The 57,437-nt window shown below is 46.2% G+C and carries 55 protein-coding genes and 1 pseudogene; 18 read left to right on the top strand and 38 right to left on the bottom strand.

The window, feature by feature from the left end; all coding sequences use genetic code 11:
• Window positions 1-29 precede the first annotated feature (29 nt).
• On the top strand, window positions 30-290 hold the full coding sequence (locus GXP69_RS13775; RefSeq protein WP_163915669.1) for a hypothetical protein: 261 nt from the start codon (window positions 30-32) through the stop codon (window positions 288-290).
• Window position 291: 1 nt separating this feature from the next.
• Here the strand turns inward: GXP69_RS13775 and GXP69_RS13770 are convergent, their stop codons facing one another.
• Window positions 292-492, bottom strand: a complete 201-nt coding sequence (locus tag GXP69_RS13770; RefSeq protein ID WP_163915668.1) for a hypothetical protein — start codon at window positions 490-492, stop codon at window positions 292-294.
• Window positions 493-687: 195 nt separating this feature from the next.
• Between GXP69_RS13770 and GXP69_RS13765 the strand changes: the two genes are divergently transcribed.
• Entirely contained in the window at window positions 688-1,455 is a 768-nt protein-coding gene (locus GXP69_RS13765; protein ID WP_163915667.1) for a pseudouridine synthase, read from the top strand.
• Here GXP69_RS13765 and GXP69_RS13760 read toward each other — a convergent pair.
• The 7 genes from GXP69_RS13760 to GXP69_RS13730 form a co-directional block, all read right to left on the bottom strand.
• Window positions 1,430-1,786 (bottom strand): hypothetical protein, encoded by a 357-nt coding sequence (locus tag GXP69_RS13760; protein WP_163915666.1) that lies wholly within the window; start codon window positions 1,784-1,786, stop codon window positions 1,430-1,432. The genes GXP69_RS13765 and GXP69_RS13760 overlap by 26 nt on opposite strands.
• A gap of 27 nt (window positions 1,787-1,813) precedes the next feature.
• On the bottom strand, window positions 1,814-2,737 hold the full coding sequence (locus GXP69_RS13755) for a DnaJ C-terminal domain-containing protein (protein WP_163915665.1): 924 nt from the start codon (window positions 2,735-2,737) through the stop codon (window positions 1,814-1,816).
• Window positions 2,738-2,899: 162 nt separating this feature from the next.
• Entirely contained in the window at window positions 2,900-3,496 is a 597-nt protein-coding gene (locus GXP69_RS19095) for a YqaE/Pmp3 family membrane protein (RefSeq protein ID WP_235925729.1), read from the bottom strand.
• A 328-nt stretch (window positions 3,497-3,824) separates the two neighbouring features.
• The gene (locus GXP69_RS13745) at window positions 3,825-4,553 is read right to left on the bottom strand and encodes an N-formylglutamate amidohydrolase (RefSeq protein WP_163915664.1); all 729 of its coding nucleotides are present in this window, start codon (window positions 4,551-4,553) and stop codon (window positions 3,825-3,827) included.
• A complete protein-coding gene (locus tag GXP69_RS13740) occupies window positions 4,547-5,806 on the bottom strand; it encodes a carboxylate-amine ligase (protein ID WP_163915663.1) in 1,260 nt (419 codons plus the stop codon). The genes GXP69_RS13745 and GXP69_RS13740 overlap by 7 nt, the downstream gene beginning before the upstream one ends.
• Window positions 5,799-7,271, bottom strand: coding sequence for a RimK family protein (locus GXP69_RS13735; RefSeq protein ID WP_163915662.1), 1,473 nt, complete (start codon window positions 7,269-7,271; stop codon window positions 5,799-5,801). Before GXP69_RS13735 ends, GXP69_RS13740 begins: the two co-directional genes overlap by 8 nt.
• 9 nt (window positions 7,272-7,280) lie before the next feature.
• Window positions 7,281-7,997 (bottom strand): peptidase-C39 like family protein, encoded by a 717-nt coding sequence (locus GXP69_RS13730; protein ID WP_163915661.1) that lies wholly within the window; start codon window positions 7,995-7,997, stop codon window positions 7,281-7,283.
• A 182-nt stretch (window positions 7,998-8,179) separates the two neighbouring features.
• Here GXP69_RS13730 and GXP69_RS13725 point away from each other — a divergent pair, with 182 nt between their 5' ends.
• Entirely contained in the window at window positions 8,180-8,866 is a 687-nt protein-coding gene (locus GXP69_RS13725; protein ID WP_163915660.1) for an MCP four helix bundle domain-containing protein, read from the top strand.
• A gap of 99 nt (window positions 8,867-8,965) precedes the next feature.
• On the opposite strand, the gene argH is transcribed toward GXP69_RS13725, so the two are convergent.
• From argH to GXP69_RS13685, 8 genes are all read right to left on the bottom strand, one after another.
• Window positions 8,966-10,297: an argininosuccinate lyase gene (gene argH / locus GXP69_RS13720; protein ID WP_163915659.1), complete on the bottom strand. Its 1,332-nt coding sequence runs from the start codon at window positions 10,295-10,297 to the stop codon at window positions 8,966-8,968.
• Window positions 10,298-10,409: 112 nt separating this feature from the next.
• Window positions 10,410-11,474 carry a M20 family metallo-hydrolase gene (locus GXP69_RS13715; RefSeq protein WP_163915658.1) on the bottom strand — a complete coding sequence of 355 codons (1,065 nt, stop codon included), beginning with the start codon at window positions 11,472-11,474 and terminating at the stop codon, window positions 10,410-10,412.
• Window position 11,475: 1 nt separating this feature from the next.
• Window positions 11,476-12,270 (bottom strand): acetylglutamate kinase, encoded by a 795-nt coding sequence (gene argB, locus GXP69_RS13710; RefSeq protein WP_163915657.1) that lies wholly within the window; start codon window positions 12,268-12,270, stop codon window positions 11,476-11,478.
• Window positions 12,271-12,369: 99 nt separating this feature from the next.
• Window positions 12,370-13,320, bottom strand: coding sequence for a Rossmann-fold NAD(P)-binding domain-containing protein (locus tag GXP69_RS13705; protein ID WP_163915656.1), 951 nt, complete (start codon window positions 13,318-13,320; stop codon window positions 12,370-12,372).
• 2 nt (window positions 13,321-13,322) lie between these two features.
• Window positions 13,323-14,471, bottom strand: a complete 1,149-nt coding sequence (locus GXP69_RS13700; RefSeq protein WP_163915655.1) for an aspartate aminotransferase family protein — start codon at window positions 14,469-14,471, stop codon at window positions 13,323-13,325.
• A 219-nt stretch (window positions 14,472-14,690) separates the two neighbouring features.
• The gene (gene argC / locus GXP69_RS13695; protein WP_163915654.1) at window positions 14,691-15,701 is read right to left on the bottom strand and encodes an N-acetyl-gamma-glutamyl-phosphate reductase; all 1,011 of its coding nucleotides are present in this window, start codon (window positions 15,699-15,701) and stop codon (window positions 14,691-14,693) included.
• Window positions 15,683-16,894, bottom strand: a complete 1,212-nt coding sequence (argG, locus tag GXP69_RS13690; protein ID WP_204282037.1) for an argininosuccinate synthase — start codon at window positions 16,892-16,894, stop codon at window positions 15,683-15,685. Before argG ends, argC begins: the two co-directional genes overlap by 19 nt.
• A gap of 25 nt (window positions 16,895-16,919) precedes the next feature.
• Entirely contained in the window at window positions 16,920-17,618 is a 699-nt protein-coding gene (locus GXP69_RS13685) for a GNAT family N-acetyltransferase (protein WP_163915653.1), read from the bottom strand.
• A gap of 517 nt (window positions 17,619-18,135) precedes the next feature.
• Between GXP69_RS13685 and GXP69_RS13680 the strand changes: the two genes are divergently transcribed.
• Window positions 18,136-18,411, top strand: a complete 276-nt coding sequence (locus tag GXP69_RS13680) for a hypothetical protein (protein WP_163915652.1) — start codon at window positions 18,136-18,138, stop codon at window positions 18,409-18,411.
• A gap of 16 nt (window positions 18,412-18,427) precedes the next feature.
• Here GXP69_RS13680 and GXP69_RS13675 read toward each other — a convergent pair whose 3' ends face one another.
• The gene (locus GXP69_RS13675; protein WP_163915651.1) at window positions 18,428-19,678 is read right to left on the bottom strand and encodes an aspartyl protease family protein; all 1,251 of its coding nucleotides are present in this window, start codon (window positions 19,676-19,678) and stop codon (window positions 18,428-18,430) included.
• Window positions 19,679-20,187: 509 nt separating this feature from the next.
• On the opposite strand from GXP69_RS13675, the gene GXP69_RS13670 reads away from it, so the two are divergent.
• The 3 genes from GXP69_RS13670 to GXP69_RS13660 all read left to right on the top strand — a co-directional run bounded on the left by GXP69_RS13670 (window position 20,188) and on the right by GXP69_RS13660 (window position 22,416).
• Window positions 20,188-20,640, top strand: a complete 453-nt coding sequence (locus GXP69_RS13670; protein WP_163915650.1) for a GNAT family N-acetyltransferase — start codon at window positions 20,188-20,190, stop codon at window positions 20,638-20,640.
• A gap of 2 nt (window positions 20,641-20,642) precedes the next feature.
• Window positions 20,643-21,710: an alanine racemase gene (locus GXP69_RS13665; protein ID WP_163915649.1), complete on the top strand. Its 1,068-nt coding sequence runs from the start codon at window positions 20,643-20,645 to the stop codon at window positions 21,708-21,710.
• 79 nt (window positions 21,711-21,789) lie between these two features.
• Entirely contained in the window at window positions 21,790-22,416 is a 627-nt protein-coding gene (locus tag GXP69_RS13660) for a carbonic anhydrase (protein WP_163915648.1), read from the top strand.
• Here GXP69_RS13660 and GXP69_RS13655 read toward each other — a convergent pair.
• On the bottom strand, window positions 22,413-23,333 hold the full coding sequence (locus GXP69_RS13655; protein WP_163915647.1) for a universal stress protein: 921 nt from the start codon (window positions 23,331-23,333) through the stop codon (window positions 22,413-22,415). The two genes, GXP69_RS13660 and GXP69_RS13655, sit on opposite strands and share 4 nt — an antisense overlap.
• Window positions 23,334-23,497: 164 nt before the next feature.
• Here GXP69_RS13655 and mbhE point away from each other — a divergent pair, with 164 nt between their 5' ends.
• Genes mbhE through mnhG form a run of 7 tightly spaced genes read left to right on the top strand, consistent with a single transcriptional unit; the run spans window position 23,498 to window position 29,398 of the window.
• A complete protein-coding gene (gene mbhE / locus GXP69_RS13650; protein WP_163915646.1) occupies window positions 23,498-25,804 on the top strand; it encodes a hydrogen gas-evolving membrane-bound hydrogenase subunit E in 2,307 nt (768 codons plus the stop codon).
• Complete coding sequence (locus GXP69_RS13645) at window positions 25,801-26,343, top strand: MnhB domain-containing protein (RefSeq protein ID WP_163915645.1); 543 nt, start codon at window positions 25,801-25,803, stop codon at window positions 26,341-26,343. The genes mbhE and GXP69_RS13645 overlap by 4 nt, the downstream gene beginning before the upstream one ends.
• Window positions 26,344-26,346: 3 nt before the next feature.
• Entirely contained in the window at window positions 26,347-26,715 is a 369-nt protein-coding gene (locus tag GXP69_RS13640; RefSeq protein ID WP_163915644.1) for a Na+/H+ antiporter subunit C, read from the top strand.
• 3 nt (window positions 26,716-26,718) lie between these two features.
• Window positions 26,719-28,227: a proton-conducting transporter transmembrane domain-containing protein gene (locus GXP69_RS13635; RefSeq protein ID WP_163915643.1), complete on the top strand. Its 1,509-nt coding sequence runs from the start codon at window positions 26,719-26,721 to the stop codon at window positions 28,225-28,227.
• Window position 28,228: 1 nt separating this feature from the next.
• Window positions 28,229-28,720, top strand: coding sequence for a Na+/H+ antiporter subunit E (locus GXP69_RS13630; protein WP_163915642.1), 492 nt, complete (start codon window positions 28,229-28,231; stop codon window positions 28,718-28,720).
• Window positions 28,717-28,986, top strand: coding sequence for a monovalent cation/H+ antiporter complex subunit F (locus GXP69_RS13625; RefSeq protein WP_163915641.1), 270 nt, complete (start codon window positions 28,717-28,719; stop codon window positions 28,984-28,986). Before GXP69_RS13630 ends, GXP69_RS13625 begins: the two co-directional genes overlap by 4 nt.
• A gap of 4 nt (window positions 28,987-28,990) precedes the next feature.
• The gene (gene mnhG / locus GXP69_RS13620; protein WP_163915640.1) at window positions 28,991-29,398 is read left to right on the top strand and encodes a monovalent cation/H(+) antiporter subunit G; all 408 of its coding nucleotides are present in this window, start codon (window positions 28,991-28,993) and stop codon (window positions 29,396-29,398) included.
• Here the strand turns inward: mnhG and GXP69_RS13615 are convergent, their stop codons facing one another.
• On the bottom strand, window positions 29,399-30,208 hold the full coding sequence (locus GXP69_RS13615; RefSeq protein WP_163915639.1) for a metallophosphoesterase: 810 nt from the start codon (window positions 30,206-30,208) through the stop codon (window positions 29,399-29,401). It lies immediately after the preceding gene.
• A 661-nt stretch (window positions 30,209-30,869) separates the two neighbouring features.
• Here GXP69_RS13615 and GXP69_RS13610 point away from each other — a divergent pair.
• A complete protein-coding gene (locus tag GXP69_RS13610; protein ID WP_163915638.1) occupies window positions 30,870-32,033 on the top strand; it encodes an amidohydrolase in 1,164 nt (387 codons plus the stop codon).
• 120 nt (window positions 32,034-32,153) lie between these two features.
• Here the strand turns inward: GXP69_RS13610 and GXP69_RS13605 are convergent, their stop codons facing one another.
• Window positions 32,154-33,818: an AsmA family protein gene (locus tag GXP69_RS13605; RefSeq protein ID WP_163915637.1), complete on the bottom strand. Its 1,665-nt coding sequence runs from the start codon at window positions 33,816-33,818 to the stop codon at window positions 32,154-32,156.
• Window positions 33,819-33,959: 141 nt separating this feature from the next.
• Between GXP69_RS13605 and GXP69_RS13600 the strand changes: the two genes are divergently transcribed.
• The gene (locus GXP69_RS13600; protein ID WP_163915636.1) at window positions 33,960-34,826 is read left to right on the top strand and encodes an alpha/beta fold hydrolase; all 867 of its coding nucleotides are present in this window, start codon (window positions 33,960-33,962) and stop codon (window positions 34,824-34,826) included.
• Window positions 34,827-34,874: 48 nt separating this feature from the next.
• Entirely contained in the window at window positions 34,875-35,453 is a 579-nt protein-coding gene (locus GXP69_RS13595; RefSeq protein WP_163915635.1) for a hypothetical protein, read from the top strand.
• Window positions 35,454-35,514: 61 nt separating this feature from the next.
• Here the strand turns inward: GXP69_RS13595 and hisIE are convergent.
• The 4 genes and pseudogenes from hisIE to hisH form a co-directional block, all read right to left on the bottom strand.
• Window positions 35,515-36,129 (bottom strand): annotated as a pseudogene (gene hisIE, locus GXP69_RS13590) (bifunctional phosphoribosyl-AMP cyclohydrolase/phosphoribosyl-ATP diphosphatase HisIE); the annotation flags it as partial.
• Window positions 36,130-36,435: 306 nt separating this feature from the next.
• The gene (hisF, locus tag GXP69_RS13585) at window positions 36,436-37,194 is read right to left on the bottom strand and encodes an imidazole glycerol phosphate synthase subunit HisF (protein ID WP_163915633.1); all 759 of its coding nucleotides are present in this window, start codon (window positions 37,192-37,194) and stop codon (window positions 36,436-36,438) included.
• A complete protein-coding gene (gene hisA, locus GXP69_RS13580) occupies window positions 37,188-37,910 on the bottom strand; it encodes a 1-(5-phosphoribosyl)-5-[(5-phosphoribosylamino)methylideneamino]imidazole-4-carboxamide isomerase (RefSeq protein WP_163915632.1) in 723 nt (240 codons plus the stop codon). Before hisA ends, hisF begins: the two co-directional genes overlap by 7 nt.
• Window positions 37,907-38,488, bottom strand: a complete 582-nt coding sequence (gene hisH / locus GXP69_RS13575) for an imidazole glycerol phosphate synthase subunit HisH (RefSeq protein ID WP_163915631.1) — start codon at window positions 38,486-38,488, stop codon at window positions 37,907-37,909. The genes hisA and hisH overlap by 4 nt, the downstream gene beginning before the upstream one ends.
• 530 nt (window positions 38,489-39,018) lie before the next feature.
• On the opposite strand from hisH, the gene GXP69_RS13570 reads away from it, so the two are divergent.
• Complete coding sequence (locus GXP69_RS13570) at window positions 39,019-41,064, top strand: S9 family peptidase (RefSeq protein ID WP_163915630.1); 2,046 nt, start codon at window positions 39,019-39,021, stop codon at window positions 41,062-41,064.
• A gap of 117 nt (window positions 41,065-41,181) precedes the next feature.
• Here GXP69_RS13570 and GXP69_RS13565 read toward each other — a convergent pair whose 3' ends face one another.
• The 14 genes from GXP69_RS13565 to GXP69_RS13500 form a co-directional block, all read right to left on the bottom strand.
• A complete protein-coding gene (locus GXP69_RS13565; protein ID WP_163915629.1) occupies window positions 41,182-42,192 on the bottom strand; it encodes a bifunctional 3-deoxy-7-phosphoheptulonate synthase/chorismate mutase in 1,011 nt (336 codons plus the stop codon).
• The gene (trpA, locus tag GXP69_RS13560) at window positions 42,189-42,971 is read right to left on the bottom strand and encodes a tryptophan synthase subunit alpha (protein ID WP_163915628.1); all 783 of its coding nucleotides are present in this window, start codon (window positions 42,969-42,971) and stop codon (window positions 42,189-42,191) included. The genes GXP69_RS13565 and trpA overlap by 4 nt, the downstream gene beginning before the upstream one ends.
• The gene (gene trpB, locus GXP69_RS13555) at window positions 42,961-44,151 is read right to left on the bottom strand and encodes a tryptophan synthase subunit beta (protein WP_163915627.1); all 1,191 of its coding nucleotides are present in this window, start codon (window positions 44,149-44,151) and stop codon (window positions 42,961-42,963) included. Before trpB ends, trpA begins: the two co-directional genes overlap by 11 nt.
• A gap of 102 nt (window positions 44,152-44,253) precedes the next feature.
• Complete coding sequence (locus GXP69_RS13550) at window positions 44,254-44,883, bottom strand: phosphoribosylanthranilate isomerase (RefSeq protein WP_204282036.1); 630 nt, start codon at window positions 44,881-44,883, stop codon at window positions 44,254-44,256.
• Window positions 44,880-45,695 (bottom strand): indole-3-glycerol phosphate synthase TrpC, encoded by an 816-nt coding sequence (gene trpC, locus GXP69_RS13545; protein ID WP_163915626.1) that lies wholly within the window; start codon window positions 45,693-45,695, stop codon window positions 44,880-44,882. Before trpC ends, GXP69_RS13550 begins: the two co-directional genes overlap by 4 nt.
• Window positions 45,696-45,736: 41 nt before the next feature.
• On the bottom strand, window positions 45,737-46,747 hold the full coding sequence (gene trpD / locus GXP69_RS13540; protein ID WP_163915625.1) for an anthranilate phosphoribosyltransferase: 1,011 nt from the start codon (window positions 46,745-46,747) through the stop codon (window positions 45,737-45,739).
• An 81-nt stretch (window positions 46,748-46,828) separates the two neighbouring features.
• Entirely contained in the window at window positions 46,829-47,392 is a 564-nt protein-coding gene (locus GXP69_RS13535) for an anthranilate synthase component II (protein ID WP_163915624.1), read from the bottom strand.
• A 1-nt stretch (window position 47,393) separates the two neighbouring features.
• A complete protein-coding gene (locus GXP69_RS13530; protein WP_163915623.1) occupies window positions 47,394-48,800 on the bottom strand; it encodes an anthranilate synthase component I family protein in 1,407 nt (468 codons plus the stop codon).
• A 261-nt stretch (window positions 48,801-49,061) separates the two neighbouring features.
• Window positions 49,062-50,576, bottom strand: a complete 1,515-nt coding sequence (locus tag GXP69_RS13525) for a M20/M25/M40 family metallo-hydrolase (RefSeq protein WP_163915622.1) — start codon at window positions 50,574-50,576, stop codon at window positions 49,062-49,064.
• Between the two features lie 434 nt (window positions 50,577-51,010).
• Window positions 51,011-52,105 carry a bifunctional histidinol-phosphatase/imidazoleglycerol-phosphate dehydratase HisB gene (hisB, locus tag GXP69_RS13520; protein ID WP_163915621.1) on the bottom strand — a complete coding sequence of 365 codons (1,095 nt, stop codon included), beginning with the start codon at window positions 52,103-52,105 and terminating at the stop codon, window positions 51,011-51,013.
• An 86-nt stretch (window positions 52,106-52,191) separates the two neighbouring features.
• The gene (gene hisC / locus GXP69_RS13515) at window positions 52,192-53,241 is read right to left on the bottom strand and encodes a histidinol-phosphate transaminase (protein WP_163915620.1); all 1,050 of its coding nucleotides are present in this window, start codon (window positions 53,239-53,241) and stop codon (window positions 52,192-52,194) included.
• Window positions 53,242-54,522, bottom strand: coding sequence for a histidinol dehydrogenase (gene hisD, locus GXP69_RS13510; protein ID WP_163915619.1), 1,281 nt, complete (start codon window positions 54,520-54,522; stop codon window positions 53,242-53,244).
• On the bottom strand, window positions 54,522-55,373 hold the full coding sequence (gene hisG / locus GXP69_RS13505) for an ATP phosphoribosyltransferase (protein ID WP_163915618.1): 852 nt from the start codon (window positions 55,371-55,373) through the stop codon (window positions 54,522-54,524). Before hisG ends, hisD begins: the two co-directional genes overlap by 1 nt.
• A gap of 356 nt (window positions 55,374-55,729) precedes the next feature.
• Window positions 55,730-57,349, bottom strand: coding sequence for an HYR domain-containing protein (locus GXP69_RS13500; RefSeq protein WP_163915617.1), 1,620 nt, complete (start codon window positions 57,347-57,349; stop codon window positions 55,730-55,732).
• Between the last annotated feature and the right edge of the window lie 88 nt (window positions 57,350-57,437).

Raw genomic sequence — 57,437 nt, 5'->3', positions numbered from 1 at the left:
GCAACAATAGTGGTTGCGTATACCTGCGCATGGCCTTAAGTAAGAAAATAGAAAGCTATCTGGGAAAGATCTACAGCCCAGACTCCCGCATAAATGAGCGCCTGCTTGGCAAGGATATTACCTTTATAACCAATGAAGCAGGCGAACCTGTTACCTTATTTATTGGTGTGCGTCGTGAAGATGGAGCTATAACAGGCGAGCGCTATGTACGCACCATTGTACGGCAACCAGGCAGCCAGAAAATAATGAAAAGCCACTGGGACCTGAAAGGCAAAGTAAGCAGAGGTTAATCTATAGTTCGTTCAGGTCGTAGTCTTTGCCTTTGCCATAGCGCAGCAAATCCTGAAGTTCGTATTTATCCAGGGTATGCAGGTCTTTTAGCAGAAACTTCTCTCCTTCCATTATATCTGTCACCACAAATTCAAAAACTTCGCCGTGGTTCTGAAGCCTGTATTTATTGCCTTTGCGCAGGTTATTAAATGCTAATGCCATCTTTTCTGTTTGCTTGTAAAGATAGTTAACAGTTTATTGTCGGTATCAACTATAGAAATTTATTTATAGCCCGTCTGCCGATTAACTATAGTTTAGAGATACGGACATTTGTATAGAATAAGCATCAAACTATAGTTTGTATGTAAATTTTATAGTTGGTGTGTTAAGCTTATTTTTGCAGTTCAGAGGAGGACTATGGGTTTAGATATTATTTATGAAGACGAGTACTATGTAGCTATTAATAAGCCACATGGCTTGCTGGTGCATCGTACACGAATTGCGGAAGAGAAAAAAGAGTTTGCCTTGCAGATGCTCCGCGACCAGCTTAACCAGAAAGTTTACCCGGTTCATCGCCTTGATCGTGGCACCTCTGGTGTTCTGCTTTTTGCAAAATCTCCGGAGGCAGCTGCTCCGCTTGTGCAACAGTTTGAAGAGCGTGAGACTGGCAAAGTGTATTATGCTATAGTTAGAGGCTACACACCTGATGCTGCAACTATAGACAACCCCATACGGCCAGATAAAGACCATCAGCATAAATTGCCCCAGGATGCCGTAACACATTATGCGCGGCTGGCAACTATAGAATTACCTATACCGGTAGGCCGGTACGCCACAGCACGCTATAGTCTGGTGCAGGTTAAACCTGAAACCGGCCGCATGCACCAAATCCGGAAACATTTCGCTCATATCAGGCACTATATTGTTGGTGATAAAAAGCACGGCGACTGGCGCCACAACAAGATGTTTTTGGAAGAGTTGAACTGCCCGCATATGCTGCTGCACGGGGCTGAGCTACAATTTAAGCATCCATACACAGGCCAAGAAGTTCTGGTAAAAGCACCGCTCTCGCCAACTATAACCCGAATGTGCGCCCGGTTTAACTGGCTGACTTCGCTTGCAAAACACCAGGTATTGTATCCGGAACTTTCTGAAATAGTTACTCCTGATGTAACGCCCGCTTAATCAGCTCCAGTTGCAGTTGGGCCACTACCTGGTTGCTGGCATCAGAATTTATCAGCAGCAGCATGTACGCTACCGGCGATAAACGCCAATCCTGCATCACCTGGCCATCCTGCGACCTGTATACTGCTTTTATATTTTCCTGAAGCGGCAGATGCATGCAACTGCATACGTCGGTGGCTCTTTTAACAGCTTCACTTAGCTCTTCCCGGCTACGGCAGGCATGCTTATCCAGCAGGTCGCTGGCATAATACGTTAAATTGCGTTCTGCTATGCTTTCCAGAAAGCCGTCTATCCGGCTATGGTACAATATCTGATCTAAGGTTGCTAACATAGTGGCTATGGCTGTTTACAGGTATAACTATCGCGCAGTTGTTTTAGTCTGCTGCAGTTCTTTAAGTTTCAAAAACAAGTCACGCTCTTCTGCACTCAAATGGCTTGGCAGCGTTATGGTTATCTTTACGTAAAGGTCTCCGTGCTGGTCGGGTTTTCCATACAGGGGCATTCCTTTGCCTCGCAGCCGCAATATTTTATCAGGTTGTGTGCCTTCCGGGATTTTCAGTTTAAGCTGCCCTGTAAGGGTTTGCACTTGCGCATCGCCGCCAAGTATGGCCGTGTACATATCCAGTGCTAAGGTAGTATGCAGATCGTTGCCCTTGCGTTCGAAATTTGGATCTGGTTTTATCGTTACCTTGATGTACAGATCGCCGGGCGCGCCACCTCTTGCCGCCGGAGCGCCTTTGCCTTTAATGCGTAACACCTGCCCATCTACTACGCCTGGTTTGGTAGAAATGCGTAACTGCTGGTTATGGAGGTTCAATAGCCTGGATGTGCCATGATACGCTTCCTGCAGCGTAATTTCCATTTCAGCCTCGTAGTCGTTTCCTTTTGGCTGGCTTTGCCCTCTCCTGCCGCTGCCCTGCTGTGAGAAATCACCGCCGAAAAACTGTTTAAAGAAATCAGAAAAACCACCGCCGAACATATCGGCGTCTTCAAAGCCACTAAACCCTCCGCCTGGTTGGCCGCCATAATATTGACCACCTTGCCCGGTCTGCTGGTACTGGCGCCAGTTAGCGCCTAACTGATCGTATTGTTTTCTTTTTTCCTCATCCCCTATTACTTCGTATGCTTCACTGATGTCTTTAAACTTCTCTTCGGCAGCGCGGTCTCCTTTAGTTTTATCAGGATGGTATTTTTTAGCAAGCGACCGGTAAGCCTTCTTTATCTCAGCTGACGATGCCGATTTAGTAACTCCCAGTATTTTATAATAGTCCTTGTACTCCATAGTTCAGATAATAAATAAGGGTGTTATACAGAATGAAACCAGTTATAGAAACGTGCGCTTTGTCAGTCGGTTGTATCTGGGCATTGTCGGCAAACTATAAGCCAAGTCAAATAAAAAAAGCACCTATGAGAGGTGCTTTTTTAGATATCGATGTTTGAAACGTTAGATTGTGTCCGTGACTACGAGCAAGGCATAAATAACACCAGGCAGCCAGAAGAGTAATGTCAGAATAAGGCTGATCCAGAAGGTATTACCAATGCCATCGTGCAGGAACACGGCCAGTGGTGGTAACAACACAGCCAGAATGATTTCAACTATAGACGTGCGAGAACCGCCTTGTTTAATGGCTTCTTTCAGGTCTTTCTTGAGTTCCTTTTTCTCGGCTTTAGTCATAGTGGCCAGTCGCTCTTTTACAAGCTCCAGCGTTTCAGCTTCGGAAAGTACTTTTTCGGTTTCTGAGGAAGGAGCTGCAACCGGAGCAATGTTAACTGGCTTTGCAATCGGCTGAGGCGCTACAGATGCTTCCAGTACGGGTTCAGGAGCTACAGCCTTCTCTGCTTCTTTCTCGGCTTCTATAATAGCAACAGATGCAAGGTTTTGAGTCTCATCGGCTTTAGCAGCTGGTGCCTTTTTCTCGTTGATGTGGTAAGGAGCCTGTTTATGTGCAGCAAAATCGTAGTATTTGGCTGAGCTACACGAAAAGAGGAACTGTCCGGCAATCAAAACGAAAACAAATTGAAGTAAATTTCTGATTTTCATAGTTTAAGGGGTTAAGAAATAAATGATTAAACGTTCTCTGACATACATGTTACACCAGATCATCTATATGTAGTGTCATACTATATATAAGTTTAATTTGTTTTAATAATTACCACTGAAACTACATTTAAAGCAGTTTTTATATTAACGATAATAAATTGAAATTATAAGGCAACCTGCATAAGGTAAAGCAAAATGGTACTGCAACTATAGCTTTATTTCTATCTATCGAACTATAGTTTTATAGGATCATAATTTCAGAAGCAGCTTGTGAAGCAGTTTGTTCGGACTGCCAACTATAGTTCGGTTCGGCAAATGTAAAACAATACTATAGTTCATCCTTATCCGAAAGCTCTGGGCGGTAATGTTTGAGTGTAGCCTCCAGCGATGTATACACTGCATTCATTACCTTCTGCCAGGTAGCTTTGTCGCCTAAGGCAAATTTCTGGTTCACTTCCAGCTCTATCCCTATGTATTGCTCATCAGTGAACTTGCGGCGCAGGTAAGTCGGGAAACCATCTGAAATGCCTAAATAAGGGTAATTGAATCGTACCAGCAGGGAGCTGTTTTTTTCCTGAAACTCCTGCTTCCAGTGGCGACAGAAAGTTTGTTCCAGTTTTCGTTTCGGGTCGTAGAGCAGTCCGATATCGGCTTCGCGTATTTCGCCGTTTAACTCCGGGGTAAAGGTGTGTACAGCCACGTGCAGCACCTGTCTTCCCGCCATCACAAAATCATGTACCAGTTGTTCTACATCGTCGCGGTACGGGAAGTAATGGTCTTTCAGGATAAGGGATTTGTCATCGTCGCTCAGTTCGCGGGTTATGTCGGAAAACAATTTGGCATGGTGCAACGACCGGTTTAATTCTACCAGCAAGCGCGAAGTTTCTGAGTAGAAAGATTTATCAGCCAGCGGCTCCAGCGCCTTGTATAGTTCAAGTGCACCAATATCATACCCACTATGCGACTCTAACAACTCATCTTGTCCAGCAAACCAGGAAGCATATGCTTCCGGAATCTGGTTACCGGCATGTTCGCACGTAAGCAATAGTTTTAGCATGGTTTTTCAGGTAAGAATACGCCCCCTTTATGCAGGCAGGTAGCCAGTTGGGAGTAGACCTTTACTATAGTTTGCTTATCCGGGTTCTGCGAAGTTGCCTCTAAAATGCGCTTTGCCAGGTTGCCTCTCGATAGGATTACATTTAACGCATGCTGTACGTCTGGCTGCTCTTCCAGCACAACGCATTCTGCCGCTAAATGGCGCCATAGTTCACCTGCAGTGCAGTTGTCGGTGCATTTAAAGCCAAAGCAGCTCAGGAATTCCAGATCTCTGATAATAGCTTCCTGTCCGTGCTCGATCACATTCTCCAAAATGTCGGCCAGCCTGTTTTCGTCGAACTGCTTCAATTTTTCCAGGTTAACCCAGCGCTCTGCAATCAGCGCCTGTAGCACAGCTACCGTTGCCTGCGCAATAGCCAGGTCTGCCACTGGGCTTTCCTGTATATCGAGCAAGCGTATTTCGATGGTATTGCGCTCGAAGCGGGCAATGGCACCACGTGAGTTCAGAAATTCTTCCTGCAATGTTCCTTCCGGGTCGTAAGGCGCAACATCATGATACATGCGTTGCAGTATCTGCTCTTCATAATCCTTTTTGCTGAAGACAGGCTCCGGAATCACTTTACCAGTTATACTCGGAATTTTGAGCTGGTTTTTACGATACACATCCAGCCGGGTATCAAACATGCCGGTAGCTTTACCATCGAGTATAGGCGATGAGGCACTTAGAGCGGGCAGCACAGGCAACACCATACGTATAGCGGCATGCAGCTTGGCAAATTCTTCATCGTCTGCGAACGGCAAGTTGATGTGTGTGCTCTGCAGGTTCGCCCAGCCGTGGCCTTTGCAATTGAAAATACGGTTATAGGCCTCATAAACAGCATTGTGCTCGTGTGGCCATAGTTTGGTATCGGTATCTGGGTTCATGAGCGGGTGTGCACCGGTCGGCAACAACATGGCATCATGCTTTTCGAGCATCTGGTTTATCTTTCTTATATGCTCCTGAAATTTACTACACAACCCTTCCAGCGATTTTGCCGGTCCCTGTGTTTTCAGTTCTACCACATGCAGCACCAGCTCGTTGCTCCAGGCAATATCACCAAACTCAACATCCGATACATATTTCCCTACTTCATCATAGATCAGCTTATCTGTAATAGGTAGTACACGTAGATCGGTTTTGCTCACGATCATGTACTCGAGCTCTATGCCGAAGCCTTTAAACAGGTGCAGGGTGCGTTTGGGTTGGCTATCCATCGGTTCGGATGTTTTTATGATTATCGATTCTTCGTTTAATGGATTTGATGATAGCAGCATATAGGTCTTTCTTTAAAATTTTGTCTTCACAACCTGAATCTATACTTGGGTTATCATTTACTTCAATTACGTAGGCTTTTCCGTCTATTTCTTTCAGGTCTACACCGTACAAGCCGTCGCCTATCAGGTTTGCAGCCTTCAGGGCGGTGTGCAACACATGAAAAGGCACTTCCTCGAATGGTACAGTGTCTGCATCGCCTTCGGTTTGCTGGTGTTTTTGGCCGTTCCAGTTATAGATCTGCCAATGCCCTTTTGCCATGTAGTAACGGCAGGCATATAGTGGCTGTTTATCTAAAATGCCAATGCGCCAGTCAAAATCAGTGGGTGTAAACTCCTGCCCTATGATCAGCTCCGAATCGGCCAGCATTTTGTCCAGCTCTTTATCAAGGCTCTTGCGGTCTTTGGCTTTAACTACCCCCTGCGAGAATGAGCTGTCAGGTTTCTTCAGTACACAAGGCAGGCCCAGCTCCTGCTCCACCATTTCCCGGTTGTCTTTATGGATGATCATAGACTTTGGAATCGGTACTTTAGCCTTGGTAAGGAGCTCGGCCAGGTATACTTTGTTTGTGCAACGCAGTATAGAAACCGGGTCGTCGATTACGACCAGTCCATCGGCATAGGCTTTACGTGCGAACTTATACGTGTGGTGGTTTACAGAAGTGGTTTCACGAATAAACAGAGCATCAAACTCTGCCAAACGCCTGTAATCGTCCTTGGTGATCAGCTCAACATAAAACCCTTGTGCTTCGGCTGCCTCAACAAACTGATGAATGGCTCTCTTGTCTGAAGGCGGTTCTTTTTCGTTCGGATCTACCAGAATGGCCAGGTCGTAGGTTTTGCGGGTAATGCGTGCGCCGGCGAACCGATGGCGTGCAAAATAGGCTTTCGCAAACTTTATCACATAGCGCCAATGGTGTTCCGGAATTTCATTTACAGGGATTGGGCTAATGCTCTGAAGTACCCATTCATCTTTAAAAACAAACTGAGCTTTTAGCAATGGGGCCTGAAACAGGTCGTGTAACTGTTTGCAGAGTTTTTCATACTTTAAAGCCACATTCTGCCCGAAGTAAATACTTAGTGTAAAACTTTTAGAGCGTATACTGGCAAGGCTTTTCTGTACCAGTTCGTTAATTTCTACGGTTATGGCACGAACTATAGTCGGACTTTTTAGGTCTTGCATGGTTGTAACGCTCGGGATAGGCTTGTGCCCGCGTGCCTCGGCCAGCAACGACACATAGTAACCGGCGCTCTGGTACTTATAGCTGCGGCAAAGGTTAAAAATCCGGGCGTTTTTTATATCTGTGTAAGTAGCATCGGTCAGATAAGTCTGGGCATCCACTACTTCTACGTCCTCAATCTTGGGCCCCCAGTCTTTAGGGTAATCCACTACTACTATTTTTCGCATGTTCGGGTGTTAATCTGTATTGGGGTTCATGGGCTCTATGGCCAAAAGGTTAGCATCGAAGGTGGACATACCCAGCAAAATAGAGCTGAGCAAATGCGACAGGCCAACTTCGTAATAGTTATTCTGGAAATATGGGTTCTCCTGGTAAGGGTCGGCAACTATAATGCGCTTCAGGTCTTCGGTAAAACCGCACAGAACTACAAAATGCCCCATCGGGTAACCATGTACATCGTCGTAAACTGAGTTTCCGGCATCGTCGGCGTACTCGCGGGCACTGCGGTACAGATAAGTGGCACTTAGGCCGGTAAGCATCGGCACGCCGTCATCAAAAAAACTGCTCATCAGGTCGATGGTCAGGTCTTCGCAGCGCAGTTCGCCGCCCAGCTCCAGAAACTCTATGTATGCGCGGGCTGCACGCTCCAGTTTCTTCCCTTTTTTAACCAGCAGTTGCTGTTCCAGTTTCTCTATAATCTCTTCGTTACTAAGCTCAAACCAGGTTGGGTCGAACACGTGCAGGTTATAGGTAAAAATGGTAGCCTTGTAGCCACGTTTCAGGGCATGGCAGGCCAGCAGCACTTCCAGGGTTCCGCCTTCATCCAGATAAGGCACTTCCTTTATCACTTCACTCAGCGGTATCGGATCTTTAAAATACCGGTAAACCGCATGCAGGCTGGTAGGCCCGCAGGTGGAGTCGTCTGGCTGCGTATGAATCTTGATCGGAATCACGGGTTATTGCCTTAATGTGAACGATAACAGTGTGCATGTTATACGCTGCAGCAACTATAAGTTTTGGTAGATTCCTAAGAATAAGTAGCGGTTAAAAGCAGAATGGAACAATTTGTTTACTAGCTAACTATAATAAATGACTGATTTAATTATATTTAGAGTGAGGGATTAATAAAAACAAGATGAGTTGGAGCTTTGGAATAAATCAACGGAACAAGGTATCGCTTGCCTTTGCAGCTGTTTTTGTGGTGATTATACTGGCCAACTGGGTGGTAAGCTATAGTATGGAGCAGGTAGGCAAGCAGTTTCAGTCAGTTTACCAGGACCGCCTTGTGCCTTCGCTTGATATTTCTGAAATTCTGGAACGCTATTACCAGAACCGCATGCTGCTTGAAGAACATGTTTTAGCTACTCAGGCATCCTCCCACGACAGCCTGCAACAGCTTATAGTTGCAAATACCACGGTTATCGACTCAGTGGTATTAAAATATGAGCAAACTTATTTGGTTGAGAGCGAAAAGGAAAACCTCGCAAACTATAAAACCCGGTTTGCTGAACTAGTGCAAGTACAGGACCGGATTTTAGCTTTAAGTGCACAGGGCAACAAAGCTGAAGCCCGTAAACTGTATCGTACCGATGGCCAGTCTGCTTTTCAGGGATTGCTGGACCCGCTACACCAGCTTATAAAAGTGCAGGGCGATGTGGGCCAGGAACTATACCAATCCGCAAACCGAAGTGTCATGATGTTAAAGGTTGTCTCCTACTCTGTTATTGCCCTGGCGGTAGTTATTGCACTTATAGTTGGTACCTTGCTGCAAACGTCGCGAAAACTCAATAATATCAAAACTCAGAAATATAACCTGAATTAGAATCTATTACTGAGCATCAAACTATAGTTTTAATTTCAACCATAGCGATTCAGTTTATAGTTGTATTGCGCTGAGTTTTAGTCTAATTATCAATAAAACTTAAGCCAGCAGCTGTTCTATAGCCGTATCTACTTTTTCAAAATCAAAGCCTTTTAAAACCTGCAGCATCTGCTGATTAATTTGCTCAGTACACAGGTTTCCAATACTTCCTTCATGGGTATGATGCACTTGTGTTGGTGCTTCGAAAGTACCATCGGCTATAGTTGCACCAATGTTCTTGTAAGCATCTCTGAAAGGCACTCCTTGCAGTACTTCGTTATTTACCACTTCCACGCTGAAGGCATATTTGTACTTTTCATCCTGCATAATGTTTTCTTTTACGATCAGCTTTGGCAGCATATAGTTCGCCATCTGAAGGCAGTCGAGTAAAGTATTAAATGCCGGGAAAAGGCTCTCTTTTAGCAACTGCATATCACGATGGTAGCCAGATGGGAGATTAGCAGTTTGCAGCGCAATTTCGTTAGGCAGGCCCTGTAGTTTATTGCATTTGCCACGGATCAGTTCAAACACATCCGGGTTCTTTTTGTGCGGCATAATGCTGGAGCCTGTTGTCAGTTCATCTGGCAGGCTTACAAAGGCAAAGTTTTGGCTCATATACAGGCAAAGGTCCATCGCCATACGACCTATAGTTGCAGCTATAGTTGCGATTGCCGTTGCTACTACGCGCTCCGTTTTACCACGGCCCATTTGCGCATACACCACGTTATAGTTCAGGCTTTCGAAGCCAAGAAGATCGGTAGTCAACTGGCGATTCAACGGAAACGAAGAACCGTACCCAGCTGCGGAGCCCAATGGGTTTTTGTTACTAATTCTGTAAGCAGATTGCACAACCAAAAGGTCATCAATCAGACTTTCGGCATAAGCGCCAAACCACAACCCGAACGACGACGGCATTGCCACCTGAAGGTGCGTGTAGCCAGGCAACAATTTCTCTTTATGCTGCTCGCTTAGCTGCTGCAATGTATGGAATAAGGTATCTGTAGCTTCCACAACCTGGCGCAGTTGATGGCGCATGTATAATTTTAAGTCAACCAACACCTGGTCGTTGCGCGAGCGGCCACTGTGTATCTTTTTACCTGCTTCGCCGATGCGCTTGGTAAGAAGCAACTCCACCTGGGAATGCACATCTTCCACGCCTTCTTCAATCTCGAAATTGCCTTGCTCAACTTCGTTGTATAGTTGCTTAAGCTCCTTCTGAACGGCAGTAAGCTCATCCTGCTCCAGCAGGCCAACCTGGTTTAGCATACGCGTGTGCGCCAAAGAGCCAAGTATATCAAACGGTGCCAGCTCCAGGTCCATTTCGCGGTCGTTACCCACCGTAAAACGTTCTATTTCTGCCTGTACCTGTATGTCTTTCTGCCAGAGTTTCATCTTTAAATTGCTGATTGTTGGATTGTTAATTGTTGATCTGGTATTATAGAATTCAATTACATGTTCATACTAACTGCAAAGTCCCACATCACCCATTTCTAATTTTTAATTTCTAATTCGTAATTGAAGAAAGCATTTTGATGTAAAGCTGGATGCCTTCTTCCAGTTCCTGTAATTCGATGTATTCGTCGGCGGTGTGTGAGCGGGCGGAATCGCCGGGGCCTAATTTTACAGATGGTACACGTAGCAATGCCTGGTCGGATGTGGTTGGTGAACCATATGTCTTGCGACCAAGCTGTATACCAGCCTGAACTATAGGATGCTTTAAGGGAATACCGGATGGCTGCAGACGAACTGAGCGAGGCGTAACAGTTGCTTTTACATGTTGCTTCACCGTAGCAAGCACTTCTTCCAAACTATAGGCATCGGTTACGCGCACATCTACGGTAAACTTGCAGGTATCCGGCACCACATTATGTTGCGAACCAGCCTGCACCACCGTTACACTCATCTTAATCGGGCCTAGGGTTTCAGATACTTTCTCGAATCTATAGTTGCGGAACCACTCGATATCCTGCAACGCTTCGTAGATGGCGTTTACACCTTCTTCGCGGGCGGCGTGACCGGCTTTGCCGTGGGCTACGCAATCTAACACCAGCAGCCCTTTTTCAGCTACGGCCAGGTGCATTTGGGTAGGCTCGCCAACTATAGCAAAATCGATTTCACCTAGTTTTGGTAGTATAAATTCAAGTCCGTTTCTACCTGATATTTCTTCTTCAGCGGTGGCGGCTAATATGAAGTTATAGTTAAGGTTCTGCTTCGGATAGAAGTACAGAAACGCAGCGATCAAAGATACCAAACAACCACCGGCATCGTTGCTTCCCAAGCCATATAGTTTGCCATCTTTTATAGTTGGCGTGAACGGATCCAAGGTATAGCCGGCGTTTGGTTTAACCGTATCGTGATGCGAATTCAGCAGTATAGTTGGCAGCTCCAGATTATAGTGTTGGTTAAATGCCCAGACGTTATTTCCCTGTCGCTCCGCTTTTATACCATGCCGTTCCAGGAAACTATAAATAGCATCAGCTGTCTTATCTTCTTCGCGACTAAACGATGGGATACTGATCAGTTGCTGCAATAGCTCCAGCGCTTCGGTGTATAGTTGGTCCATCGTCATGTTATGCTTCCAGCGCTATCGTTGTTCCGGCCGGCTTGCCTTCTGCCATTGCCAGCACATCTTCCGACTGACCAATTTTAACAATGCTTACCCCACTTTGCAGAGTAGCAAAAGCATTATCCAGCTTCGGCAACATCCCTGCGTAAACCTGCCCAGAGTCCTTCATCAAACTATAGCTTTCGGGTGTGAGCTTCTCAACTACAGAGTTTTCATCAGCAGCATCTCGAAGTACACCTTTCTTCTCGAAACAATACAGCAATTGCACCTTATACTTTTCTGCCATAGCTACAGCCAAAACAGAGGCTACCGTATCTGCATTTGTGTTCAGAAGAGAGCCGTTACAATCGTGGGTAAGCGGTGCTACAACCGGAGAGAAACCAGCCTGCAAGATGGCATCCAGCGCCTTTGCGTTTATACTTTCAGGACCTTTTACATCACCCACAAAACCATAGTCTATCGTTTTAACAGGTCGTTTTTCTGCTTTTATGATATTGGCATCCGCACCCGTTAAACCGATCGCATTGTTGCCAAGAGCCTGTAGTAGCGCGACAATATTCTTGTTCACCAGGCCACCGTACACCATCGTTACTACTTCAAGCGTTTCAGCATCTGTAATGCGACGACCATCAACCATTTTAGGTTCGATGCCCAGCCGCTGGCCAATGGCCGACGCAATTTTGCCGCCTCCATGCACCAACAACTTCGGACCAGTTACTGCAGCCCAATCAACCAAAAAGCGGTGCAGTAACCGGGGATCATCAATCACATTACCACCGATCTTAACTATAGTCAGCATGTATTTTTTTGAGTTTCTTGACTGTGTGACAAAAGACAAAGGACTTCTCTAATTCTTGTAAAAAGTCTATTGTCCTTTGTCAAATAATCCTTTGTCAAATTAAAGCGCTTCCAGCATGCGTTTCAGAACAGCCTGTGCGGCGTAAGTGCGGTTGTTGGCCTGCTCCAGTACCAGCGAGTTTGGTCCATCCAGGATCTCATCGCTCAGTTCTACATTGCGGCGAACCGGAAGGCAGTGCATTACTTTCGCGTTATTGGTTAGCGCCAGCTTCTCGTTGTTCATCATCCAGCCTTCACCATCTGTCAGCACTTTCCCGTACTGCTCGTAGCTCGACCAGTTCTTCACATACACAAAATCCGCATCCTTCAAAGCTTCGTCCTGGTTGTGCAGCACCGTTGCGCCTTTGGTGAATTCATCAGCCAGGTCGTAGCCTTCCGGGTTGGTTATCACCAGTTCTACATCAGCCTGTTGCATCCATTCGGCAAACGAGTTGGCTACACACTGTGGAATAGACTTAACGTGCGGCGCCCAGGTAAGCACAACTTTTGGCTTTTTACCCGCAGGTTTTTGCTCGGTTATAGTTACCAGGTCGGCCAGGCTTTGAAGCGGATGGCGTGTAGCAGACTCCAAGCTTACAACCGGAACCTTGGCATAGCTGATAAACTTATTCAGCAGATCTTCGCTATAGTCTTCGTCACGGTCCTGCAGTTTCGGGAACGAGCGGATGCCGATGATGTCGCAGTACTGTCCCATAACCGCAGCGGCTTCTTTAATGTGCTCCACGGTAGTGCCGTTCATAATGGCGCCATCCTGCGTTTCCAGTGCCCAGCCTTCCTTGTCCAGGTTCATCACCATTACGTTCATGCCCAGGTTGTTGCCGGCAATCTGTGTGCTCAGGCGCGTGCGCAGGCTCGGGTTAAGGAATACAAGGCCCAGCGTTTTATTTTCGCCTAGCGATTTATAGTTGTATGGATTTTCTTTCAGGTGCAGCGCTTCTTTAACCAGCTCATTCACATCGGCCACATCGTACGCAGAAGTATATTTTTTCATTCTTAGTTTTCCTGTAGGGTATAAACAATGGATTCAAATGCCGACACAAAAGCTTCTATCTCTCGGGCACTTATAGTTAGTGGCGGTAACAAGCGCAGCGTGTTTTTGTCGGATGACGAACCGGTGAAAATGCGGTGTTTCTCCAGCAGTTCTTTACGAACCGGTGCGCAAGATTCTTCCAGCTCCACTCCTATCATCAGGCCCTGACCACGCACTTCGCGTACGCCCGGCAACGCCTGTAATTCCTGCATCAGGCGCTGGCCCATGCGGGTGGCATTATCCAGCAACTGCTCCTGCTCCATCACTTCCAGCACCGCAATACCGGCCGCACAAGCCAGGTAGTTTCCACCAAATGTAGTTCCCAGCATACCATGCTTTGCTTCAATGTTCGGGCTGATTAGCACACCACCAATCGGGAAACCGTTGCCCATTCCTTTTGCCACAGTTATCAGGTCCGGTTTTACATCGGTGTGCTGGTGCGCAAAGAATTTACCTGAACGCCCGTAACCAGACTGAACTTCATCCAAAATCAATAATGCTCCTGCTTTCTTACAACCTGCTTCTACCGCTTTCAGGAAAGTTGGCTCAGGCATGTGCACGCCGCCTACACCCTGTATGCCTTCTACAATTACAGCAGCCAGCTCAGAGCCATATTCGTTAAGGGCTTGCGCAAAAGAATCCAGGTTGTTCAGGGGCAGGAAAACAACGTTATCTGTCTCGTTAACCGGTGCAATGATAGATGGATTATCGGTAGCAGCTACGGCAGCAGATGTACGGCCATGGAAAGCGCCTTTAAACGCGATGATCTTTTTACGGCCTGTTTGAAAGGAAGCCAGTTTTATAGCATTCTCGTTGGCTTCAGCGCCGGAGTTGCACAGGAACAAACTATAGTCTGGGTATCCGCTAAGCTCTCCGAGTTTCGCAGCCAGTTCTTCCTGCATCGGCATCTGCACCGAGTTAGAGTAAAAACCGATATCGTATAGTTGGCGGGCAATACGCTTTACATAGTGCGGGTGGCTATGGCCGATTGATATTACAGCGTGGCCGCCATAAAGGTCCAGGTAGCGTGTACCTTTGTCGTCCCAGATGTAGCAGCCCTGGCCGCGTATGGGATTGATATCAAAGACAGGATAAACGTCGAAGAGATTCATGGTTTATTCGTTGAATTAGTAGATGTAGGAAGTAAGACAGTAAAGGAAGTACTCAACGTACATAGCTTTAATTGTTGATGGTTATTTAATTGTTGATGGTTGTATTGTTAAATTGTTGTTTCCAATACTAATGTCATTTAGAGTTTAGGGAGAAATCTATTTAGGAATCTGAGATAAATCTCTCACTTTGTTCGGGATGACATTTCTTGAAACTCTAGTTTAAAACCCTGCTGGTTTTAGCTTTAATCCGGCCGTTTCTTCCAGCCCAAAAAGCAGGTTCATGTTCTGTACCGCCTGGCCTGATGCGCCTTTCAGCAGGTTATCGATCATGCTGGTGATCACGAGCATTTCGCCCTGCTTCTCCAGGTATAGAATACACTTGTTTGTATTTACCACCTGCTTCAGGTCAGGTGTGCTCTCGCTAATCCAAACAAATGGATGTGTACTGTAATAGCTGCTGTATAGTTCGTGCGCTTCGGCTATAGTTAATTCGCAAGGCAAGTAACTGGTGCAAAGTATACCCCGCGTAAACGGTCCGCGATATGGCACAAAATGTATGGCAGGTAACTCTTGGGCAGGCTGTAGTTCGTGCAATGTGCGGCGGATCTCGTTCAGGTGCTGGTGGTTAAGCACTTTATAGTTTGAGATGTTGCCGCTTCGCCAGCTATAGTGTGATGTCGGGCTCAGGCTTTGCCCTGCTCCGGTGCTGCCGGTAATACCGCTTACATGCACTTCATTTGTGATCAACCCTTTAGCAGCTAAAGGTAGCAAGGCCAGTTGAATGGCTGTAGCGAAGCAACCTGGGTTAGCGATGTGCTGTGCCTGCTTTATAGTTTCGCGAAGCATTTCCGGTAAGCCATAAGTAAAAGCACGACCAGCCGCATCTATAGTTTGCGCTTTGCCAGCTTCCCCATTCCAGCGGAAATCCTGGCTTAAGTCGATGATCTTAGTGCTTTCTGCAAAGGTATTGTCAGCTAAAAACTTTTTCGCTTCACCATGGCCAACGCATAAGAATAGCACATCCACTTCCTGCTCGTAAGAATCGCTGAAGAATAGTTCCGTTTCGCCTAACAGGTCGGCATGTGCTGCATGCACAGGTTTTCCTGCCTGACTTTTGCTGTGCGTGAAAACCAGGTTTACATTCGGGTGATTCAGCAACAGACGAAGCAGTTCGCCGCCGGTGTAGCCAGCCCCGCCAATTATGCCCGCCTTTACTTTTTGCTTGCCCATGCCTCGGTGGTGTTATTCACGTTGTGGTATAGTTTGGTCTGGTTCCCGAAGATCTTGGTAAAACCTTTTACATCATCAGCCGTCCAGGCGCGGTTCATTTCTCCGTAGCTGCCAAACTTATCGCTCATCAGGTCATGCTCGCTCTCAATACCTTCTACCTGGAAACGGTAAGGCGCCAGCAGCACATGCACTTTACCTGTCACGGTTTGCTGTGTGCTCTCCAGGAAAGCTTCGATGTCGCGCATAGTTGGGTCCAGCAGTTGACCTTCGTGCAGCCAGTTACCATACCAGGTTGCCAGTTGGTCTTTCCAGTATAGTTGCCATTTGGTTAGCGTATGCTTCTCCAGTGTGTGATGCGCTTTGATAATCACCATCGGGGCCGCAGCTTCAAAACCTACGCGTCCTTTAATGCCGATAATGGTATCGCCCACGTGTATGTCGCGACCGATGGCAAAAGGACCGGCAATTTCCTGCAGGCGCTGAATTACCTGTACCGGGCTTTCAAAAACTTCATCGTTCAACCCAACCGGCTCACCATTTTTGAAAACTATAGTTACACGCTCAACCTCCTGTTTTGTCAGCTGCGTCGGGTAAGCAGATTCCGGTAATGGCAAATGTGAAGTAAGCGTTTCCTTACCGCCAACCGATGTGCCCCAGATACCTTTATTAATGGAATATTGTGCTTTGGTAAAGTCCATTTCCACGCCATGCTTGCGCAGGTATTCGATCTCCTCTTCGCGCGACAGTTTCATATCACGGATCGGTGTGATGATCTCTACATCCGGAATGATGGCCTGGAAAACCATATCAAAACGCACCTGGTCGTTTCCGGCGCCGGTACTGCCGTGGGCTACATAATCTGCCCCGATGCTCTTGGCAAAGTTGGCAATGCTCAGGGCCTGCGTAACACGCTCCGCACTTACAGATAACGGGTATGTGTTGTTCTTCAGCACATTTCCGAAGATCATGTACTTGATGCAACTCTTGTAGTAGCTTTCTTTCTCATCCAGGTGCGTGAATTGCTTCACACCAAGCGCATAAGCTCGGCGCTCGATCTCCTGTATCTCTTCAGCAGAAAAACCACCTGTATCTACTAAAGCAGCATATACTTCCAAGCCCAGTTCCTGCGACAAATAAATAGCGCAATAAGATGTATCTAAACCGCCGCTAAAGGCTAACAAAACTTTCTTCATAACTATAGTTTATATTTTGGTAGCCTTAGGAGGCTTTTTTGTTCTTATCTTTTTCTTGTTCAGGTAATGTAATAGGCTGCACTGCCAAACGCTGGCGGTAGCGCACCCAGCGCTCCTGCAGGCTGTTTGCCTTTGCAGCTGGTTTTTGCTCAACTATAGGCAACGGCATAAAATTTTTCTCCTGCGCCGGGTCAAATAACATGGCTGTGCACAGGCAGTTGCTGCGGTTCTTGCTCGTCAGGATCGGGAAGTTCACGCAGCTTTCGCAGCCTTTCCAGAACGACTCATCATCGGTCAGTTCAGAGTAAGTAACAGGTTTATAGCCAAGGCCAGAGTTGATCTTCATAACAGCCAATGCTGTAGTCAAACCAAAGATTTTGGCATCCGGGTATTTGGTGCGCGACAGTTCAAACACCTTCTGTTTGATCTGACGGGCAAGGCCGCTTTTGCGTAGTTCCGGCGAAACGATAAGGCCGGAGTTTGCCACGTATTTGCCATGTCCCCAGGTCTCTATGTAGCAGAAACCAGCCCATTTTCCATCCGGATGTAAGGCGATCACGGCTTTCCCTTCCTGCATTTTCAGGGCAACGTATTCGGGTTTGCGCTTAGCTATACCGGTACCGCGCGCCTTGGCCGAGGATTCCATTTCATCGCAGATCGTTTGCGCATAACCCACGTGGCTCTCATTTGCCACAACAACTATAAATTCCGGTAAACTGGTCATGTAAGTATATAAAGAGACAATAAGGCTAGTTGATAGCCTGATCAGCAAAATTTAGAATATACAAATGCCTTGAGCTGCCTTTCGAAAAAGCTGAGCTTACACGCATTAAAACAAAATGTATTTAGGATTGGAAGTGACCCCCACGTAGGCGATCAAAGAGAATGTCGGCCTAGGGCCTGAGCCTGAAGCTGGAAAAAACGCACCTGAAAACTACCCTGCACACGCGGGCAGAAAAAGTCGCACGCTGCTGAACAGCATGTTTTATCGTTGGCTCTGCGCCAGATAAAAAGACCTTTTTTTTCATTTTCTGTATTAGAGTAAAATACTTTAAGCCATTAAGTACTGCTTAAACGGTGCAAATGTTTTCATTTAAAAATGTGTTTTGCAAGCTCATCTGCAATATTCAGATAAAAGTTATACTCCTTAACGTTTTTGAAATACTTTAGTACCCGCTTCAGGATTTTTCTATAGATATAGCGCTTTATGCATTAACTTGCGGCTTTAGCTGAGTACATACATGAAGAATCTGAACCTGCCTGTTATAATCGGTATCCTGTTTTCTACGATCGGTCTTGTTTCGTTGTTGTTGATGAAGCAAGCCCTGACAGCGGCAATCTGGCTAAGTTTCGGGAATGGCTTACTCCTGAGCAGCCTGCAGTTTAGCCGACAGAACGAACACGGAGAAATAGTAAAGCAGCCTATCCCCCGCATCAGGGTTTATACAGGTATTTTCCTGATCGTGCTAGCTGTGTTATTGCTTCTACTACAGGTTTTCCAGGACTTTCAGCAATAAATAATTGTGTCTATAGTCAGATTCTGTTTGCCAGGGTTAGTGTCACACGGTAAGGTTCTTCCAGGTTCCTGCGCAGAATTAAACGTAGTTGCTGCCCAGGCCTTCCATCTAATAAGTCAAGGACTTTTTTAAGCTCAAGGTCGCGGCAATCTACGCCGTTTATAGAAACTAACTGGTCACCTGACTGTATGCCTGCTTCGTAGGCTGCGGAGTTTTTTGCTACGTTTGCAATAACAAACACATTAAGGCCAGGCATTGGGGTGCTTAGCTCAAACCCGGCAATATTGTATGTAAAAGGCATTTTATACCTGCGGTTTGGCATCAGGTATAACTTGTTGTTCGGATAATCAAAAATTACTGTAAAGCGCTTCAGAATATCTGAACCCAGGTTTCCGTTTCGGTTAGCAACATTCATCGCAAGCTTTATTGCCTCTTCGTCTGGATATGAAGCGGGTAGGTCTACAAACTCGTACTTGCCAAGCTGCATGCTGTTTAAGCGCCCTATTTTTCCGTGCACATCGCCACTCAGGCCCCGGCCCAGGTAAGCTTCCATCACTTTAGGTGGCAACTTCAGTTTCTCGTTTGTTGGCAGATACAAGGACAACGAATGACTAGCTCCTGTATCTACTACCAGCTTAACCTGCAACGAATCACCATTATACTGGCGAACATTGGCATATAAATAAGCTTTGCAATCTTCTATTTGCAACTCATACTGCTCACTCTTTTTGTTCACCTTTATCCTGGTATCAGGTCGGTAAAGTGTGAGCATACTGGCGCTATAGTTTATCTTAACTATAAAGTTCTTAAAAATATCGTACCCGATAATGCCATGTATCGGCATCCCCATCCTTGTAGAGAGGTTAAAAACATCTTCCATCAAAACAAACACTTCCTGGCCCTCCCCTTTAATGCCAGGAAGATGCATATAATTACTATCTGAGACAATTGCTTCAATTTCATAACCCTGCCCTAAGCCACGCACTGTTATCTTGGAAGAATTGTTCAGGTTGAGTGAATCGCTATACTCCAGGTGCGTAATGAGTGTGCTGTTTACACCAGAATCGAGAATAAAATTGAGAGGCTTTGAATCATTGATGCTTACCGGTATTACGATAAGGTTGTGAACCAGTTTGAACGGTATTTTTACCTTGTTGGCCTTGGTGGTAAAGTAAGCAGTGTCTGGAGAAACAGATTTCCCTTGAGCCGGCAACATTTTTATGCAGCCGAACAGACAAAGCAATAACAGGAGAAATGCTTTTGTCATAAGTTAAGGGTAAAATCAGGTTAGTAAAGAGCACAGCTAATCCTAGATACGTAAATTCATAAAAATAATTACATTAAAAGATCTTTAAGTCAACAAACCTATGAGCTTTAGTTCTGTCTGACTAATAGCATTGAGCTAATAAATTTTAATTTGGCCTTGCTTTCGGCATACATTTTTCATGTCCAGAACTCCTTAGCATTTGTATTTATTCCTAACCGATTAAATCACCTCATACGAACTATAGATAAGCAAACCCTATTTTCATTGTGATTTAAAGCCTCTTTTCAGTATACTCAGGTATAGTTACACATAGAAGTAAACTATAGAATTATACTTTATTAATAAATAGAGCTTTGCCAACTAAACGTATTTATAGTTCATGTACCTGTAACCGGCCGGACTAATTTTATTCTCTGGCTTAATTAGACAATCCTTGAATTTTCAGGAAAGTCCGACTTGCATCAGGTATAACTCGTTTACTTTTTATATCCAGAAAACTTAAATGCAACATGAAAGAAAAAAATAGCGTCAGCTACCATACTTACACACCGGAAAACCAGCAAGGCATCAACCGCGACAAGATCATAGATTTCCTATACCACCACCTGGATGAATTTGGTGACAAGCGAGAAGATATAGCGAAGTGTATGGACTATGCTCTATCAAGCGCTGAAGGCAAGGGCGGCGCAGTTTTGGAAGCACGGGAAAACAACGAAGTGGTAGGCGCCCTGATCCTGAATAATACTGGTATGAGCGGGTATATCCCAGAGAATATTCTGGTTTATGTAGCGGTTCATGGCAGCCAGCGCGGCAAAGGAGTTGGCAAAAAGCTTGTACAACTTGCTACTGAAACCGTATCTGGTAGCATTGCCCTGCACGTTGAGCCACATAACCCGGCCCGCCACCTATACGAGAAAATGGGCTTTACAAATAAATACTTAGAATACAGACTACACCGCTAACTATGGCCGTATTAAAACTGTTCCGCAGTAAATTACAGCACAACTACAATCACCTGAACGAGGTTTTTAAAACGCATGGCATCGACTGGGGCATTGTCGCGAAATTGCTGTGTGGGCATGAAAAGTTTCTGAAAGAGGTACTGTCTCTGGGTGTTAAAGAGATACACGACTCCAGGGTCAGTAACCTGAAAGCAATAAAAAAACTGGCACCTGATGTACAAACGGTTTACATCAAACCCGCCCCTAAGAAAAGCATCCCCGAGATCATTCAATACGCTGACGTTAGCTTCCAGACAGAACTGGATATCATCCGGTTGCTTTCCGATGAGGCAGTACGCCAGAACAAAATCCACAAGATCATCATCATGATCGAGATGGGCGATTTACGGGAAGGCGTAATGGGCGATGACCTGGTTGATTTTTATTCGAAAGTTTTTGAGCTACCGGGCATAAACGTGATCGGATTAGGAGCTAATTTCAATTGCCTGCACGGAGTAATGCCTACCAAAGATAAACTGGTACAGCTCAGCCTGTACAAGCAAATTATAGAAGCCAAGTTCAACAAAACCATACCCTGGGTTTCGGGTGGTACATCGGTAACGATACCTTTGCTTTTCACACACCAACTCCCGAAAGGTATAAATCACTTCCGTATTGGCGAAGCGCTATTCTTTGGCCTCAACCTTTTTACCGGCGAAACTTTTGAAAACATGCATGATGACGTATTTGAGCTATCTGCCGAGATTATAGAGCTTACCGAGAAACCTATGCTACCCCATGGCGTAATGGCTGAAAACCCAAGCGGCGAGAGCTTTCAGGTAGATGAAAGTCTGTATGGGAAAACCTCTTACAGGGCTATACTGGATGTGGGCCTGCTGGATGTAAATCCAAAATTCCTGGTGCCAAAAGATGACATTAAAATGGTTGGCGCCAGCTCTGATATGCTTGTGGTTGAAATTGGCGAACATGCGGGCAACTATAAAGTAGGCGATACGCTGCAGTTTAGTTTACGCTACATGGGCGCGCTCAGTATCCTGAATTCCAAATACATAAGTAAAGAAGTAGAATAATTTTTTAAGTTCAGCAGCTACTTTTATAAAAAAAATTGCCGCTTCCCTGCTATACTTGCAGTAAACTTAAGGACACACTATGCATTACCACGCTTATAACGACCTGATAAAGAACAACCGCAACTGGGTAACCGAGAAGCTTGCTAAAACACCGGAGTACTTTAAACAGCTAGCCCAGGGCCAGAAGCCTCCGTTCCTGTACATTGGCTGCTCCGACAGCAGAATGCCTATCTCGAGTTTTACCCAAACCGAACCAGGCGAACTGTTTATACACCGTAATGTAGCCAACCAGGTTTCGCTAACAGATATGAACCTGCTAGCAGTGCTGGAATATGCCGTAGAAGCGCTGGATGTGCAGCATATTATAGTTTGCGGCCACTATTGCTGCGGTGGCGTAGAAGCTGCCTACAGAGGCACAGCAAGTGGAGTAGTTGAGAACTGGATAAGCCCTATCCGTGATATTTACATCCAAAACCGTCAGGAAATTGATGCCCTGCCAAACGACCAGGAACGCCTGAATAAACTGGCAGAGCTGAATGTGATTGCGCAGGTAAAAAACATCTGCTCTACATCGGTAATGCACAGGGCCTATAAAACAGTAAAATTCCCAACCGTGCATGGCTGGGTATTAGATATAGGACAGGGATTGGTAAAAGAACTGGAGTTACCTGTTGCAGATTGGCAAACTATAGGTATTATGCCTTAGCTAATCAGTGCATCCAGAAAACCGATCTCTTCATTTTTCTTTTTAAATACCATCAGGGGGATATCATTATCTTTATTCAGTATCTTTTCGGTAATGCTCCCCAGCACAAACAAGGCCGCCGCCGATTTACCTTTCGCTCCTATCACGAGCATGTCGGCGCGGGCCCGTTTGGCTTCCAATAGTACAATACCAGCTACATCATCTCCCTGCTCCTGTTTTACTAGTTTAAGGCTTGCCCGTTCCCGTAGTTCAGGGAAACGCGTTAACACCTGCTCAAATTTCTCTTCTGCAAAACGACGCATGCGTGTTTCAAAGTCTTCATACTTTATGCCCAGCGTAATATAGCCGGTTGGCACATCGTACACATGCAGGCATGTAATTCTAAGCCCCGGCCGGTTCAGAGCTGTGTGTAAGACCTGGTCCAGTGCCAGCATCGAATAATCGGAGTAATCGATGCCCACTACAAGATGTTCTAGTTTCGGCTCACCGGTTTCAGGCACAAACAAAACACTCAACCTGCCATTCCGAAGCAGCTTTCGTGGCAAAATACCACTGCCACTTATCCGCAGTTTACGGCCAACTATAAACAGATCTGCCTGGTGCTGCTTGGCAAGGTGTAGCAGTTCCTTCAGCGGAGAGCCTTCCATAATAACAACTTCGGTTTGCACATGAGGCAACTGCGCAAAATGCTGCAACACCTGCATGCTGAGGTGCTGGTGTATGGTTTCATCTTCTGAAGAGCCACGGCCGCCAAAGCTTTCAAATACTTCATCGGGCACATCTGAGTCTTTTCTTACATGCAGAAAAACTACACGCTCTATGCCTGGCTTAGCGCATAATAAGGCTGTATAACTGATAAGCGTCTCATCCATTTCTGATAAGTCGAGCCCCACAATGATGTGATTAAGGGTATCCATGTTGTCGTCTGTGCTTAAGGGTTATAACCTAAGTTGATAAGGCCACAATGGGCCTTCAGGCAAATAAGTACTATAGCAGACTGTAACCTAAAAATCGCTATGATGTATTACCTGTATGTACCCTACGCAGTTAGCAACTAAAAATTTACAATTTTCCTGACGACATGCTCTATTTTATACTGGCGAGCTTAATTTATGCTTTCATAGCGCCTTTTGTGCATCGTGCGGCGGGTAAATATGGCATTGCGGTGCAGGCAGGTGTTCCTTTAGTGCTGTTCGTGTATTTTGCCACGTTTCTGCCGGATGTGCAAAAAGGCGAAGTGTACACTGAAATTTACAACTGGGTGCCAAGCTTAGGTGTGCAGCTCTACTTTTACCTCGATGGCCTGGCGCTGCTGTTTACACTGCTGATTTCCGGGTTCGGTACGCTGGTTATGTATTATGCCAGCCAATACTTAAAAGATGACGCCGGACTGGGCAGGCTTTATATGTACCTTACGCTGTTTATGGTGGCTATGCTCGGGTTGGTAACAGCTGGTAACCTGGTTACGGTTTTTATCTGCTGGGAGCTTACAAGTATCACCTCATACCTGCTGATTGGCCATACGCACGAGAAAGAGACAGCACGGCAGTCGGCTTTACAAGCGTTGCTGGTAACAGGTCTTGGTGGTATGGCCTTAATGGCTGGCTTTGTTCTGCTGGGGATTGCCGGCGATAGTTATACGATACCGGAACTGCTTACCCGAAACGATCTGATTACACACAGTAGCCTGTACTTGCCCATGCTGATCTTAATTCTGCTTGGTGCTTTTACAAAATCTGCTCAGTTCCCATTTCATTTCTGGCTGCCTAATGCCATGGCTGCGCCAACACCTGTTAGTGCGTACCTGCACTCAGCTACAATGGTAAAAGCTGGCATATATTTACTGGCAAGGTTATCACCTGCATTAAGCGGACCCGATGTATGGCACTTTACTTTGCTGGTGATAGGCACAACTACCGCTTTATTGGGTGCTTTTCTTGCACTGCAGAATTCAGACCTGAAGGCAATACTTGCTTATACTACCGTCAGCGCGCTTGGCCTGCTGGTTTCGCTTATCGGGCTAGGCACTGATGCAGCTATACAGTCGATGGTAGTCTTTCTGCTGGCGCACGCACTCTATAAAGGAGGGTTGTTTATGGTAGCAGGTAATATCGATCACGCTGCTGGCACCCGCGAATATCCACTCCTCAACGGGCTACATAAACAGATGCGATTTACCGGTATTGCTGCCATGCTGGCTGCCTTATCTATGGCTGGGGTACTACCTTTTATCGGGTTTATTGCCAAAGAACTTTTGTACGAGGCAAAAGCAGCATCATCTTATATAATTCTGGCCCTGTCTTTTATGGTAAGTGTGGCTTATGTAGCCGTTGCCACAATTATGGGTTACCGTATATTCTGGCACAACCGGTCTGAACCAACCAAACTAAAGCATCAGGGGCAGGTTACTATGGCCTATCCGCCGCTTATATTAGGTATCTGTGCGTTGGTTTTCGGACTTATGCCGGGCCATTTTGTAGCACCAATTCTCGGCCAGGCAGCATCCGCCACACTAGGCGAAACTATAGATTTTGAGTTAAGTCTGTGGCACGGCTTTACACCTGTACTATGGCTAAGTGTGCTAACCATACTTGCCGGTATTTTCCTGTACAGCGTCTTACAAAAGAAAAGAGAGCCGATTGCTATACTTCAGAAACTATACGCAAATGGCCCGAACAAACTATATTTTGTATTGCTGAATGGTTTGCAACGCGGGGCACTGCACCTAACCGCTACCATACAGAACGGGTATCTGCGTTTGTATATCGCCTCTATCATTCTTACACAGGTTGCCCTGCTCCTTTACACGATCTGGTACAACAGCCCGACATTGCAGCTTCAGCAGAAAATCAACCTGCTGCAGGATGTGCTGTTTCATGAGTGGCTTTTAATACTCCTTGTTTTACCAGCCATCTATATGCTGCTTAAAACAACATCAAGGTTAACGGCTATTGCCACGCTGAGCATTATCGGATACACAGCATCGCTGCTATATTACCTGTTTGGAGCGCCCGATATTGCCGCAACACAGCTTCTGATAGAAACTCTTACTGTCGTTATTTTTGTGCTGGTGCTGCATAAACTGCCTCGCTTCCAATACCTGACACACGCACACCGTCGCATAAAATTTGTCGTAATCTCCGTATTGTTTGGCGCTACCATGACCTACGTGTTGTTGCTGGTCAAGCAGTTTCCGCTCATATCTAACCTGAAAGAATACTACGGCCAGAATGCCTACCTCCTTGGTAAAGGCAAAAATATCGTAAACGTGATTCTGATAGACTTCAGGGCTTTTGATACCCTTGGTGAAATGACCGTACTGGCGGTGGCAGCTATCGGAATTTTTGCGTTACTAAGACTACGAATGGACAAAGAAGAAAAAGCATGAGAACGATCATATTAGCCACAGCAATCAGGCTGCTGATCCCCGTATTTCAGATTTTCTCTGTTTACATTCTATTCAGAGGGCATAACCATCCCGGTGGCGGTTTTATTGGTGGCCTCATCGGTTCTATTGGGTTTATTTTTTACGTAATGACCTATGGTACCAAGCATACCCTGAAAAACTATTTCAGGGTGCACCTTAAAAATGACAAGGTAGCTGACCTGCACAGCAGGGCGCGTCACCGTTTCCATATTGCCCGTGTAAACTCAAGGTATCGCCAGCGAGTAGAAGATGAATGGAAATGGGAACATCGGATTATGCGCATAAGGCCTGTATACATAATAGCAACGGGCTTATTTCTGGCAGCGACGAGCGGCCTGATCGGTTTATTTTCCGGAAACCCCTATATGACGGCCATCTGGACAGGGCTGGAAATACCTATAGTTGGCAAACCCGGCACAACGCTCCTTTTTGACGCAGGTGTTTACCTGCTTGTGTTTGGCATAGTGCTTAAAATAACTTTTGTAATGGCAGAAGAATAATCTATGGATATAGTATTGCCTTTTATTACGGGCTTATTGTTTGCAACCGGTCTATACCTGATCCTGCACAGGCACTTCTTTAAACTGATCCTGGGCATTATCCTGTTTGGCCTGGCAACAAACCTTTTTATTTTCACGATAGGCAGACTTACGCGTGGCGGTTCGCCTATCATACCACAAGGTAGCGAGGTTGCAATCGAACCTTATGCCGATCCAGTACCACAGGCGTTGCTGTTAACTGCCATCGTGATCGGGTTCGGGATTCAGGCTTTTGCTATAGTGCTTGTAAAGCGCGTGTACCAGGCATTCGGCACCAACAACCTCGACGACCTTAACAATACTGATAAAACCATTATTCCCCCGAAAGAATAGTATATGCTGCAACTGCACCACCTGCTGCTTTTACTGCCGTTGCTGCTGCCCCTGTATGGGGCCATTTTCTGTTTGTTCTCCTGGAACAGGGTAAACCTGCAGATGGCTATAGCCTGTGTCATCCAACTGGCTATGGTAGTGGCTTCAGGCGCGTTACTATACGCCGTAAACCATGAAGGCATACTTGTAACGCAACTGGGCAATTGGCCAGCCCCCTTTGGTATTACGCTGGTAGCAGACCTGTTCAGTGCGTTAATGGTAGTAACAGCAAGTATTACCGGTGCAGCTGTTGTACTGTTTTCATTACGGGGGCTCGATTTGCCACGTCAGGACTACGGCTATTACCCACTGATACTTATGCTGCAGATGGGAGTAGCCGGCGTGTGCCTCACCGGCGATCTGTTTAATTTGTTTGTATGGTTTGAGGTACTGCTGATCTGCTGTTTTGTAATGATTACACTGGGTGGTACCAAGCCACAATTAGAGGGCGCGATTAAGTACGTAACGATAAATATCCTGGCATCAGGTTTACTGCTTACAGGTATAGGTGTGGTATACGGTATTACCGGAAGTCTTAACATGGCCGAACTTGCTATGCTGGTCAGAATGCCCTCCATTAACAAAAGCCTTTTCCTGATGGCGAGCACATTCTTTATAGTTTCGCTGGGAATAAAAGCGGCACTGTTCCCGCTGTTTTTCTGGCTACCTGCATCTTACCATACGCCCCCAATCGCCATTTCCTCTTTTATAGGCGGCCTGCTAACCAAAGTGGGTATTTATGCGATGATACGCCTGTTTACGCTCATTTTTGTTGTAGAGCAGGAATTGATCCTGGCATTTTTTACAATCACAGCAGGCTTTACCATGGTAATCGGGGTGCTGGGCGCTGCTGCTCATTACGACTTCCGTAAGATCCTGTCCTTCCACATCGTGAGCCAGATCGGCTATATGCTAATGGGGCTGGCCATTTTTACGACACTCTCAATTGCGGGCACCATTTTATTTATTGTTCACAACGTATTTGTAAAAACCAACCTGTTTCTGGTTAGCGGTGTGGTGGGGCGTTTAAAAGGCAGTTTCGATCTGAAAAAACTGGGTAGCCAGTACTTGCAGCGGCCATTTCTTGCACTGCTGTTTCTGATATCGGCGCTTGCACTGGCCGGCCTACCACCACTTTCAGGTTTCTGGCCGAAATTCATACTGGTAAAAGCCGGCCTTGAGGCAGAGCAGTATACTATAGTTGGAGTCTCGCTTTGCGTGAGCATCATTACCTTATTCTCAATGACCAAGATCTGGAACGAGGTTTTCTGGAAGAAGCAGCCCGAAACAGACGAGACTGAACCTGATGCAGATAGATTGACTAAAGCGCTACTGTACGCCCCGATCATTTTCCTGGCACTTTGTATTTTATACATTGGCTTAAATGCCGAAGCAGCGATAGGGCTTGCATACCGTGCGGCCGAGCAGGTGCTGAACACCGATCTTTACATAAACGCCGTACTAAACAGGTAATATGAAAACGTTCGTAATCCATATCGTCCTTTCCTTTTTAGGTAGCTACCTGTTTTTCAGCAATACATCTGTGCCAGCTACTACGGTATATGGTACTATCGTATTTGGGCTGTTCCTTATGCTGCTTTGGTTGGTAAGTTACTTTTACCAGCGCTGGTATTTCCGCAAACTGCCCAAAGGGTTCTCGCTGCTCCTGTACTTTCTCAAAGATTTTATAGTAGCAAACCTACGCGTTGCAATTGATATTCTTTCGCCAGGGTATAATATGAAGCCCACCCTGGTCGCACTGCCGCTGGATATACGCTCTGATCTTGAAATCACGATGCTCTCGACCATGATCTCGCTTACACCAGGCACGCTAAGTATAGATCTCAGCCCAGACCGCAGGGTGCTGTACATGCACGCCTTGTACATTCCGGATGAAGGCATAGAGGCTTTTAAACAGGAAATCAAGAGCGAATATGAACAACGCATAAAACAACTACTGGCATGAGCTTGTTTACTATAACATTACATATCGCTATTGCTGCACTAGCCTTCTCGCTGTGCCTGGCTTCTATCCGTTTTTTTATAGGCCCCTCCCTGCCCGATCGTATAACTTCTTTTGATGTGATGGTGGCTAATATCATCAGTATAATTGCAGTGTATGCAGAAATCACCGGCAACAAGGACTTTATAGATGTTGCCATTATTCTTTCAATCTTCGGATTTCTGGGTTCTATCTCGTTTGCGTATTACCTGTTAAAAACTAACCGCTGAAACTATGGAGCCACTGATATTGAATATAAATAAATCGCATGAACTGATCAGTTCGCTACTCATCCTGTTGGGTGTGGTTTTTCTGCTGCTTTCCTCCATTGGCCTGCTCCGCTTCCCCGATTTTTATACCCGCATGTCTGCTGTTACCAAAGGTTCAACAATGGGCCTGGGCCTTATCCTGATTGGGCTGAGTGTTTACTTTAATAACATAGATGTTTCAATTAAGATCTTGCTTATTCTATTCTTTACTTTTCTTACATCGCCGGTTGCTGCCCATGTAATTTCGCGCACAGCTGTAAAACTACGCGTACCTTTCTGGAGCCGCACCAACATAAAAGAATTTGAGGATTACCTTAAACGCGAAAACGCTTTTGAACCCAAAGATAAGCCCGACGAATTTAAGAAAGACTGATCAGGCGCTGGCCTTGTGTTCCATAAACGGCCTGGTTGGCGAGGCATAAGTTTGATGAGCCGGTACCGAAGTCAGGATATGATCGGGGTAAGTAAGTGCTGTGAGCTTTCCGCCAAAAACACAACCTGTATCGATGTTGATGGTGTTGTTGCGCCAGGCAGGTTCGTACACCGGCGTATGTCCGTAAACAACAATTGCATGACCTGTATAGTTTGCGGCCCAGTCCAGGCGGACGGGCAATCCCAGATGGTCTGTTTCGCCGTTAGTAGGTCCGTACAGGCAGAGGTCACGCACCGTACGGTTGTGGCGGCCATGCAGGTGTTCGGCCAGGCCAGCATGTGCTACTACCAATCGGCCTTCATCGAGCAGAATGTGGTGAGGCAGCTTTGCCAGAAAATCACGCACCTTGTCAACAAAGGTTGGGCTGCATTGGCCAAGTTGCTCCATGGTATGTTCCAGCCCATGCCGCACCTGCACGTTGCGTCCTATCAGTTTGCGATATAGTTTGTCGTCGTGGTTACCGCTTACACAATAACCCATGCCTGATTCCAGGATGCTCATCACAAGTCTCAGCACCTCATGCGATTTCGGCCCGCGGTCTACTAGATCTCCTACAAAAACCAGTTTATGCTGCTCAGGGTGTGCTATGGTATAGTCGCCGTTTCTATTATTATGCTCTATAGTATAACCCAATTTCTGTAACAGCTCTATCAGTTCATCAAAGCAACCATGCACATCGCCGATAATATCAAAAGGCCCGCGCTCGTCAGCTTTAACCAGATATCCGCTTAATTCTTTTATCTGCGCCATATAATGATCGTTTCGGGTTCAGACTACACTATAACTGAAAATACGTGTACGAGGTTGGTGCTATAGCACATAAATTGTACATTTTTTTATAAGTCGGGAGAACTATAGTTACTAATTGTCATTTCAAACATCGTGAAAAATCTATCGCAAACTAAAGTTATTTCTTTGTCATGTCGAGCGTAGTCGAGACATCTTATATGTCCTATAGTTTCAACTCCTGTCATTTCGAGCAAAGCGAGAAATCTATCTCAGACTATCGTTTTATAGGTAACTATAGTTGCACCTTGAAACAAGCAGTTCGTTCTAAAGTTTCCTCTTATCCTGGGAGCTTTACCAGCCTAAAGTTTCAATCCAGCTTTGGTGCGCTCACGGCCGCGGGGCCCCGTCTTTGGGCATCGCGCGGTGTACATTTCTTTTGCTCCTACGTCGCAATGGCTACGCCACCAGAAATCTACAAGGCGCTCAACCCAAAGACTGATATCCTTCGATAGCTAATTTATAGTTGATTTGAGAGACTATAATTGCTTGGCTTTTCTGTGGTGGTAGTTCCGAGGGGCAGGATGCGCCCGCCTGTTCGTGGACTTTGTGGACTGTAACTAAAGTATCTGTTGTATTAGTAAATTCGTATATTCCGCACTGTGTTGTAAACTATACAAAGTATATGCCTCTACCCGCACTCACTGACCTGACCGATTTGGTTACATTACGCCACACGCTACATCAACACCCCGAACTTTCAGGCTCCGAAAATGAGACTGCCGAGCGGGTCGTTTCTTTTCTGCAGCGGTATAATCCTGATAAGATTTATACCAATCTGGGAGAAACGGGTGTGGCCGCTGTTTTTAATGGCATCTCGCCAGATGGGCCAACTATAGTTTTCCGGGCCGAGCTGGATGCATTGCCGATTGCAGAAGCAAATCAGGACCTCCCTTATAGATCGGTTTACGAAGGCAAAGGACACAAATGCGGGCACGACGGACACATGGCCATCCTTACTGCACTCGGAAGTATAGTGCACCAGCAAAAGCCTGTGCGCGGCAAAATTGTATTACTTTACCAACCTGCCGAAGAAACTGGAGCCGGTGCAATGGCTGTGCTAAATGATAAGCGATTTACTGAAGAAATAAAGCCGGATTATGTTTTTGGTTTGCATAACCTGCCGGGTTATACTTTGCACCAGGTTGTAGTCCGCGAAGAGGTGTTTGCTGCTGCATCCACCGGGATGATAATCGAGCTGCAAGGAAAATCGTCGCATGCGGCGGAGCCGGAGAATGGCCTAAATCCAGGGCAAGCCATGGCGGAAATTCTGCTTGGTTTTAACCGCATTGCAGAAGAGAAAGAACAATTCAGCAGTTTTGCGCTGATTACCGTTATTCATGCACGTTTAGGTGAAGTTGCTTTTGGGACCAACCCAGGCTTTGCAACTATAATGGCTACACTTAGAGCCTACATGCCTGAGGACATGCAGAAATTAAAAGCACTGACGCAACAATGCGTGGAGCAGGTTTCCGCAAACTATAGCCTGGCTTTTACCATTCGGTTTACAGAAGAATTTACGGCAACTATAAACTCAAAAGCCGAAGTAGAAACAATACGAAAAGTAGCTTCCAGGTTGGATCTAGAGCAACAGGAAGCTTTACAACCCTTCAGGTGGTCAGAGGATTTCGGCCACTTTACTGCTCGCTACAAAGGTGCCTTCTTTGGCCTCGGCGCCGGCTCCGGGCATGCACAACTCCACCATACCGATTATGATTTTCCTGATGACCTGATCCCTACAGGAGCCGCTTTGTTCTATGGCATAATTCAGGAAATCCTGGGCCAGTAAACGCTAAGCATCAAACTCCTGATTAGGGATTCTGCAACACCGCTGTTATCTCTATATCCGAAAGCATAAACTATAGACCAGACCTACTTAAAAGTTTAAGTACCCGGCTTTATATTTAACTCACTTTTCAGCTATTTTATCCAGACCTATAGTTGACAGCAAGCCACTTACAGCACAGGATTTCCAGTGATGCAGAATGGATTTGGTGGGATCGCGGGTAACTGCTATAGTCCCCATCCTGGGTTTTTCGCCGGGCATCGGGTTCGCGTCTTTTATCGCCACCCAATCGGCTACTTTTGAGAGCAACTTGTTACCGAGACTCTGTTTGTCAGGTTCCCCTTTATTTAACAGCTCTATTTCCAGGTTGTTATAGTATACTATCATGCTACCGGTGCCCGTCTTTGCGGTAAGATCTGCTTTAAAACTGCCACTGCTCAGGTTACCGTTCTTAACTTTTATATAAGATACCGGCACAAGCATCGGGTTTAAAATGGCAGGGTTCAAAGGCCCAAATGTAACCTGCAACGCGTGGTACTCTTCTTTGTGGAGCAATGGCAACAGCACGTTCACGTCAATAGGGGCTTCATTCATCAACCGGAAACTGCATTGCAGCAGAGCCGGCGTTTCATCAGACATATGCTCGGGCATATTCGATAAATTTATGACCGAACCCTTTAGTCCATTTAGTGTGATGTAACCCGGCTCTTTGCCTTCAGGAGCAAGTTCAGAATACCGAATGAAGCCATTCTTCACTTCGAGCGTGTCGATCTTGAACAGAAATCCCATTTCCCTGGCCATTTGATGCAGTGTTGGTTTCTGCTTTTCTGGCTGCTTTGTTTTTCTATTCTTATGAGCTGACAGCTGAACACAGTCGAGTAACATGTGCTGCACCTTTAAAGCGTTATGCCTGGAGTACGCTGCATAATCCATTCCACTAACATGCACTTTGCTTATCTTAAGATCATTAGTTGTAACAGACTCCCCTTTCGCAGCCGACATATTCAGTGCAGAAAGCAGGGGTTTTAGGTGCAGCTCTTTTGCGTCTATAGTTTGTGCCTGTGTATTTAGTGCTATTCCCCCGACGATTGCATGATACATCCCATCAGTAAATTTATAGTTTACCGGTCCTGTTTTCAGGTCTATCTGCCGGGCATAATAAGCTCTGCCCTTGCCAACATAAGACGAGCTATCCAACCTAAAATCCTCAGCTTTTAAATTAAAATAAGACACATCCAGCAGATAATCGCTACTGCTATAGTTGAGCTTATACTTCAGGCTAGCGCTGTCTAACTTAATAGAACCGACGTGCATCCCTTTCAAATCCCCTTTTGCTGTTTGGTAAAATGCCTTTTGTCGTTCACTTGTATCCGGGTGCATTTCGATGAGTGTGATAGCCGGGTACTTTAGCGTTAACTGATCTGCTTTTGCTGGCAGGCCAAACATAATTCCAAACAGGTTGACATCGGTAGCTTCAAACGCTTTCATCCGTACTTTAAAAAGAATGCGTGGAGCCCTTTGGTTAAGTTTGACCTGCTTATGCCATTGCACTGTATCCGGTTCCAGCACCAGACTATCTACTGACAGGTTACCAGTGAATGGTGATACCGAAAACCCATGCAGGTGCAATGCATAGAGGCCGCCAGACTCTTCCGCTACCATTCTCTCTAGCTGGTTCGGTAGCCTGGTAATAGCCAGAAACAGCACTGCCAAGACGATGAGTGCAAGGGCTAAAATCCAGGCTCCGATCTTTCTCCAACTTGTTGCTGTATTCTTAATCCGAACCATTGTTTATGTACGATTTAAAAGGCATACGCAGAACTATAGTTCCTGCACAGCTAATTGGGGTGCAACTATAAAATTTTTACGTACAGGAGATTTAGATTTAACTTCGCCAGATATAAAATGTAGTGTAAACCACATCGTATTATGAACTCTCCAAAATGGCTCGACCGAATTCTCTACCCTTTTGCGCATCATACGCTGGATTTGCCGGCGGGTAAAATGCATTACGTAGATGAAGGCCAGGGCGAGCCGATCTTGTTTGTGCATGGCACGCCAACCTGGTCGTTTGTATGGCGGCAGCAAATTAAAACCCTGAGCCGGAATTACCGCTGCATTGCCGTTGATCATCTCGGATTCGGGTTGTCTGAAAAGCCAGCTGGTTTTGCGTATACCCCGGAGGCACACGCCGATAACCTGGAGCAACTGATTGAGCATCTGCAGCTAAAAAACATTACGCTGGTGGTGCATGATTTTGGTGGCCCGATTGGCTTACGGTACGCGCAACGGCACCCTGAGAACGTGAAGAACCTCGTCATAATGAATACCTGGATGTGGAGCCTGGAAGAAGAGAAAAAGATTATGAAGATCAGCCGGTTTATGGCAGGTGGCATCGGGCGTTTTCTGTACCTGCAACTGGGCTTCTCGGCAAATGTATTGCTCCCGCAAGGTTACCATGAACGGAAGCACCTGACCAAAGACATTAAGCAGCATTACCAGAAACCCTTAGCATCATCAAAGAAACGAATGGGTACCTGGATGTTTGCCAAAGCCCTGCATGAGTCCGAAGCCTATTTTAATGAACTGTGGCAGCAGCGCGATAAACTTCGAACTATAGATAAACTGTTTCTGTGGGGCGAGAAAGACAAACTTTTACCTGTACACTTCTTAGAGAAGTGGCAGCAGGCGTTTCCGGAGGCTAAAACGATAAAATATAAAGCTGGCCATTTTGTGCAGGAAGAACGTGGTGGTGAAGTGGCCGATGCAATCCATAGTTTTATATTAAGGAAATAAAATATTTGGCATGATCTTGGCAAATGGCTTTTCCAAACAAATAAAACTATGAAAAAGACATTACTTTATTTTGGGGTAGCATCGCTGGCTTTATTTAATTTTTCATGCGACAGCGATAAAGAAGAGGTTGCTGTTCCGAAGATGGAACTGACCATGGAGCGCACGTTTGTGTACCATGACACCCATGAAACGAAGAAAGCTAACTATACCACCGCTGATTTCAATACCGGCATTAACCTGGAAAACGATCAGCTAACCATGTACTTAGCAGCCGAGCCCGACGAAGTAGCTTTTGAGGTTAAGAAAGCAGATTTGCTGAATGGGTATGTGGGCGTCTATAGTTTAAAAACACTCCCCAACCCTGAAACCGGTAAGGCAAACACAACTTACATCTATGATAATAATGATGGCTCAGGCAGCGCTTACTTCAGCCAAGGCAATTTTATGGGTGGTGAGCTAAAGATCACGGAGTACAACAAACAACACAACCTGATCAGCGGCACCTATGAATTAACTATGGAGGATGTGCCTGATCCGATGCTTAAAGCACCTACCAGTAACCCAAGAAGATGTGATGTAACTGTAACGGGTACCTTTAAAAATGCAGTGCTAATTACAAATCCATAAAACAAAAAGAGCTGCAACTATAGCCTGTAGTTGCAGCTCTTTTTTATAGTTAAACAATAGTTTAGTTTTTCTGATGGCGCTCCTGCAGCACAGCCACCACATCAGCCAGTTCCAAACCACTTGCTGCCAGTAACACGAGCAGGTGATAAAGTAAATCGGCCGCCTCCCCTTTCATGGTTTCGGTTTTTCCGGCTACGGCATCTATCACCGTCTCTACAGCTTCCTCTCCTACTTTCTGGGCTATTTTGTTAATGCCTTTATCAATTAAGAAATTGGTGTAAGAACCTTCTATCGGATTAGCTTTGCGTTGCTGAATCACTTCTTCCAGTTGCGCAATAAACTGAATGGCTTTTGCCCGTTTGGCTATAGTTTCTTCTCCAAAACAACTGGTGCTACCGGTATGGCATGTCGGTCCGTTTGGCTTCACTTTTATCAGCACCGAATCATTGTCGCAGTCTTCCACTATAGTTACCACCTGTAGGGTATTGCCTGAAGTTTCGCCTTTGGTCCAGAGACGGTTTTTGGAGCGGGAGAAGAATGTGACAAGTCCCTCCTGCCGGGTTTTGTCCAGCGCTTCCTGGTTCATATAACCTAGCATCAGTACCTGGCTGGTCTGCTCGTCCTGAATAATTGCGGGCACCAATCCGCCCATTTTATCGAAATCCAACATCTTATAGTTAGAAGGTTTAGAAGTTAAAAAGTTAGAAAGGTATTCTTTCCTCTAATCTGGCGCTAGAACCCATCTTGTGCCGCCTTGTGTACGCGAGTCTCCAGACTCGCTTGTTTTATAGTTTGCAACAGTGAGTCTGGAGACTCACCCACACCCAAAGTCACCGGAAAGATTCCGCCGCCAGGGGAATTTTATAGTTAGAAAATAAACCATTTACTCTGGCGCAAAAATCATTTTTGTGCCTTGCTATAGTTGCGAACCACAAATTCGCTTTTATGCTTCGACACGGAAGTACCTTCCGCGCCAATAAGATTAAATCCGCACATCCACCCCCTGAGTTTTCAGGTATTGCTTAAGATTAGGTATCTCTAGTTCTCGGAAGTGGAATAAGCTGGCGGCTAAAGCAGCGTCGGCATTGGCCACCTGGAAGGCATCGGCAAAGTGCTGCATGGTACCGGCTCCACCTGAGGCAATTACCGGAACGGTAACAGCTTGTGCCACATCTGCGGTGATATCCAGTGCGAAGCCAGCTTTTGTACCGTCGTTATTCATGCTGGTCAGTAGAATCTCCCCGGCACCCAGTTCCACTACTTTTCTGGCCCAATCTATAGTTGAATGTTCAGTTTCTATAGTTCCGGCGCGAGTGTATACTTTCCAGCCGGTGGCTTCGGTATACTTGGTGTCGATGGCAACTGTAACGCACTGGCTACCGAAATGCTTGGCCAGTTCCTCTACCAGCTGCGGATTTTTAATAGCGGATGAATTTATGGAAACCTTGTCGGCCCCGTTCTGCAACAACACTTCCACATCTGCTACTTCGCCAATACCTCCGCCTACTGTAAAGGGGATATCAATGTGGCGGGCAATGTTGCGTACCAGTTCGGCAAAAGTTTTGCGGCCCTCGTTGGTAGCGGTTATGTCCAGAAACACCAGTTCGTCGGCACCCTGTTGGGAATACCATTTCGCCAGCTCCACCGGGTCGCCGGCATCGCGGATGTTCTCGAACTGCACACCTTTTACACAGCGGCCATCCTTAATATCGAGGCAGGGAATAATGCGTTTGGTTAACATATAAATCGTGCTAAATCTTTTAATAAAATGGTGCCTTCGTAAATGGCTTTTCCAATAATAGCTCCTTTAACCCCGATTTCCTGCAACTGCTCCAGGTCAGCTATAGTTGTAACGCCGCCACTTGCAATTACTTCGGCTTCTGGTAAAGTAAGTTTCAGGTGACGATACGTGTTGATTGACGGCCCCTGTAGTTTGCCGTCTTTGCTTACATCGGTACAGATAAACAGTTTGGCTCCTGTCTGCACATAACCCGAAATGAAGTCCTGCAGTGGATATTTGCTCTCTTCTGTCCAGGCGCTGATGGCGATGTTGGTACCTTTAAAATCTGCCCCGATAATGATCTTTTCCGGGCCATATTTTAGCATCCAGCTTTTAACCGTTTCCGGTTCGCGCACAGCTATGCTTCCGGCTGTGATCTGCGAAGCACCCGCATCAAAAGCCTGTTGAACCGCCTCATCCGACTGCAAACCACCACCAAAATCTATAGTTAGATTCGTGTTATTTGCTATAGTTTCCAGCACGGCAAGGTTGACAGGTTTACGGGCGCGGGCTCCATCTAGGTCTACTAAATGAAGACGCTTAATGCCGTGTGATTCGAATCTTTTAGCTACCTCCAGCGGATTGCTGTCGTAGGTGGTTTGCTGGGCAAAATCGCCTTCGGTCAGGCGCACACATTGGCCGCTGATCAGGTCTATCGCTGGGATGATCTCCATCATAAAGCAAGAAAGTTTTTAAGAATCTGAGAACCGGCAGCTCCGCTCTTTTCAGGGTGAAACTGCGCTGCATAAAAGTTTTTATAGTTGAGCGCCGCCGAGAAAGGCTCGGGGTAAGAAGTCTGGGCAATGGTGAACTCGCTTAGCGGCACATAATAGCTGTGCACATAGTAGGCATACTCCTGCTCCTGTAACCCCTCAAACAGAGGCGACTGCAAGTTCTCCAACTGGTTCCAGCCCATGTGCGGTACTTTCAACTCTGTTTCGAAATGCTTAACCGATAGCGGAATGATATTGAGTAGCTCGGTATCACCTTCTTCGGAGTGCTGGCACAGGAGCTGCATGCCCAGGCAAACACCAAAAAATGGTTGCTCCAGTGTTGGCAGCAGTTTGTCCAGGTTACGCGCCTTCAGTTGCGCCATTGCCGAAGCTGCCTGTCCCACACCCGGGAAGATCACTTTATCAGCAGCTTTTATAGTTTCGGCATCGGCGCTCAACGTGGCCTGCACCCCCAGTCGCTCCAGCGCAAACTGCACTGACTGCACATTGCCCGCTTTGTAATCAACTATAACTAGATTCATTTAGTTAAAAGTTTAGAGTTAAAAGTTTAAAGTTCTGGCGCGAAAATCGTTTTCGTGTCTTTCTATAGTTGCGAATCTTAGATTCGCTTTTATACCTTAACAATTGCTGTTCCGGACATCCTTGTCCGGAACCATTCTGCTGCGGATTTCCTAATCCGCATTACGGGGACTAAGAAGTCCCGAGCAGTTAACTTTCGGACTTAGAAGGCCAAAAGAGCTATAGCTATAAAATAAAGTATACTTACATACTGTCCATCCTTACATCCTGAAAATCCTGATTCAGACAAAAACAAAAAGCCTGACTCGTTTACGGAGTCAGGCTTTCTGGATATATACGATTATAGTTCTATCTAATCCACAGGCATACGGCTCCGAAACTGTTGCTTCGTGCATGATGATGGTGCATATGAGCCATTGTGCCTTTCATTGCTGCAAATATACGTGAACTATAGTTTACTAACTACAAATTCGTGATTTCTCTTTGGCAAACTATAGTTTCAGATTGTCGGCAATTCGTTTAAATTTGGAATATGAAAAAGATAATGATACTGGCTGGTGTGTTTGCTGTAAGTATGGCGCAGGCACAACAGCGCATGACGCCTGAACTGCTCTGGAAGTTGGGCCGGGTGTCGGCAGAAACTGTAACACCAGACGGTAAGTCGGTAATATATGGTGTAACCAACATTAACATGGAGGAGAATAGCGGCGAACGCAACCTCTACTCTATTCCTGTAAACGGTGGCCAGCCTACGCAACTTACCTCTACCAAAGGTGGCGAAAGTGTAGTGCACATCGATAAAGCCGGCACTATAGTTTATCTGCACAAGGGCCAGCTATGGCAGTTAACGGGCGGCAAAGGCGACCCTAAGCAGCTGACAAATTTAGAAGGCGGACTGAGCAACGTACGCTTCTCTCCGGATGGAAAGTATCTGATGTTCTCGCGCGAAGTGGAGGTAAAAAAGATGCATAGCACCGACATTTATCCGAAGCTTCAGAAATCCAACGCTTATGTATACGACGACCTGAACTACCGCCACTGGGATACCTGGGAAGATGGTAAGTTTCAGCACGTTTTCTTTGCTACTTACAATGATGGCAAGATCGGCACGCCGACGGATATCATGAAGGGCGAGCCTTTTGATGCACCGCAGAAGCCATTTGGTGGATCAGAAGACATGATCTGGAGCCCGGACAGCAAAGCAATACTATATGTTAGCAAAAAGAAGTTCGGTAAGGAGTACGCTGTAAGCACTAACACCGATATTTACCGCTACGACATTGCATCTGGTAAAACAAGCAACCTGACCGAAGGCAACTTAGGTTACGATACGCATCCTGTATTCTCGGAAGACGGCACAAAACTGGCCTGGTTGGCAATGGATGAAGATGGCAACGAAGCTGACCAGAATGAGCTGATCATTTCGGATGTTAAATCAGGTAAAAAATATAACCTGACCAAAGACTGGGACGAAACGATAAACTCGTTTACCTGGAGCAAGGATGGCAGCAAAATCTGGTTTGTAGCGCCTACCAAAGGTACCATACAACTATACGAGATCGCGCTTCCTAAAAACCTGGACAAATTCTCGGCTAAGAACATCAGACAGGTAACAAAAGGCCAGTTCGATGTGAATGGCATTGTAGGGCAATCAGGTAACAACCTGGTGGTATCACGCACCGACATGAACCATGCGCCGGAACTATACCGCTTAGACACAAAATCTGGTAAACTTACACAGCTAACTTCGGTTAACAACGAGGTTTACAGCAAACTATCGCTTAGCAAAGTAGAGCCGCGTGTTACCAAAGCCAGCGATGGTAAAGACCTGTTCTCATGGGTAGTGTATCCGCCGGATTTTGATCCGAACAAGAAATACCCAACTTTACTTTATTGCCAGGGCGGACCACAGTCAGCTTTAACACAGTTCTACTCTTACCGCTGGAACCTGCAACTGATAGCAGCACAAGGTTACATTGTAGTGGCTCCTAACCGTAGAGGTATGCCAGGCCACGGTGAAGAATGGAACCGCCAGATCAGCGGCGACTGGGGCGGACAACCAATCCGGGATTACCTTGCTGCAATTGACGATGTAGCCAAAGAAGCTTATGTAGATAAAGACAGGCTTGGTGCAGTTGGTGCCAGCTATGGCGGTTACTCCGTGTTTATGCTGGCAGGCTTACACGAAGGACGATTCAAAACGTTTATCGCGCACGACGGCCTGTTTGATATGCGCAGCTGGTATGGCACAACTGAAGAAATGTTCTTTGCGAACAACGAACTGAAAGGTCCTTACTGGGATACCAAATCGCCGCAGAGCTACAAAGAGTTTAACCCAAGCGAATATGCTAGCAAATGGAATACCCCGATCCTGATCGTGCAGGGTGGCCAGGACTTCCGTGTTGGTATCGAGCAGGGCTTACAAGCATTCCAGTTAGCTCAGCTGAAAGGCATTAAGAGCCGCCTGTTATACTTGCCAGATGAGAACCACTGGGTACTACAGCCGCAAAACGCTATAGTTTGGCAAAGCGAGTTCTTTAAATGGCTCGACGAGACGTTGAAACCATCAAACAACTAAATTATAAAAAGCCCGGTGCAGCTAAGTACCGGGCTTTTTTGTTGCTATAGTTTGAACTACAATGGCGCGAGCGTCTTCGCTCGCGGCATTTAAAATTTCGGATAACAGAAAACGAGCTTAAAAACTCTCCCGCAAACTATAGGTTTGTCGCATGCGTCGGATCATTCGCTCAGATTCCTTAAAGTTCAGTGTTTGCTGACCATCTGAGTAAGCTTCTTCCGGCTTCTGGTGTGTTTCGTAAATCACACCATCTGCACCGGCCATTACAGCTGCCAACGACATCTCTTCAACATAATCACGCAGCCCTATACCATGCGACGGGTCAACTATTACTGGCAAGTGTGTTTTGGCTTTTAGTACGGGCACAGCGTTCAAATCCAGAATATTGCGGTAAGCATTTTCATAGCCACGTATTCCGCGTTCACAGAGCATGATCTTTTCGTTGCCGTTCGAGAAGATGTATTCTGCGGCCTGCAGTAATTCTTCTATAGTTCCGGAGATGCCACGCTTTAGTAGGACCGGTTTCTGCGCTTCGCCCAGCGCATCCAGCAAGTTAAAGTTCTGGCTGTTGCGTGCTCCCACTTGAAACACATCCACGTAATCGATCATGTCCTCGATCTGCGATACCTGCATCACTTCAGTTATGATTTTGATACCATGTTCGCGGCAAATGCGGTGAAACAGTTGCAAACCTTCCAACCCCAACCCGCGAAAAGCGTAAGGTGAGCTCCGTGGTTTAAAAACACCACCACGCATGATCTTCACGTTATTTTCCACTAAATGCTGCACTACCAGTTCGATCTGCTTCTCGCTTTCAATCGAACACGGCCCAGCCATAATGCTGAATTGTCCTTCTCCGATTATGACACCATCTCCCAGGTCAATGCGCGTTGGCTCCACTTTCCATTTGCGCGAGATCAGTTTGTATTCATCTGATACCCGGTGAATATCGGCTACGCCGGGTAACTGGCCAATGGTGCGGATATCGAAATCCTTCTTGCCGATGCCAACTATATAATGGCCTTCCTGCGTCTGGACTTCGTTGCCTTTAAAACCAACTTCCTTAATTTGCTGCAGGATATTTTCTTTCAGTTCAGCAGGTATACCTTGCTGTAATTGTATGATCATGCTTCTTGTTTAATACTTTGGATGAATGTCTGGATGTTATGCTGCAGGCTACCTTCCTGCACTAACGCTTTAATAAAAGCACTGCCAATGATAGCGCCGCTGGCATAGTTGCAGGCTTGGGTAAATGTTTCGCGGTTATGTATGCCAAAGCCAATAATACCGGGATTTTGAAGTTGCATACCAGCCACACGCTGGAAATAATCAGTATTTGCCATTGCGTTACCATTAGTGCTACCCGTTACCGATGCCGACGAAACCATGTAAATAAACCCGTTGGTGTGGCTGTCGATCTCCCGGATGCGCTGCTCTGTTGTCTGTGGTGAAATCAGGAAAATCTTATTCAGGTTGTGCTGCTCAAACAGACTTTTGTAGTCCCGTACATAATCTGAGAGTGGCAGGTCGGGCAGAATGATGCCATCAATACCAATTTCACTGGCTTCCTGGCAGAACCGCTCCACGCCATACTGCATTACCGGGTTCAGGTAACCCATTAGTACCAGTGGAATCTGCGTGTATTTCCGGATATGTTTTAGTTGCTCAAACAGCTTTGGCATGGTCATACCGTTGCGCAGGGCAATTGTGCTGCTCTGTTGTATAGTTGGTCCGTCGGCCAAAGGGTCAGAAAAAGGCATACCAATCTCGATCAAATCCACCCCATTTTTTTCCAACTCGAGGATGATCGGAACGGTATCTTCCAGGTTAGGATAGCCAGCCGTGAAGTAAACCGATAGCAGCTCCTGTGACTTTTGGTTGAAAAGTGTTTTGATTCTATTTTCCATGAAGCTCAAATCTGTCTAAGTAAGTGGTTAAATCTTTATCGCCGCGACCGGACAGATTCACAACTATAGTTTCGTTGGGTTTTGCGCCGATTTTGCCAAGTGCAGCCAGGGCATGCGCACTTTCCAGAGCCGGTATAATTCCTTCCAGCCTGGTGAGCTCCAACACTGCCTGAAGCGCCTCATCATCGGTTATACTTTCAAAAATGGCTCTGCCGGACTGGTGTAAATGAGCATGCAAAGGTCCAACTCCCGGATAATCTAGGCCAGCAGAAATAGAATAGGGCTCTGTTACCTGGCCGTCTTCGGTTTGCATAAGCAAAGTGCGGCTGCCATGTATTATGCCTTCTCTACCCAGTACCGACGTAGCAGCCGACTCGCCTGAATCTATTCCCAAACCAGCTGCTTCTACTGCTATCAGTTTTACTTCCGGTGTATCCAGGTAATGATAGAAAGCTCCTGCTGCGTTACTGCCACCACCTACACAAGCCACCACATAATCCGGGTTTTCGTTGCCGGTTTTCTCTTTCAGCTGCGCCTTTATCTCCTCTGAAATCACAGACTGAAAACGTGCCACCATATCCGGGTAAGGGTGCGGACCAACCACAGAACCGATGATGTAATAAGTATCTTCCGGGTTATTGATCCAGTCGCGGATAGCTTCGTTGGTGGCATCTTTCAGGGTTTTGCTGCCACTGGTGGCGGGCACTACCATAGCGCCTAACATTTTCATTCTGGCTACATTAGGTGCCTGACGTTGAATATCTACTTCACCCATGTAAACTATACATTCCAGTCCCATCAAAGCACACACTGTAGCCGTAGCCACGCCATGCTGTCCGGCCCCTGTTTCGGCTATAATGCGCTTCTTTCCAAGTCGTTTTGCCATCAGCACCTGACCAACCGTATTGTTGATCTTATGCGCACCGGTGTGGTTCAGGTCTTCGCGCTTAAGGTAGATGTTGGTATTATATTTTTTGGAAAGGCGCTTGGCAAAGTAGAGCGGCGTTGGTCGGCCCACATAGTCCTTCAACAATGCCTGCAGCTCTTCCTGGAAGTCCGGCTCCTGCATAATCTTCAGGTAATTCTGGCGCAGCTCCTCCACATTCGGGTACAGCATTTCCGGGATATACGCCCCGCCAAATTTGCCATAAAACCCGTTTTCGTCAACTTTATAGTTCATGTTTTTATCTTATGATGTAAACCCACCCCTGCCCCTCCAGGGAGGGGATTTTTCTGTAATGATCAATTCCCCTCCTCGGAGGGGTTAGGGGTGGGTTAATGTTTAGGATTTCTTCTCCTTTATAAAACTAATCAGCTCTTTCACTTTCTCTACATCCTTCAGCCCGGGCTCAAATTCAAACCCACTATTCACATCAATGGCAAAGGGTTTGGGCTTTACCTTATCCAAGTGCTTGATATTTTCCAGGTTTAGGCCGCCACTCAGGAAGTAAGGTTTCGGCGACAGGTAATTTTTCATGAGTTCCCAATCGAATGGGATGCCGTTGCCACCGTGTCCTTCGCCTTTTGTATCGAAAAGGAAATAGTCACAGTTTCTTTCGTATAGCAGCGTGTTCTCAAACACAAAACGGTCATCTACCGAAAAAACTTTGATCACTTCGAACCCTGCATCTTTAACATCCTGGCATTGCCGTGGCGACTCGTGGCCATGTAGTTGTATCACATCCAGCTTATAGTTCCGGGCTGTATCAACTATAGTTTCGGTAGTTTCATCTACAAAAACACCGACCATTTTTATAGTTGCCGGCAGCTCTTCCAGTTGCTCTGGAGTTATAGTTTGCCTACAATAGCGCTTCGAACCTTTGTAGAAAATAAAGCCCAGGTAATCCGGCTGCAAGGCTGCGATTTGCTTCAGGTTCTCCGGATCGCGCATGCCACATACTTTTACTTTCATAGAACCTGTTGTTTTAGCTCCTGCGCCTGTCGAAAATCTTTTATGAAGGCAGCTGCTGCCCGTTCAGGCCGGCTATCGTTCATAAAGGTCCCCCCGATCAGGAAGCCATTATAACCAGCATGCTGCAGTTCAATCAGTGTTTCTATCTGACTTAGGCCACTTTCTGAAATCTTAGTAATGCCAGCTGGGATGTATTGTGCCAGTTCGAAGGATAAACCCACATCCGTTTTAAAGGTCTTCAGGTTACGGTTATTCACGCCAACTATAGTTACAAACTCATTCAGCGTTTCGTCGAGTTCTTGTTTGTTGTGTACCTCAAGCAGCACTTCCAGTCCGAATGAGCGAGCAAAGGCAGCCAGTTCTTTCAGCCGTGCAGGTTCCAGAGCAGCCGCAATCAAAAGTATGGCATCAGCACCAATCGACTTTGCTTCCACAATCTGGTACTCATCCACCATAAAATCCTTGCGCAGGATCGGGCAGAAGTTGAATTTACGGGCAGTTACCAGGTCTTCGTTCTTCCCCCCAAAGTAGTTTAAATCGGTAAGGATGGACAACGCGGAAGCCCCGGCCTGCATGTAACCGATGGACGTGCGCTCCACGGATACATAAGGATTAATGTCGCCTTTGGAGGGTGATTTACGCTTGATTTCGGCAATAATTCCGCTTTTGTCGGGGCGCAACAGGTAACGCTCCAGCGAGAGGCAAGGTGTTTCGAAGTAAAGGCTTTTCTCCAGCAATTTTACCGGATAAAGAGCTTTACGTTCGGCAACTTCTTTGTATTTATGGGCGATGATTTCGTCGAGTATATTCATGTCTTTTTATTTTAAAATTTGGAGATGTGGAGACTTGAAGATCAGGCTTCCACTAATTTTTGATCATGTATCAAGCTATTAAATAAACTATAAGCTTTACCTGACTCAAGTGTTTCTTTAGCCATTCCAACAGCGTCCAGCATACTAAATTCTGGTCTCGCACACTGAATGGCCATGCCGGCGTTGGCAGCAACTACAGCCGTTTGCGCAGCTGTGCCCTCTCCTTTTAATACAGCTGTAAATATTTTAGCAGCGCTCTCGATGCTACCGCCACCTTTGATCTGCTCCTGCTGTAATCGTGGTAAACCAAGCGCTTGGGCATCTAACAGCACTTCTTCTTTATCGGAGATCACTTTAAACGGACTGGTCAGGGAAATTTCGTCGTAGCCATCCAGGGTATGGATAATGCTATAGTTTACCTCGGGTTGCTGCTGATACAGGTAACTATACATGCGGGCAAGTTCCAGACTATAAACTCCCACCATCTGCAGCTTCGGGAAAGCCGGGTTTACCATCGGGCCCAGCATATTGAAGAACGTTTTAACTGCCAGGTCTTTCCTGATCGCTCCTACACTTTTCATGGCCGGATGGAAGAGCGGTGCGTGCAGGAAGCAGATGTTATAGTTTGCGATAGATCGCTCCAGTACATCAGTATCGGTAGAAAACTTGATTCCTAGCGCCTCCAGAACATTAGAAGAGCCGCACGACGATGACACGCCATAGTTGCCATGCTTGGCAACCGGAATTCCATTGGCGGCTACTACAAAAGAAGACAGCGTAGAAATGTTGAACGTATCTTTTCCGTCGCCTCCGGTACCGCACAGGTCAATTGGCTTGTAAGCATCCAGGTCTACACGCTGGCACTGGTCGAGCAGCGCATTCCGGAAGCCTTCCAGCTCATCCACCGTAATGCTGCGCATCATATACACCGTCAGGAAACTGGATATCTGGCTCTGGTTGTACTTACCGCCTGTAATATTAACCAGTACTTCCCGTGCCTGCTCTTTGGTAAGCGTTTTATGTTCGAATAAGTGATTCAGTATTTCTTTCATGTTCTTTCTTGACAAATGATTTTTTGACAAAAGACAAAGGACTTTATTTACTCTTTTGTCCTATGTCACACAGTCTTATGTCTAATTTTCCAGCCAATTCTTAATTATCTCTCTTCCAAATTCCGTCAGCACCGATTCCGGGTGGAACTGCACGCCGCGTACATCATATGTTTTGTGACGAAGTGCCATAACGTTGCCGGCTCCATCTATAGCTGTTAGCTCTAAGCATTTCGGCAACTCCTGCTCCACCAGCCACGAATGATAGCGACCTGTTTTGAATGTTGCAGGCAGGCCTTTGAAGAGTAATTCATCTTCTCCAACTATAGTTGTGGGCATTGCCACACCATGCCATACCTCATTGCTGTTAAATAACTTACCACCAAATACCTCACCTATCGCCTGATGTCCGAGGCACACACCAAACAGACTTTTATTTGGGCCAAATTTGCGGATGATCTCTTTCAACATACCGGCTTCGTCAGGAATTCCGGGACCAGGCGAAAGCAAGATCTTGCTATAGTTGCCGACTTCTTCCAGCGTTGTTTTGTCGTTGCGCCGAACCGTTACATCAGCACCCAGTTCCTGCAGCAGGTGCACCAGGTTGTAAGTGAAAGAGTCGTAGTTATCGATTACCAGAACTTTCATGTTAGTTAATCTCCTGTGCTAAGGTTAAAGCTTTTCGTAAGGCCATCAGTTTGTTGTCTACTTCCTGCAGCTCGCTCTGTGGGTCTGATGCGGCCACAATACCGGCTCCTGCCTGGTAGTATAGTTTATAATCTTTGCTCAGGAAAGAACGGATCATGATGGCGCTGTTGAAGTTGCCGTTAAAATCCAGGAAGCCGATGCAGCCACCGTAAAAAGCGCGGTTCGTTGTTTCGTATTTATCAATCAGCTGCATGGCTTTGTGCTTTGGAGCTCCGGAAAGCGTACCAGCCGGAAATGTACTGGCCACCATTTGCAGTGAATCCTCTTGACTGTGAAGTTGCCCGGACACTTTAGAAACCAGGTGAATGACGTGCGAGTAATACTGAATCTCGCGGAAGGTTTCTACTTCCACGCTATGGCCGTTGCGGCTCAGATCGTTACGTGCCAGGTCTACCAACATCACGTGTTCTGCATTTTCTTTCGGGTCGGCTAACAGTTTTTCAGCCAGGGCAGCATCGGCGGCATCATCACCTGTTCTCCGGAATGTACCTGCAATCGGGAAAATGCTGGCTTTGCCATCTTTAATTACCAGCTGCGCTTCCGGCGAGGAGCCGAAGATCTTGAAGCTGCCATAATCAAAATAAAACAGGTAAGGCGATGGATTAATGGAACGCAGGGCGCGGTACACGTTAAACTCATCTCCCTGGAAAGCCTGCTCAAACCGTCGGGACAGTACCAGTTGAAACACGTCGCCCCGGAAGCAATGCTCCTTTGCCTTCTGAATGTTTTTGAGAAAACCCTCGCTGCTGATATTGTAAGCTTCTGCTGCAGTGGTTTTGAAACTATAGCTCGGAATGTTTCGGCTGTTCAGTAGCGCTTCCAGTTGCGTAATGCCGTTGTCATCATCCTGGTTATAGTTGTGCGAGAAGATGTAAGCCTCGTTGGTGAAGTGGTTGATGGCGATGATATAGCGGTACACGGCATAGTACAGATCCGGTAGTTGCTGGCGATCAGGGCGCTGGCTCAATTCAACATCTTCGTAGTAGCGGACCGCATCATAGTTCATGTACCCGAACAACCCGTTATTGATGAAGTTAAACGCATTCGATTCTACTTCAAAGCTTTGTGCAAAGGCTGCCAGTTGCGCCGGTACATTAGTTTCTTTTGTAATCGGCGTCTGCTTTAAAGTTCCGTCCGGAAAAGCCTCAGTCAGCACCTCGTTCTCAGCTTTTATACTTGCCATCGGGCTGCAGCAGATGTAGGAGAAGCTGTTTTCAGCTCCGTGGTAGTCAGAACTCTCCAGCAAAATGCTGTTCGGGAAGCGGTCGCGCAGCTTCAGGTACACACTTACCGGGGTCAGTGTATCAGCCAGAAGGCGCTTATAGTTGGTGGTGATTTTATAGTTCATTGTTAGTTTAGAATTGTGTAGAAAACAAAAAAGCCTGCTGTCCAGTGAACAGCAGGCTTTTAATACCTTTGGTTGTATGCTATATCATTTATCTCATCTTATACATAGCAAGGCTGTTCACGATATTTTTCATAACGTGCCACCACCATGCAGTAAGATGAAGATTCTGATTCATGTCTTGTTTATAGTTCGCTTTTATAGTCAGCGATGTCACAAATGTAAGCCCTGATTCTTCAAAAGCAAACTATATTTCTATTTTATTTAGCTTTCAACGTCCTCTAATGGTAGCAGGTCTTCCAGCTCCAGATCAGCTAAAAGTGCATCTTCACCATCTCCACAAGCATTCTGAATGAGCACTTCATAAAACTGTATACAGGCATTAAATACATCTATTGAGATACGCTCATTTACATTATGCACCAGCATCGCGATCTCACGGTTAACAACCTGCGGTGCAAAACGGAAGATATTTGATGTGAGGTTGGTATAATGTTTGGCATCTGTTCCACCTGGGAAAAGCGCCGGCACTACTACTGCATCCGGAAAAATTTCGGCAATAGAATTCTTCAGCGCAGCAAATATCGGGGTGTCGGTTTTAGTTATCGGCGATGGAGGCGTATAGTCTCCGTAAACTTCTATATGCACACGGTCATCATCAATAGCTTTTTTAACGTGCTTCAGTACCGATCTTTCATCTTCCCCGTTCAGAATCCTGATATTAATTGTGGCGCTGGCAAGCCGGGGCATGACATTATCTTTCTCCCCGGCCTCCAGTATGGTTGGCGCCATCTTGGTTCTGATAAGCACATCAGTGGCCTGATCCTGGGCAAGCGATTTAAGAATCTTGTTTTTAAATAACCAGTAATGGCGCACTGCAAATTTATGCTTGCCACCCAATAGTTCGGCCAGCGACTCTACTGTTTCCTTAGTTGTAGGCGTCATTCGTGCCTTAAAGGGGTTTTGTTGGAGCTTAACTATAGCATGGCTCAGTACGCCAATAGCAGATTCCTTGGGTGGTGCCGAGGAGTGCCCGCCTTCGCCATTTACTGTCAGTTTCAGGTTAATGCTTCCTTTGGCAGCGGTTCCTACCAGCGCCAGCTGCCTAGTTACACCCGGAAGTACATCTTCAGCTACAGCCAGTCCTTCATCAAAAACTGCTTCTAATTCTACATCTCTTGCCTCTAACAAAGCACTTATTTCACGGGCACCGCGCTCGCCTCCTATTTCTTCGTCGTGTCCGAAAGCAAGGTAAACTGTACGGAGTGGTTTATATCCTTTTTCAAGTAACTGCTCCACTGCTTCCAATATGGCAACAACCCTATACTTATCATCCAATGTACCTCGCCCCCATACATGGTCCTCTTTCACTACACCTTTAAAAGGCAATTCCTGCCAGTCCTGCTCCGAAGCCGCCTCTACGGGCACAACATCCAGGTGCGCCCCAATCAGAATGGGCTTAAGTTCAGAATCTTCTCCATGCCAGGTGTAAAGCAGGCTATAGTTATTCACTACTTCTTTCTGCAGACTTTTATGAACCAGCGGAAAGGACTCGGCCAGGTGTTGATGTAAAGCAAGGAATTCTGCTGCATTTTGATGCGGATCATGAGCGGAAGCTATCGTCTTAAACTGAATGGCCCGCGACAATTTTTCGATCGATACCTGCTCAGAATTTCTTTCATTCTCTTTAATGATGCGCTGCGCTGATGAAACCGTAGTACTGGCGAAATAAATTATAAAAGAGAAAACAATTAAGAGTCTGGGTGAAATGATCATCATAACAGATTGCAATAAAGGCGGGTAACTTGAAAAGCAAAAAGCTATAGTTCAGACTGCATTTTGTCTGAAACTTATACCACACGTACTGACATTAACTTTATTTGATGCTTCCTTTTAGCTATGTTACGAAGCACATGAAACACAAATGAGCAACAGGCACAGAATATGCACAATTCTCATTTCGCTGAATTTCATAAAGTTATTAAAAATTTTTACACCCTTCCTCTATAGTTTGGATTTTAACATTCTCTTTGCACAGATTATAGTTTCATAGAAGAACTCCCTAAGATAACGATAGCAAAGCAGCTAATCTCTCAGCTTACATAATATAACTATTCCGAACCAAGAGCTGAAGGAAATATATTAAGTTGAACTTATCCTACATAAATAAAAAAGGAAGCTGACCACCAGCTCCCTTTTCTGCTTTAAAGTTGTTATAAAATCCCTTTAGTACTGGGTATCGTTTTGTCATCAGGGTTGCGCTGAATTGCCATTCTGATCGCACGGGCAAATGCCTTGTAAATTGCTTCAATTTTGTGGTGTTCGTTCTGGCCTTCGGCTTTAATGTTCAGATTACACTTGGCCGCATCAGAGAAGGATTTAAAGAAATGGAAGAACATTTCAGTCGGCATATCCCCTACTTTCTCCCGCTTAAACTCTGCATCCCACACAATCCAGGGCCTTCCACCAAAGTCTATTGCTACCTGCGCCAGCACATCATCCATTGGCAACAGGAAACCATAACGACTGATTCCTTTTTTATCACTTAACGCTACCAGGAAAGCTTCTCCTAAAGCAAGACCTGTGTCTTCAATGGTGTGGTGCTCATCAATGTGCAGATCACCTTTCACAGCTATAGTCAGATCCACGTTGCCATGGCGGGCCAGCTGCTCCAGCATGTGGTCGAAAAAGCCAAGCTCGGTTTTGATGTCTGACTTCCCGGTTCCATCCAGGTTCAGGTCGATCAGAATATCTGTTTCGGAAGTCTGGCGGCGTATAGTCGCTTTTCGTGAAGGAAGCTTCAGGAAACTATAGATCTTGTCCCAGTCGTTTGTATTCAACGCGGCTTCATCGCTTTGAAAATCAGCTAAGAGGATAGCCTTTGCGCCCAGGTTCATAGCCAGCTGCACATCAGTCAGGCGGTCGCCGATCACATAGCTGTTAGCCAGGTCATATTCACCGGACAGGTAGCTTTTCATCATACCGATTCCGGGTTTGCGGGTTTCCAAACCTTCATGCTCAAAGCTGCGGTCAATCAGAATATCGGCAAATTCCACGCCTTCGCTGCGCAGAATTTCCAGCATCTTGTTCTGGTAAGGCCAGAAAGTATGTTCGGGATAAGAGTCAGTGCCCAGGCCATCCTGGTTGGTAACCATCACAAACTCATAATCCAGCTCAGTAAATATCTTGTACAAGTTGCGAATCACCTTCGGGATAAATTCAAACTTCTCAAAAGAATCCACCTGGAAATCAGTTTTCGGCTCTACCAATATGGTGCCGTCACGGTCTATAAATAATGCTTTTTTCATTTTCTTCTTTGACTTTATACAAAGGACGTTGTGACAAAAGAGAAAGAATGTGGTGGTCTTTTGTCCTTTGTCAAAAGATCTTTTGTCTAAATTTTAAACTCTGACATCGCTTGGTATAGTTGCTGGTTTTCTTCGGTGGTACCAACAGATATGCGCAGGCAATTCTCGCAACCCGGCACGCTGGAACGGTTTCGCGTCACAATGCCTTTATCCAGCAGGTAACTATAGAGTCTGTTCGCATCTTTAACTTTCACCAGTAAGAAATTGGCATCCGAAGGATATACTTTCTCAACTATAGCCATGGTTGGTAAAGCCGCTTCAAGCATTTGTCGTTCCTGCACAATTTCTTCCACCATGTATTTCAGCTGCTCATCCTGCTCCAGGGCTTTCAGCGCCAGTTCCTGCGTAGCTTCGTTTATGTTGTAAGGAGGTTTTATTTTATCAAGCAGTGCGATGATCTCTTCTGAAGCGAAAGCCATACCTAAACGTAAACCCGCCATTCCCCAGGCTTTGGAGAAAGTCTGCAATACCACCAGGTTCGGAAAATCAGGTAAACGCGTGATCCAACTTGGTGAGTCCGAAAAGTCAATGTAAGCTTCATCCAACACTACCAGGCCGTCAAAATTATCAAGAATGGCCTCTATACTTTCAGGGTTGATGCTGTTACCTGTCGGGTTATTGGGCGAACAGATGAAAATAATTTTAGTCGTATTCTTAACATTGCGCAATACTTCGGCAACCGGCAACTGGAAATCAGGAGTCAGCTGCACAGCATCCAACTGCACATCATTCAGGTTAGCAGATACTTCGTACATGCCATAGGTTGGCGGTAAATGCAGCATGCGGTCCTGGCCCGGGCGACAAACCATGCGGAACAACAGATCAATCGCTTCATCGGAGCCGTTACCCAGGAAAATCTGCGAAGGGCGCACTCCTTTTATAGCTGCGATCTTACTTTTGAGGGCTTTCTGGTGCGGGTCGGGATAGCGGTTATAGTTATCGCCGGCCAAACTACCCAGATTATTTTCGTTGGCATCCAGGTACACACTGGCTGTGCCTTTAAATTCGTCACGCGCCGATGCATAGGCTTTCATCTTCCATACATTCGGGCGAACTATAGTTTCCAGATCAAACATTTATAGTTTCTTTAATCTTATCGTAACTGCATTTTTGTGCGCCTGCAAGCCTTCGGCCTCGGCCATTACTTCTATGGTTTTGCCAATCTGCTGCAACCCTGCCGGACTGATCTGTTGGAACGTGATCTTCTTTACAAAACTATCCAGCGACACACCGCTGTAGGCACGGGCGTAGCTGTTTGTTGGCAAGGTATGGTTGGTACCTGAGGCGTAATCGCCAGCAGCTTCGGGCGTATAGTTGCCCAAAAATACCGAGCCTGCGTTTACCACACCGGCTGCTATAGTTTCCAGATCCTCGATGGCAAGTATAAGGTGCTCCGGCGCATACAGGTTCGAGAAGTCCAGCATTTGCTGCGCATCTTCCAGAACGATAGCCATGCTGTTTTCCAGCGCCTGTGCCGCAACGGCTTCGCGTGGCAGTTCCTGCAGCTGCTTTTCTATTTCCGCTATTACTTGGTTAACTATAGTTTCAGAAGTACTCAGCAACACCACTTGTGAATCCGGGCCGTGCTCCGCCTGCGAGAGCAAGTCTGCCGCTACAAAAGCAGGGTCAGCAGTTTCATCGGCCATTACCAATACTTCCGAAGGACCGGCCGGCATATCGATAGCCACACCCAGTTGCGTTACCAATTGCTTGGCCATGGTTACATATTGGTTTCCGGGTCCGAAGATCTTGCTTACTGCCGGAACACTTTCCGTACCAAAAGCCATAGCGGCTACTGCCTGAGCACCACCTGCTTTAACTATAGTTTGTATGCCAAGCAAGGAGGCCGTATAGCGGATTGCAGGGTGAATGCTGCCATCTTTAGATGGTGGCGTACACAAAATGATCTGCTTACAACCAGCCAGTTTAGCTGGAACACCCAGCATCAGCAAGGTAGAAAATAATGGTGCCGTGCCTCCCGGAATGTACAAGCCTACTTTCTCGATAGCCACACTTTTGCGCCAGCAGCGCACGCCTGGCATAGTCTCAACTACAGGCATCTGCTCGGCCTGCTGTAAATGGAACAACTGTATGTTGCTATACGCCTGAAGTATTGCTTCTTTCAGTTCCTGACTTATCTCAGTTTCTGCGGCGGCCAATTCTTCCGGTGTTGCCAGTAATTGCAATGGTCGGTTGCCATCATACTTTTCTGCCAGTTTATACAAGGCTTCATCGCCCTGCTCCTGCACCAACTTAAAGATCTGGCGTATAGTTGGCTCCAGTTCCTGCAGGTCCTTTACAGGTCGCTTTGCCAGTTCGGGCCAAACTATAGTTTCAGGATATAAGATCTTTTTCATCAGATGATCATTTTCTCGATTGGAACAACCAGGATACCCTGGGCACCTGCGGCTTTTAGTTTCTCGATCTTATCCCAGAAATCATCTTCATTCACCACAGAGTGCAGCGAGCTCCAGCCTTCTTCCAATAACGGTAGCACTGTCGGCGACTTAACACCCGGCAGTAATTTTGAAATCTCCGCCACTTTATCGTTCGGGGCATTCAACAAGATATACTTGGCACGTTGGGCACGTTGCACGGCATGTATCCTGAAAAGCAGTTTCTCCAGTATCTCCTGTTTCTCAGCATTAAGTTCTTTATTGGCAATAAGCACCGCCTGTGACTTAAACACACGCTCCACTTCCTTTAGGCCATTACTGATAAGCGTGCTGCCTGAGCTAACTATATCACAAATAGCATCGGCCAGACCAATGCTCGGCGCGATCTCTACAGAGCCGCTTATCGTATGGATATTCGCTTGCACTCCACGCTCCGACAGGTAAGCCTGCAGTAAATTTGGGTAAGAAGTAGCGATGTTTTTTCCGTTCAGGTCTTGAATAGAACTATAGTTTTCACCTTTGGGCACGGCCAGCGACAGGCGGCATTTTGAGAAACCCAGTTCTTCAACAGTCAGGTGTTGCATACCCTCTTCCACCAGCACGTTCTGACCAACTATACCAATATCGGCCACGCCGTCGGCTACATAACCTGGTATATCATCGTCGCGAAGAAAAAGGATCTCCAGCGGAAAATTGGTTGATTCTGTTTTGAGTTTCAGGCTGCTGCTGATGAATGAGATACCGCATTCACGGATAAGTTTAAGTGAATCATCACTGAGTCTGCCTGATTTCTGTATGGCTATACGAAGCATAATTTAAAATTGGAAAGTATAAAATAGCGCGTTCATACCTTGCATCCGGCAACGTATAAATGGGTATACACCCAAGGGGGCTATATGTCTATTGGATTCCTCTTACGAGGAATGATGGAAATGATGTACGTGCGCAGCAGTACCGCAGGCAACAGAAAGTGCCGGTGCAGAAAGGATGCTATGTAACGTAGTGTTGCGCATTATGTACTGCAAAAGTAAAGCAGAATTTTAAACTAAAAAATAGTTTATTAAAAAAGTTTAAGAAGTCTGTTTATAAAAAGCCTGTTTTAAAATGAAAGTGCCCACCCCAGCAATGGAGCAGGCACTTTCATTTTAAAACAGGCAGACAGCCTAACTTACTTATTCAGAATCATCTTAATCGACTTAGATCCGGATGGTGTGGTTAAGCGGCCAATGTACATGCCTTTCGACAAGTTACTGCCATCAAAACCAAACTCATATAGTTTACCAGCTTCAGCCACACCCATATCTACCTTTTTAATCAGAACACCTCGTATGTCAAATACTTCCAGCAAGTAGCTTTCAGATTTATCAAGACTGAAGACTATAGTTGTTTTGTCAGTAAACATGTTCGGATAGTTGTAGAACTTAGCAATTTCGGGTTCGACTGTGGTTTCTGCAATCAGTTTAGAAGAGGTTGTTGTGCTCTTACCGTTAGCTGCAGGCTTATGTATCACGATTGATCCACCTCCTAAAACGGTCGCCAGGTCAGAGCTTTCTGAAACACCACGCTGGTTATCATACAGCACATCACTATTGGAATTATCACCCCAGATCTTGATCCTAAACTCATCCGGGCCACCTCCATTCACATCGCCGTCGATGGCTATCACTCTGAATCTATGGCGCCCTTTACCGTTCACAGTACCCCATCCTGTATAAGTAGCTTTCTTACCAGAAATAACGAGTGACATATCTTCATGCTCGATGCTGGAGAAGTGCAGATCACCATCTCTAAACTGGAAGTTAGTATGACCATCGACTTCGGTTGTGTTATTTTTGCCGGTCTTGTATTTAGCATTAAATCCGAAGTTGGCTCGTCCTTTAACTCCTGATTTGTCGCCAAGCATGGCACCTGCTGGTGATTCAATCCAACCACCACCGGTAACAAAACCACCATTCGGATCATAGACCACTACATATTCATAAAGGAGACGAGTAGTAGCACCACATCTGTCATTCACCTCTAACTCAACTGTATATACCCCAGGTGTAGGTTTAAATGTGCCTGTAATGTTATTTCCGGATATACAATTTGTACAAGTGTATTCAGAGACAGTAGTTCCATTAGCCATTAGTCGCCACGTAGCTGATGCCAGATTATTGTCAGTGAAAGTAGCACTTAGATGTACGTCAGCACCAACCTGAACAGGACCTTCGGGGCCACTAATACTGGTGATAGCAGGAGCAGTATTATTAACTGTTACAGTAAATGAGCATCTAGATGTGTTACCTGCTGCATCTACAACTGTCCAAGTAACTGTTGTAGTACCCTCATTGAACACAGCTCCAGCCAGAGTTGAAGAATTGTTGTAGTCGTTAGTAATAGAAGCAACACTACAATTATCACTACTTGTCGGGTCAAACTCATTACCAATAACTGTGTAAGAACAAGTTCCAGGATTATTTGCTCTTGTTTGATTAGAAACACAAGCTATAGTCGGCGCCTGATTATCGGTTACGGTGACGGTCTGCGTCACGGCCGCCGCAGCATTGCCATTGGCATCGGTCACATTCCAGGTGATGGTAGTAGTACCCACTGGATAGGCGGCATCTAAAGCCAGGTTATCACTGCGAGTGCCCGTTGGCGTGCCAACAGCGCAGTTGTCGCTGGCCTCAGGAGCGCTGATCTCCACGCGGGCGCTACAAGCGCCGGCATCGGTGTTGGCCGTCACGGGCTCGGTAGCGGCGATCACCGGCGCCTGATTATCGGTTACGGTGACGGTCTGCGTCACGGCCGCCGCAGCATTGCCATTGGCATCGGTCACATTCCAGGTGATGGTAGTAGTACCCACTGGATAGGCGGCATCTAAAGCCAGGTTA

This window comes from Pontibacter burrus (assembly GCF_010686685.1).
GTDB lineage: Bacteria > Bacteroidota > Bacteroidia > Cytophagales > Hymenobacteraceae > Pontibacter > Pontibacter burrus.
This window is presented reverse-complemented; position numbering and strand designations above follow the sequence as displayed.

Excerpts from the sequence above, each read along its gene's own strand:
- GXP69_RS13640 (WP_163915644.1), top strand. The coding sequence starts at position 26,347 with ATGGATATAGTATTGCCTTTTATTACGGGCTTATTGTTTGCAACCGGT.
- GXP69_RS13770 (WP_163915668.1), bottom strand. The coding sequence starts at position 492 with ATGGCATTAGCATTTAATAACCTGCGCAAAGGCAATAAATACAGGCTT.
- trpC (WP_163915626.1), bottom strand. The coding sequence starts at position 45,695 with ATGAATATACTCGACGAAATCATCGCCCATAAATACAAAGAAGTTGCC.
- GXP69_RS13625 (WP_163915641.1), top strand. The coding sequence starts at position 28,717 with ATGAGCTTGTTTACTATAACATTACATATCGCTATTGCTGCACTAGCC.
- GXP69_RS13745 (WP_163915664.1), bottom strand. The coding sequence starts at position 4,553 with ATGCTAAAACTATTGCTTACGTGCGAACATGCCGGTAACCAGATTCCG.
- hisG (WP_163915618.1), bottom strand. The coding sequence starts at position 55,373 with ATGCTTCGTATAGCCATACAGAAATCAGGCAGACTCAGTGATGATTCA.
- GXP69_RS13635 (WP_163915643.1), top strand. The coding sequence starts at position 26,719 with ATGCTGCAACTGCACCACCTGCTGCTTTTACTGCCGTTGCTGCTGCCC.
- GXP69_RS13775 (WP_163915669.1), top strand. The coding sequence starts at position 30 with ATGGCCTTAAGTAAGAAAATAGAAAGCTATCTGGGAAAGATCTACAGC.
- GXP69_RS13535 (WP_163915624.1), bottom strand. The coding sequence starts at position 47,392 with ATGAAAGTTCTGGTAATCGATAACTACGACTCTTTCACTTACAACCTG.
- hisB (WP_163915621.1), bottom strand. The coding sequence starts at position 52,105 with ATGAAAAAAGCATTATTTATAGACCGTGACGGCACCATATTGGTAGAG.
- hisD (WP_163915619.1), bottom strand. The coding sequence starts at position 54,522 with ATGAAAAAGATCTTATATCCTGAAACTATAGTTTGGCCCGAACTGGCA.
- trpA (WP_163915628.1), bottom strand. The coding sequence starts at position 42,971 with ATGGAAAATAGAATCAAAACACTTTTCAACCAAAAGTCACAGGAGCTG.
- argC (WP_163915654.1), bottom strand. The coding sequence starts at position 15,701 with ATGGGCAAGCAAAAAGTAAAGGCGGGCATAATTGGCGGGGCTGGCTAC.
- mnhG (WP_163915640.1), top strand. The coding sequence starts at position 28,991 with ATGGAGCCACTGATATTGAATATAAATAAATCGCATGAACTGATCAGT.
- GXP69_RS13715 (WP_163915658.1), bottom strand. The coding sequence starts at position 11,474 with ATGACGATGGACCAACTATACACCGAAGCGCTGGAGCTATTGCAGCAA.
- GXP69_RS13655 (WP_163915647.1), bottom strand. The coding sequence starts at position 23,333 with ATGGATACCCTTAATCACATCATTGTGGGGCTCGACTTATCAGAAATG.
- GXP69_RS13680 (WP_163915652.1), top strand. The coding sequence starts at position 18,136 with ATGAAGAATCTGAACCTGCCTGTTATAATCGGTATCCTGTTTTCTACG.
- trpB (WP_163915627.1), bottom strand. The coding sequence starts at position 44,151 with ATGAACTATAAAGTTGACGAAAACGGGTTTTATGGCAAATTTGGCGGG.
- GXP69_RS13765 (WP_163915667.1), top strand. The coding sequence starts at position 688 with ATGGGTTTAGATATTATTTATGAAGACGAGTACTATGTAGCTATTAAT.
- GXP69_RS13755 (WP_163915665.1), bottom strand. The coding sequence starts at position 2,737 with ATGGAGTACAAGGACTATTATAAAATACTGGGAGTTACTAAATCGGCA.
- GXP69_RS13645 (WP_163915645.1), top strand. The coding sequence starts at position 25,801 with ATGAGAACGATCATATTAGCCACAGCAATCAGGCTGCTGATCCCCGTA.
- GXP69_RS19095 (WP_235925729.1), bottom strand. The coding sequence starts at position 3,496 with ATGAAAATCAGAAATTTACTTCAATTTGTTTTCGTTTTGATTGCCGGA.
- GXP69_RS13670 (WP_163915650.1), top strand. The coding sequence starts at position 20,188 with ATGAAAGAAAAAAATAGCGTCAGCTACCATACTTACACACCGGAAAAC.
- GXP69_RS13760 (WP_163915666.1), bottom strand. The coding sequence starts at position 1,786 with ATGTTAGCAACCTTAGATCAGATATTGTACCATAGCCGGATAGACGGC.
- argB (WP_163915657.1), bottom strand. The coding sequence starts at position 12,270 with ATGCTGACTATAGTTAAGATCGGTGGTAATGTGATTGATGATCCCCGG.
- hisF (WP_163915633.1), bottom strand. The coding sequence starts at position 37,194 with ATGTTAACCAAACGCATTATTCCCTGCCTCGATATTAAGGATGGCCGC.
- GXP69_RS13675 (WP_163915651.1), bottom strand. The coding sequence starts at position 19,678 with ATGACAAAAGCATTTCTCCTGTTATTGCTTTGTCTGTTCGGCTGCATA.
- GXP69_RS13595 (WP_163915635.1), top strand. The coding sequence starts at position 34,875 with ATGAAAAAGACATTACTTTATTTTGGGGTAGCATCGCTGGCTTTATTT.
- hisC (WP_163915620.1), bottom strand. The coding sequence starts at position 53,241 with ATGTTTGATCTGGAAACTATAGTTCGCCCGAATGTATGGAAGATGAAA.
- hisH (WP_163915631.1), bottom strand. The coding sequence starts at position 38,488 with ATGAATCTAGTTATAGTTGATTACAAAGCGGGCAATGTGCAGTCAGTG.
- mbhE (WP_163915646.1), top strand. The coding sequence starts at position 23,498 with ATGCTCTATTTTATACTGGCGAGCTTAATTTATGCTTTCATAGCGCCT.
- GXP69_RS13685 (WP_163915653.1), bottom strand. The coding sequence starts at position 17,618 with ATGACCAGTTTACCGGAATTTATAGTTGTTGTGGCAAATGAGAGCCAC.
- GXP69_RS13600 (WP_163915636.1), top strand. The coding sequence starts at position 33,960 with ATGAACTCTCCAAAATGGCTCGACCGAATTCTCTACCCTTTTGCGCAT.
- argH (WP_163915659.1), bottom strand. The coding sequence starts at position 10,297 with ATGAAACTCTGGCAGAAAGACATACAGGTACAGGCAGAAATAGAACGT.
- GXP69_RS13705 (WP_163915656.1), bottom strand. The coding sequence starts at position 13,320 with ATGAAAAAATATACTTCTGCGTACGATGTGGCCGATGTGAATGAGCTG.
- GXP69_RS13665 (WP_163915649.1), top strand. The coding sequence starts at position 20,643 with ATGGCCGTATTAAAACTGTTCCGCAGTAAATTACAGCACAACTACAAT.
- GXP69_RS13610 (WP_163915638.1), top strand. The coding sequence starts at position 30,870 with ATGCCTCTACCCGCACTCACTGACCTGACCGATTTGGTTACATTACGC.
- trpD (WP_163915625.1), bottom strand. The coding sequence starts at position 46,747 with ATGAAAGAAATACTGAATCACTTATTCGAACATAAAACGCTTACCAAA.
- hisA (WP_163915632.1), bottom strand. The coding sequence starts at position 37,910 with ATGATGGAGATCATCCCAGCGATAGACCTGATCAGCGGCCAATGTGTG.
- GXP69_RS13660 (WP_163915648.1), top strand. The coding sequence starts at position 21,790 with ATGCATTACCACGCTTATAACGACCTGATAAAGAACAACCGCAACTGG.
- argG (WP_204282037.1), bottom strand. The coding sequence starts at position 16,894 with ATGAAGAAAGTTTTGTTAGCCTTTAGCGGCGGTTTAGATACATCTTAT.
- GXP69_RS13700 (WP_163915655.1), bottom strand. The coding sequence starts at position 14,471 with ATGAATCTCTTCGACGTTTATCCTGTCTTTGATATCAATCCCATACGC.
- GXP69_RS13550 (WP_204282036.1), bottom strand. The coding sequence starts at position 44,883 with ATGAAAGTAAAAGTATGTGGCATGCGCGATCCGGAGAACCTGAAGCAA.
- GXP69_RS13740 (WP_163915663.1), bottom strand. The coding sequence starts at position 5,806 with ATGGATAGCCAACCCAAACGCACCCTGCACCTGTTTAAAGGCTTCGGC.
- GXP69_RS13565 (WP_163915629.1), bottom strand. The coding sequence starts at position 42,192 with ATGATCATACAATTACAGCAAGGTATACCTGCTGAACTGAAAGAAAAT.
- GXP69_RS13530 (WP_163915623.1), bottom strand. The coding sequence starts at position 48,800 with ATGAACTATAAAATCACCACCAACTATAAGCGCCTTCTGGCTGATACA.
- GXP69_RS13735 (WP_163915662.1), bottom strand. The coding sequence starts at position 7,271 with ATGCGAAAAATAGTAGTAGTGGATTACCCTAAAGACTGGGGGCCCAAG.
- GXP69_RS13605 (WP_163915637.1), bottom strand. The coding sequence starts at position 33,818 with ATGGTTCGGATTAAGAATACAGCAACAAGTTGGAGAAAGATCGGAGCC.
- GXP69_RS13615 (WP_163915639.1), bottom strand. The coding sequence starts at position 30,208 with ATGGCGCAGATAAAAGAATTAAGCGGATATCTGGTTAAAGCTGACGAG.
- GXP69_RS13725 (WP_163915660.1), top strand. The coding sequence starts at position 8,180 with ATGAGTTGGAGCTTTGGAATAAATCAACGGAACAAGGTATCGCTTGCC.
- GXP69_RS13630 (WP_163915642.1), top strand. The coding sequence starts at position 28,229 with ATGAAAACGTTCGTAATCCATATCGTCCTTTCCTTTTTAGGTAGCTAC.
- GXP69_RS13570 (WP_163915630.1), top strand. The coding sequence starts at position 39,019 with ATGAAAAAGATAATGATACTGGCTGGTGTGTTTGCTGTAAGTATGGCG.
- GXP69_RS13525 (WP_163915622.1), bottom strand. The coding sequence starts at position 50,576 with ATGATGATCATTTCACCCAGACTCTTAATTGTTTTCTCTTTTATAATT.